Source organism: Pseudomonas sp. MF08817 (assembly GCF_059862705.1).
In genome coordinates this window covers 1-55801 of sequence record NZ_JCBCUY010000009.1, presented here as the reverse complement: position 1 = coordinate 55801, position 55801 = coordinate 1, and the positions used below count along the sequence as shown (strand labels likewise).

The 55801-nt window shown below is 64.6% G+C and carries 54 protein-coding genes and 1 pseudogene (1 of these 55 cut by a window edge); 32 read left to right on the top strand and 23 right to left on the bottom strand.

Annotated features, from left to right (window positions below; genetic code table 11):
* Nucleotides 1-638, top strand: partial view of an OprD family porin gene (locus AC19YR_RS07620; protein WP_500597820.1) — the 3' end only. The gene continues 709 nt to the left of window position 1, outside the view; only the last 638 of its 1347 coding nucleotides appear in the window; its start codon lies off the left edge, out of view; the stop codon is at nt 636-638.
* Between the two features lie 100 nt (nt 639-738).
* Complete coding sequence (locus tag AC19YR_RS07615; RefSeq protein WP_500597819.1) at nt 739-1683, top strand: class I SAM-dependent methyltransferase; 945 nt, start codon at nt 739-741, stop codon at nt 1681-1683.
* A 275-nt stretch (nt 1684-1958) separates the two neighbouring features.
* Here the strand turns inward: AC19YR_RS07615 and AC19YR_RS07610 are convergent, their stop codons facing one another.
* Nucleotides 1959-3239: an aminotransferase-like domain-containing protein gene (locus AC19YR_RS07610; RefSeq protein ID WP_500597818.1), complete on the bottom strand. Its 1281-nt coding sequence runs from the start codon at nt 3237-3239 to the stop codon at nt 1959-1961.
* A gap of 83 nt (nt 3240-3322) precedes the next feature.
* Between AC19YR_RS07610 and AC19YR_RS07605 the strand changes: the two genes are divergently transcribed.
* From AC19YR_RS07605 to AC19YR_RS07595, 3 genes are all read left to right on the top strand, one after another.
* Nucleotides 3323-4213: a DMT family transporter gene (locus AC19YR_RS07605; RefSeq protein ID WP_500597817.1), complete on the top strand. Its 891-nt coding sequence runs from the start codon at nt 3323-3325 to the stop codon at nt 4211-4213.
* A 114-nt stretch (nt 4214-4327) separates the two neighbouring features.
* Nucleotides 4328-6532, top strand: a complete 2205-nt coding sequence (locus AC19YR_RS07600; RefSeq protein ID WP_500597815.1) for an LTA synthase family protein — start codon at nt 4328-4330, stop codon at nt 6530-6532.
* A 52-nt stretch (nt 6533-6584) separates the two neighbouring features.
* Entirely contained in the window at nt 6585-7226 is a 642-nt protein-coding gene (locus tag AC19YR_RS07595; RefSeq protein ID WP_500597814.1) for a LysE family translocator, read from the top strand.
* 121 nt (nt 7227-7347) lie between these two features.
* On the opposite strand, the gene AC19YR_RS07590 is transcribed toward AC19YR_RS07595, so the two are convergent.
* The gene (locus tag AC19YR_RS07590) at nt 7348-7953 is read right to left on the bottom strand and encodes a cell wall hydrolase (RefSeq protein WP_500597813.1); all 606 of its coding nucleotides are present in this window, start codon (nt 7951-7953) and stop codon (nt 7348-7350) included.
* Nucleotides 7954-8112: 159 nt separating this feature from the next.
* On the opposite strand from AC19YR_RS07590, the gene AC19YR_RS07585 reads away from it, so the two are divergent.
* Together AC19YR_RS07585 and AC19YR_RS07580 are read left to right on the top strand one after the other, a co-directional pair.
* Nucleotides 8113-8961 carry a CAP domain-containing protein gene (locus AC19YR_RS07585; protein ID WP_095108239.1) on the top strand — a complete coding sequence of 283 codons (849 nt, stop codon included), beginning with the start codon at nt 8113-8115 and terminating at the stop codon, nt 8959-8961.
* A 265-nt stretch (nt 8962-9226) separates the two neighbouring features.
* On the top strand, nt 9227-9850 hold the full coding sequence (locus AC19YR_RS07580; protein ID WP_500597812.1) for a glutathione S-transferase family protein: 624 nt from the start codon (nt 9227-9229) through the stop codon (nt 9848-9850).
* 4 nt (nt 9851-9854) lie between these two features.
* Here AC19YR_RS07580 and AC19YR_RS07575 read toward each other — a convergent pair whose 3' ends face one another.
* Nucleotides 9855-10535, bottom strand: a complete 681-nt coding sequence (locus AC19YR_RS07575; RefSeq protein ID WP_500597810.1) for a GNAT family N-acetyltransferase — start codon at nt 10533-10535, stop codon at nt 9855-9857.
* A 39-nt stretch (nt 10536-10574) separates the two neighbouring features.
* Complete coding sequence (gcvA, locus tag AC19YR_RS07570; RefSeq protein WP_500597809.1) at nt 10575-11462, bottom strand: transcriptional regulator GcvA; 888 nt, start codon at nt 11460-11462, stop codon at nt 10575-10577.
* Nucleotides 11463-11600: 138 nt separating this feature from the next.
* Between gcvA and AC19YR_RS07565 the strand changes: the two genes are divergently transcribed.
* Complete coding sequence (locus AC19YR_RS07565) at nt 11601-12224, top strand: glutathione S-transferase family protein (RefSeq protein WP_500597808.1); 624 nt, start codon at nt 11601-11603, stop codon at nt 12222-12224.
* Between the two features lie 2 nt (nt 12225-12226).
* Complete coding sequence (locus AC19YR_RS07560) at nt 12227-13255, top strand: LLM class oxidoreductase (protein ID WP_500597806.1); 1029 nt, start codon at nt 12227-12229, stop codon at nt 13253-13255.
* A 22-nt stretch (nt 13256-13277) separates the two neighbouring features.
* On the opposite strand, the gene AC19YR_RS07555 is transcribed toward AC19YR_RS07560, so the two are convergent.
* Together AC19YR_RS07555 and AC19YR_RS07550 are read right to left on the bottom strand one after the other, a co-directional pair.
* Nucleotides 13278-13736 carry an NUDIX hydrolase gene (locus AC19YR_RS07555; RefSeq protein WP_500597805.1) on the bottom strand — a complete coding sequence of 153 codons (459 nt, stop codon included), beginning with the start codon at nt 13734-13736 and terminating at the stop codon, nt 13278-13280.
* 63 nt (nt 13737-13799) lie between these two features.
* Nucleotides 13800-15362, bottom strand: a complete 1563-nt coding sequence (locus tag AC19YR_RS07550) for a TerC family protein (RefSeq protein ID WP_095108232.1) — start codon at nt 15360-15362, stop codon at nt 13800-13802.
* A 687-nt stretch (nt 15363-16049) separates the two neighbouring features.
* Between AC19YR_RS07550 and AC19YR_RS07545 the strand changes: the two genes are divergently transcribed.
* From AC19YR_RS07545 to AC19YR_RS07520, 6 genes and pseudogenes are all read left to right on the top strand, one after another.
* Nucleotides 16050-16901: an STAS domain-containing protein gene (locus tag AC19YR_RS07545; protein ID WP_095108231.1), complete on the top strand. Its 852-nt coding sequence runs from the start codon at nt 16050-16052 to the stop codon at nt 16899-16901.
* Nucleotides 16902-16903: 2 nt separating this feature from the next.
* Nucleotides 16904-17266, top strand: a complete 363-nt coding sequence (locus AC19YR_RS07540; protein WP_095108230.1) for an STAS domain-containing protein — start codon at nt 16904-16906, stop codon at nt 17264-17266.
* Nucleotides 17263-17667, top strand: coding sequence for an anti-sigma regulatory factor (locus AC19YR_RS07535; protein WP_095108229.1), 405 nt, complete (start codon nt 17263-17265; stop codon nt 17665-17667). Before AC19YR_RS07540 ends, AC19YR_RS07535 begins: the two co-directional genes overlap by 4 nt.
* Entirely contained in the window at nt 17658-18674 is a 1017-nt protein-coding gene (locus AC19YR_RS07530) for an ATP-binding protein (protein ID WP_176465078.1), read from the top strand. Before AC19YR_RS07535 ends, AC19YR_RS07530 begins: the two co-directional genes overlap by 10 nt.
* Nucleotides 18667-19542 carry a sensor histidine kinase gene (locus AC19YR_RS07525; protein WP_095108228.1) on the top strand — a complete coding sequence of 292 codons (876 nt, stop codon included), beginning with the start codon at nt 18667-18669 and terminating at the stop codon, nt 19540-19542. Before AC19YR_RS07530 ends, AC19YR_RS07525 begins: the two co-directional genes overlap by 8 nt.
* A pseudogene (locus AC19YR_RS07520) lies at nt 19532-21440 on the top strand (PAS domain-containing hybrid sensor histidine kinase/response regulator). Before AC19YR_RS07525 ends, AC19YR_RS07520 begins: the two are co-directional and overlap by 11 nt.
* Nucleotides 21441-21658: 218 nt before the next feature.
* Here the strand turns inward: AC19YR_RS07520 and AC19YR_RS07515 are convergent.
* Both AC19YR_RS07515 and AC19YR_RS07510 read right to left on the bottom strand, forming a co-directional pair.
* Nucleotides 21659-22390 (bottom strand): class II aldolase/adducin family protein, encoded by a 732-nt coding sequence (locus AC19YR_RS07515; protein WP_095108226.1) that lies wholly within the window; start codon nt 22388-22390, stop codon nt 21659-21661.
* 15 nt (nt 22391-22405) lie between these two features.
* A complete protein-coding gene (locus AC19YR_RS07510) occupies nt 22406-23449 on the bottom strand; it encodes an ABC transporter substrate-binding protein (protein WP_500597802.1) in 1044 nt (347 codons plus the stop codon).
* Nucleotides 23450-23778: 329 nt separating this feature from the next.
* On the opposite strand from AC19YR_RS07510, the gene AC19YR_RS07505 reads away from it, so the two are divergent.
* The 5 genes from AC19YR_RS07505 (at nt 23779) to AC19YR_RS07485 (ending at nt 30216) form a co-directional block, all read left to right on the top strand.
* Nucleotides 23779-25044 (top strand): acyl-CoA dehydrogenase family protein, encoded by a 1266-nt coding sequence (locus AC19YR_RS07505; protein WP_095108223.1) that lies wholly within the window; start codon nt 23779-23781, stop codon nt 25042-25044.
* A gap of 288 nt (nt 25045-25332) precedes the next feature.
* Entirely contained in the window at nt 25333-26511 is a 1179-nt protein-coding gene (locus AC19YR_RS07500) for an LLM class flavin-dependent oxidoreductase (RefSeq protein WP_095108222.1), read from the top strand.
* Nucleotides 26508-27560, top strand: a complete 1053-nt coding sequence (locus AC19YR_RS07495) for an ABC transporter substrate-binding protein (RefSeq protein ID WP_500597800.1) — start codon at nt 26508-26510, stop codon at nt 27558-27560. Before AC19YR_RS07500 ends, AC19YR_RS07495 begins: the two co-directional genes overlap by 4 nt.
* A 27-nt stretch (nt 27561-27587) precedes the next feature.
* Nucleotides 27588-28646, top strand: coding sequence for an ABC transporter substrate-binding protein (locus AC19YR_RS07490; RefSeq protein ID WP_500597799.1), 1059 nt, complete (start codon nt 27588-27590; stop codon nt 28644-28646).
* A 373-nt stretch (nt 28647-29019) separates the two neighbouring features.
* The gene (locus AC19YR_RS07485) at nt 29020-30216 is read left to right on the top strand and encodes an MFS transporter (RefSeq protein ID WP_500597797.1); all 1197 of its coding nucleotides are present in this window, start codon (nt 29020-29022) and stop codon (nt 30214-30216) included.
* Nucleotides 30217-30228: 12 nt separating this feature from the next.
* Here the strand turns inward: AC19YR_RS07485 and AC19YR_RS07480 are convergent, their stop codons facing one another.
* Together AC19YR_RS07480 and AC19YR_RS07475 are read right to left on the bottom strand one after the other, a co-directional pair.
* Nucleotides 30229-31266 carry an alpha/beta hydrolase family protein gene (locus AC19YR_RS07480; RefSeq protein ID WP_500597795.1) on the bottom strand — a complete coding sequence of 346 codons (1038 nt, stop codon included), beginning with the start codon at nt 31264-31266 and terminating at the stop codon, nt 30229-30231.
* A gap of 135 nt (nt 31267-31401) precedes the next feature.
* Nucleotides 31402-32013, bottom strand: a complete 612-nt coding sequence (locus AC19YR_RS07475; RefSeq protein ID WP_095108217.1) for an FMN-dependent NADH-azoreductase — start codon at nt 32011-32013, stop codon at nt 31402-31404.
* A 129-nt stretch (nt 32014-32142) separates the two neighbouring features.
* On the opposite strand from AC19YR_RS07475, the gene AC19YR_RS07470 reads away from it, so the two are divergent.
* Entirely contained in the window at nt 32143-33051 is a 909-nt protein-coding gene (locus AC19YR_RS07470; RefSeq protein WP_500597793.1) for a LysR substrate-binding domain-containing protein, read from the top strand.
* Nucleotides 33048-33398: an MmcQ/YjbR family DNA-binding protein gene (locus AC19YR_RS07465; protein ID WP_500597791.1), complete on the top strand. Its 351-nt coding sequence runs from the start codon at nt 33048-33050 to the stop codon at nt 33396-33398. The genes AC19YR_RS07470 and AC19YR_RS07465 overlap by 4 nt, the downstream gene beginning before the upstream one ends.
* Here AC19YR_RS07465 and AC19YR_RS07460 read toward each other — a convergent pair.
* Nucleotides 33395-33793, bottom strand: coding sequence for a DUF1294 domain-containing protein (locus AC19YR_RS07460; protein WP_500597789.1), 399 nt, complete (start codon nt 33791-33793; stop codon nt 33395-33397). The genes AC19YR_RS07465 and AC19YR_RS07460 overlap by 4 nt on opposite strands.
* Nucleotides 33790-34620 carry an undecaprenyl-diphosphate phosphatase gene (locus AC19YR_RS07455; RefSeq protein WP_095108213.1) on the bottom strand — a complete coding sequence of 277 codons (831 nt, stop codon included), beginning with the start codon at nt 34618-34620 and terminating at the stop codon, nt 33790-33792. The genes AC19YR_RS07460 and AC19YR_RS07455 overlap by 4 nt, the downstream gene beginning before the upstream one ends.
* 279 nt (nt 34621-34899) lie before the next feature.
* Here AC19YR_RS07455 and AC19YR_RS07450 point away from each other — a divergent pair, with 279 nt between their 5' ends.
* The 9 genes from AC19YR_RS07450 (at nt 34900) to fapF (ending at nt 43124) form a co-directional block, all read left to right on the top strand.
* Nucleotides 34900-36534, top strand: coding sequence for a methyl-accepting chemotaxis protein (locus AC19YR_RS07450; protein WP_095108212.1), 1635 nt, complete (start codon nt 34900-34902; stop codon nt 36532-36534).
* Between the two features lie 182 nt (nt 36535-36716).
* Complete coding sequence (gene pnuC, locus AC19YR_RS07445) at nt 36717-37280, top strand: nicotinamide riboside transporter PnuC (RefSeq protein WP_095108211.1); 564 nt, start codon at nt 36717-36719, stop codon at nt 37278-37280.
* Nucleotides 37277-37813: an AAA family ATPase gene (locus tag AC19YR_RS07440; protein ID WP_500597787.1), complete on the top strand. Its 537-nt coding sequence runs from the start codon at nt 37277-37279 to the stop codon at nt 37811-37813. The genes pnuC and AC19YR_RS07440 overlap by 4 nt, the downstream gene beginning before the upstream one ends.
* Nucleotides 37814-38140: 327 nt before the next feature.
* A complete protein-coding gene (gene fapA / locus AC19YR_RS07435) occupies nt 38141-38593 on the top strand; it encodes a functional amyloid chaperone FapA (protein WP_095108209.1) in 453 nt (150 codons plus the stop codon).
* Nucleotides 38594-38595: 2 nt separating this feature from the next.
* On the top strand, nt 38596-39174 hold the full coding sequence (fapB, locus tag AC19YR_RS07430; protein WP_095108208.1) for a fibril amyloid subunit FapB: 579 nt from the start codon (nt 38596-38598) through the stop codon (nt 39172-39174).
* Between the two features lie 64 nt (nt 39175-39238).
* The gene (gene fapC, locus AC19YR_RS07425; protein ID WP_500597785.1) at nt 39239-40210 is read left to right on the top strand and encodes an amyloid-like fimbrin subunit FapC; all 972 of its coding nucleotides are present in this window, start codon (nt 39239-39241) and stop codon (nt 40208-40210) included.
* A 65-nt stretch (nt 40211-40275) separates the two neighbouring features.
* Entirely contained in the window at nt 40276-40968 is a 693-nt protein-coding gene (gene fapD / locus AC19YR_RS07420) for a fibril amyloid maturation endopeptidase FapD (RefSeq protein ID WP_095108206.1), read from the top strand.
* Nucleotides 40969-41014: 46 nt separating this feature from the next.
* Nucleotides 41015-41773: a fibril amyloid subunit FapE gene (fapE, locus tag AC19YR_RS07415; RefSeq protein ID WP_500597783.1), complete on the top strand. Its 759-nt coding sequence runs from the start codon at nt 41015-41017 to the stop codon at nt 41771-41773.
* 46 nt (nt 41774-41819) lie between these two features.
* Nucleotides 41820-43124 (top strand): fibril amyloid transporter FapF, encoded by a 1305-nt coding sequence (gene fapF / locus AC19YR_RS07410; RefSeq protein ID WP_095108204.1) that lies wholly within the window; start codon nt 41820-41822, stop codon nt 43122-43124.
* Nucleotides 43125-43179: 55 nt separating this feature from the next.
* Here fapF and AC19YR_RS07405 read toward each other — a convergent pair whose 3' ends face one another.
* Nucleotides 43180-44505, bottom strand: a complete 1326-nt coding sequence (locus tag AC19YR_RS07405) for a sigma-54 dependent transcriptional regulator (RefSeq protein ID WP_095108203.1) — start codon at nt 44503-44505, stop codon at nt 43180-43182.
* Nucleotides 44506-44859: 354 nt separating this feature from the next.
* Here AC19YR_RS07405 and AC19YR_RS07400 point away from each other — a divergent pair, with 354 nt between their 5' ends.
* Nucleotides 44860-45126 carry a hypothetical protein gene (locus AC19YR_RS07400; RefSeq protein WP_095108202.1) on the top strand — a complete coding sequence of 89 codons (267 nt, stop codon included), beginning with the start codon at nt 44860-44862 and terminating at the stop codon, nt 45124-45126.
* Between the two features lie 137 nt (nt 45127-45263).
* Here the strand turns inward: AC19YR_RS07400 and AC19YR_RS07395 are convergent, their stop codons facing one another.
* The 10 genes from AC19YR_RS07395 to AC19YR_RS07350 all read right to left on the bottom strand — a co-directional run bounded on the left by AC19YR_RS07395 (nt 45264) and on the right by AC19YR_RS07350 (nt 55434).
* Nucleotides 45264-46244 (bottom strand): LysR family transcriptional regulator, encoded by a 981-nt coding sequence (locus AC19YR_RS07395; protein WP_500597782.1) that lies wholly within the window; start codon nt 46242-46244, stop codon nt 45264-45266.
* A gap of 64 nt (nt 46245-46308) precedes the next feature.
* Nucleotides 46309-47259: a peptidylprolyl isomerase gene (locus AC19YR_RS07390; protein WP_500597780.1), complete on the bottom strand. Its 951-nt coding sequence runs from the start codon at nt 47257-47259 to the stop codon at nt 46309-46311.
* Nucleotides 47256-47738, bottom strand: a complete 483-nt coding sequence (locus tag AC19YR_RS07385; protein ID WP_500597778.1) for a YbjN domain-containing protein — start codon at nt 47736-47738, stop codon at nt 47256-47258. Before AC19YR_RS07385 ends, AC19YR_RS07390 begins: the two co-directional genes overlap by 4 nt.
* Nucleotides 47739-47758: 20 nt before the next feature.
* A complete protein-coding gene (locus tag AC19YR_RS07380) occupies nt 47759-48406 on the bottom strand; it encodes a DNA repair protein (protein ID WP_500597776.1) in 648 nt (215 codons plus the stop codon).
* A 17-nt stretch (nt 48407-48423) separates the two neighbouring features.
* Nucleotides 48424-50118 (bottom strand): putative porin, encoded by a 1695-nt coding sequence (locus AC19YR_RS07375; RefSeq protein WP_500597774.1) that lies wholly within the window; start codon nt 50116-50118, stop codon nt 48424-48426.
* 42 nt (nt 50119-50160) lie between these two features.
* A complete protein-coding gene (locus tag AC19YR_RS07370) occupies nt 50161-50865 on the bottom strand; it encodes an energy transducer TonB (protein WP_095108196.1) in 705 nt (234 codons plus the stop codon).
* A gap of 2 nt (nt 50866-50867) precedes the next feature.
* Nucleotides 50868-51293 carry an ExbD/TolR family protein gene (locus AC19YR_RS07365; RefSeq protein ID WP_095108195.1) on the bottom strand — a complete coding sequence of 142 codons (426 nt, stop codon included), beginning with the start codon at nt 51291-51293 and terminating at the stop codon, nt 50868-50870.
* Between the two features lie 11 nt (nt 51294-51304).
* Nucleotides 51305-53131: a DUF2341 domain-containing protein gene (locus AC19YR_RS07360; RefSeq protein ID WP_500597772.1), complete on the bottom strand. Its 1827-nt coding sequence runs from the start codon at nt 53129-53131 to the stop codon at nt 51305-51307.
* Between the two features lie 24 nt (nt 53132-53155).
* Nucleotides 53156-54742 carry a ShlB/FhaC/HecB family hemolysin secretion/activation protein gene (locus AC19YR_RS07355; RefSeq protein ID WP_095108193.1) on the bottom strand — a complete coding sequence of 529 codons (1587 nt, stop codon included), beginning with the start codon at nt 54740-54742 and terminating at the stop codon, nt 53156-53158.
* Between the two features lie 89 nt (nt 54743-54831).
* The gene (locus tag AC19YR_RS07350; protein WP_095108192.1) at nt 54832-55434 is read right to left on the bottom strand and encodes a transposase; all 603 of its coding nucleotides are present in this window, start codon (nt 55432-55434) and stop codon (nt 54832-54834) included.
* Nucleotides 55435-55801 lie beyond the last annotated feature (367 nt).

The following is a 55801-nucleotide window of genomic DNA, read 5'->3' as shown; positions in this document are numbered from 1 at the left end:
GCCTCTACACCTCACGTTATGCCGATACCTGGAACCAGCATTACCTGGGCGCCACGTTCAGCCACGCCTTGAGCCCCACCCGCTCACTGTCGCTGAACCTCAACCTGTACCGCACCACCGACGAGGGCCAGGCGCTGTCGGGGCGCATCGACAACACCACGTGGAGCCTGATGTCCGGCTACACCAGCGGCCCGCAGACCTTCAGCCTGGGCTACCAGAAGGTGCGCGGCGACACGCCATTCGACTACGTCACCCGTGGGGCGATTTTCATCAGCAACGCCGTGCAGCTCTCGGACTTCAACGCGCCGAACGAGCAATCCTGGCAGGCGCGCTACGACCTGGGCCTGCAAACCTTCGGCTTGCCGGGGCTGAGCCTGAGCGCGGCCTACCTTCGTGGCAGCCAGATCGACGCCAGCCACCTCGACCCTGCGGGCGGCTACGCCTACCTGGGCTACGGCCAGGGTGGCAAACACTGGGAGCGCGACTTCGAAGCCCGCTATGTGGTGCAAAGCGGCAAGGCCAAGGGCGCGGCGTTTTCCGTGCGGCACAATGTGCATCGCGGCAACCGTGCCCAGGCCGAACTGGACAGCGACCAGATCCGCCTCGCGGTGGAATACCCCCTCGGCGGCGGCTTCTGAGCCAGAGGCATTGCCAAGAAGCGATGGCGCCAGGGCGAATCCAGCAGCGCCGTGGCTTTGTGTTTAGAATGCCGGCCTTTCCCCCTGCCGAACCTGCCCGATGAATGCCGACGCCCTGTCCACCCTGCACGCTCACCTGTCCACCGCCCTGCAAGCCCCGCCGGCCGAAACCCGGCGCCTGTTCCATGGCCGTGGGCGCTGCTGGCCGGGGCTGGAACAACTGACCGTAGACTGGCTGCAAGGGGTGGTGCTGGTGTCGTTGTTCAAGGAACCGAGCCAGGAACAGTTGCAGGCCCTCGTCGCCAGCCTGCACACCCTCACCCAACAAGCGCCCTGGCAAGCCAGCGGCGCCCATCACCTGGCGCTGCAGCACCGCTACCTGCCGCAAAGCACCACCGAGTGGCTATTGGGCGAGCCGCTGGAGCAATGGACCCTCACCGAGGGCGGCCTGCGCTACCTGCTGGACTTGGGCGTAAAGCAGAACAGCGGGCTGTTTCTCGACATGCGCTACGGCCGCGACTGGGTCAAGGCCAACGCTCGTGACCGGCGGGTGCTGAACCTGTTCGCCTACACCTGCGGCTTCTCGGTGGCGGCCATCGAAGGCGGCGCGCGCCATGTGGTCAACCTGGACATGTCCCGCGCGGCCCTGAGCCGAGGCCGCGACAACCACCGCCTCAACGGCCATGACCTGGCCCGCGTGAGCTTTTTGGGCCATGACTTGTTCAAGTCCTGGGGCAAGGTCAAGCACACCGGGCCTTACAACCTGATAATCATCGACCCGCCGTCCTTCCAGAAAGGCAGCTTCCTGCTGACCAAGGACTACGCCCGCGTCATCCGCCGCCTGCCGGAACTGCTGGCCGAGGGCGGCACGGTCCTGGCGTGCATGAACGACCCGTCCCTGGGCGCCGACTTCATCATCGACGGCGTCACCCAAGGCGCCCCGGGCCTGCGCTTTGTGCAACGCCTGGACAACCCCCCGGAATTCCCCGACATCGACCCGCAAAGCGGCTTGAAGGCGCTGGTGTTTGTGGCGGGCGCTCAGTAAGGGCTTGGCCAGCAGGCCGGGCGGCGCCGCTCGCCCGCGAGGGCGGCATTCCAGCCGCCAGAAGTGCATCGCCTGCCCCGGCTTCATCGCGGGCAGGGCCCGCTCCCACAGTGTGGGTGGGATTTGTTTTTCCTCTGTGGGAGCGAGCCTGCTCGCGAGGGCGGCACGCAGTGGCGGTGACAAATGGCAGGGGTAACACAGTTGCTCCCATAGAAGAGGAGCAGAGCCCGCGCCCACACCAACCTGCCGCCATCGGCCAATCAGGGTGCGCAGGCCTAAGTGTGCGCCTGCACCACCCACTTCACCGTTTCCAGGGCCGGGCCAAGGGTTTCCAAGGGGGCCGAGCCCAAGGCCAGGCGCAAGGCATGGGGCACGTGGGCCGAGGTGGCGAAGGGCTCGGCGGTGGAGACGGCGATCTGCCGCGCCAACAGGTCCTTGGCGATCCGGTCGGCGCGGGCGTCTTCGCCCAGGGGTAGCCAGAGGAAGTACGACGCCGGGTGGCCCACCCAGGGCAACCCGGCCAGGGCTTTGGCCGCGACGTGCTGGCGGGCCTGGGCGTCGTCGCGTTTTTGCGCTTCCAGGTGCAGCACGGTGCCGTCGTCGATCCAGGCGCAGGCCAGGGCGGTGAGCACCCCGGGGGTGTTCCAGGTGGTGGCGCGCACTGCCCGTTCCAGGGCGGGCACCTGGTGCAGCGGCGCAGCGACGAACCCCACCCGCAGGCCCGTGGCCACACTTTTCGACAGGCCGGACACATACACCGTGCGTTCGGGCGCCAGGTGGGCCAGGGGCGGCGGCGGATTGTCGACGAGGAAGGCGTAGGCGGCATCTTCAAGGATCAGCAGGTCGTGACGGCGGGCGATGTCGACCAACCCATCCCGCGCCTCGCGGCTCATCACCCAACCCAATGGGTTGTGCAGGGTCGGCATGCTGTACAGCGCGCGCACCCGGCGGTTGCGGCACAGGTGGTCGAGGGCGGCCAGGTCGGGGCCATGTTCCAGCACCGGGATCGCCAGCACCTCCAGGTGCAGCGCTTCGGCCAGCACCTTGAACCCCGAGTAGGTCAAGGCATCGGCGACGATCACGTCCCCCGGTTTGAGCAGCGCCATCAGCGCCACCGTCAGCCCGCGCGCTTGCAGGTGGCGCGCCACCGACGCCCGTTCGTGGGGGCGGCCCGCGTGGGGTTGGTAGCGCAACAGGGCTTCGAGGTCACCGCTGGCCGCCAACTGCCGCAAGCCGTTGCGCAGCAACTCAGCCTGGCCCGGCAGCGCGGGGTAGTTGAAGTTCAGGTCCACCACCCCTGGGGTTACCGTTTTCTGGTCGATGCCCAGGCCCGGCGGCAGCGAGGTTTCGCGCACGAAGGTACCGCGCCCGGTCTCGCCGCTCACCAAGCCCATGGCTTGCAACTCGGCATATACCCGCGAGGCGGTGACCAGTGCCAAGCCCTCGCGGCTGGCCAGTTGGCGGTGGGTGGGCAGGCGCGTGCCGGGGAGCAGGCGACCGCTGCGGATGTCGCCGGCCAGGGCATCCACCAGGGCTTTATAGCGGGAGCGAGACATAGGTAGATGTATCCATGACAATTTTTTGATTGTATTGAGGGGCCGCCCTAGCATGCCACGATCACTCCCCAAGGTAAGCCCCCATGGCACACACCACACTCCTGAACCCCGCACAAAAAAGCGCCAGTGGCTGGCTCAACGGCTTTATCGGCGTGGTGATTTTCAGCGCCTCGCTGCCGGCCACCCGGGTGGCCGTACTGGAATTCGACCCGGTGTTCCTCACGGTCGCCCGGGCCACCCTCGCCGGCCTTGTGGCCCTGTGCCTGTTGTTGCTGTTGCGGGAAAAACGCCCCTCCCGCACCCAGGTGCTGCCCCTGCTGATCGTCGCCCTGGGCGTGGTGCTGGGCTTTCCGCTGCTGACCGCCCTGGCCCTGCAATACGTAACCTCGGCCCATTCCATTGTGTTCATCGGCCTGCTGCCCCTGGCGACGGCGGTGTTCGGCGTGTTGCGCGGCGGTGAGCGGCCGCGCCCGGTGTTCTGGTTGTTCTCCGTGCTGGGCAGCCTGTTGGTGGTCGGCTATGCCGTGGCCCAGGGCTTGAGTGCCTCGCCCGCCGGCGACTTGCTGATGCTGCTGGCCGTGCTGCTGTGCGGCCTGGGTTACGCCGAAGGAGCCAAGCTGTCGCGCAGCCTCGGCGGCTGGCAGGTGATTTGCTGGGCGCTGCTGTTAGCGCTGCCGGCCATGGCGCCGTTGACCCTGTGGCTGGCGCCGCCGACATTCGCCGGTATCAGCCCGGCGGCGTGGGCGTGCCTGGGCTATGTGTCGCTGTTCAGCATGCTGATCGGTTTCGTGTTCTGGTATCGCGGCCTGGCCCAGGGTGGTATCGCGGCGATCGGCCAGTTGCAGTTGCTGCAACCCTTCTTCGGCCTGGCCCTGGCGGCGAGCTTGCTGCACGAGCCCGTCAGCCTGGGCATGGTGGGGGTCACCGTGGCGGTGATTGGTTGTGTGGCGGGGGCGAAAAAGTTTTCGCACTAGGTCCGCGCCAGTGCGCTTGGCCAGCGTGTAGACGGATTAATCGGGCCCTCGCGTCCGTGCCTTGGTACCATCCAGCACACTTTTGTGTCGTTTTCATGTCTGGAAGGTTTTTTTGTGAACATCATCCGTCACGGGTTGCAACAACCACGCGCACGCCTGATCGCCCTGGTCATCCTCGTTCTGCTTCTGCCGGTGGGCCTACGCGCCGCACTGGGATGGTCCAACCCGCTGGGTTACTTGTCGGACCTGGGCATCGGCAGCCTGCTGGTGCTGGTGCTGCACCGCAGGCCCTGGTGGCTGGCGCTGCCGGTGCTGTTGTTCTGGGGCCTGCTCAACGTGGCGACGGCCGAGTTGGTCAGCGCCGTGGGGCGCATGCCGGATGTCACGGACCTGCATTACCTGTTCGACCCGCAGTTCGTCGAAAACTCCACCGGCGGCGGCTTCGCCCAGCCCTGGCTGGCGGTTTCCCTGGCGCTGGGCCTGGGCCTGTGGCTGGCCACCCAGTGGGCCGGGCGCCATCGCCCCGCGCCCGCCCTGCCGCGCAAGGCCTGGGCCGCCCCGGCGCTGCTGCTGATCGGCCATTGGGGAAGCCAGCACCTGGCGCCCTCGGACGCCGACCAGTGGGAACAATTCAACCTGCCGCACCAGTTGCTCGCCGCGGGCGTCGGCGACGTGCAGATGCGCGCCGAAGACTGGCTGCTGGACGATGGCGTCGATATCGCCCCCGACATGGCCGGCCTGACCCAACTGGACCTCAATGGCCATCACCTGCTCAGTGACCCCGGGCAGGCGCGCAACGTGCTCATCATCACCTTGGAAGGCATTCCCGGGGCGTATGTCGGGGTCAATCGCCAGGCGCTCAACAGCAGCTACCAGGAAAACCTCATGCCCAACCTCAGCCGCTGGGCCGAGCGCGGCATGAACACCCCCGACTATGTGCTGCACAGCCACCAAACCATCCGTGGCCTGTACGCCATGCTCTGCGGCGACTACGACAAGCTCGACAACGGCACCCCCAAAGGCGTGGAAATGCTCAACCTGAACGAGCGCAACCAAGCCTGCCTGCCGGCCCAACTGCGCCAGAACGGGTTCTCCACGCACTTTCTGCAAGGCGCGGGCCTGCGCTTCATGGCCAAAGACAAAATCATGCCCCACATCGGCTTCGACGCCACCCTGGGCCTGGAATGGTTCACCAACGCTTCGTACCTGGACTTCCCCTGGGGCAAGGACGACAAGGCGTTTTTCGAGGGCGCGCTGGATTACGTCGGCCAACTGAAAAAACAGAAAAAACCCTGGATGCTCACCCTCCTCACCGTCGGCACCCACCAACCTTACTCGGCGCCCGAGGAATACCTGCAACGCTACGACACCCCCAAGCAGGCCGCCGTGGCCTACCTGGATGACGCCCTCGGCCAGTTCCTCGCGGGCCTGGAACGCCAGGGCGTGTTGAAAGACACCCTGGTGATGATTACCTCCGACGAATCCCACGGCATCGACGGCGTGCGCCTGGCCTCATCCTGGGGCTTCAACCTGACCCTGGCGCCCGAGCAGGCGCAACTGCCACGGGTCAAGCCCGGGGTGTACGGCCATGTCGACCTGACGACCTCGGTGCTGGACTACTTCGCCCTGCCGGTGCCCGCCGCCCTCAGCGGGCGCTCGCTGTTTCGCGACTACGACAGCGGCCGCGAAATCATGTCGTTCACCAACGGCAAGCTGCGCTACCACAATGGCCTGGGCACCTTCACCGAATGCGATTTCCAGCAACGCTGCCGCGACTACAGCAGCGCAGGGTTCATCGCCGAACGGGTGAGCTACCTTGGCCAGTACGGCGGCAAACGCGCCCGCGAAGTCGCCGCCCGCGCCGAAGGCCTGGACCGCACGCTGCTGGGCTCGCCGCTGAACCAGCGCTACCAGTTCGGCGGCCCCGAAGTGCTGCCCTTGCATGCCCAACCCAACAACGACTGGACCGACAACCTGATCGGCGCCCAGTACCTGGAAATGCCCAAGGGCTCCCAAACCCACGTGCGCCTGACCATCCGTTCGGTGGACTTGCAAGACAACGCCTCGATCCAGCTCAAGGCCAAGGAGTTTGAAAAAGACGTACAGATCGGCCTGCCCGAGGCCATGGTGCTCACCGCCGGGCAGCCTCTGGAAATGGACTTTCGGTTCAATAACCCGCAGGCGCGCAAGGCCTTTTCCTTCCACTTGGTAGGCTACGGTGTCGGCACCGTCGAAGTCAGCGATTTCACCGTCGTCACCCAAGCCCCAGACCCAACGCCAGACACCAGCGCCACCGAAGAGCTCGCCCACTCCAACTGACCCCCGCACGGCGGCCCCAATGGCCGCCGTGACCCCACCTCGAGATGCGAACATGGATGCCCATTCGATACTCACCTACACCCCGGTCGCCGGCATCGCCATCGCCAGCCCCGACCCCGCCACCGTGATGGCCCTGCAAAACAGCCTGACCTACGGCGCCAAATCCACCCTGTGGTCGTCCCTGGGCAACGCCAGCGGGCTGTTCTGCATGTCCGCCGCCGCCATGCTGGGCTTGGGGGCGTTGATCGCCAGTTCCGAATGGGTGTTCAACGCCTTGAAAGTCCTCGGTGCGGCCTACCTGTTCTACCTCGGCGCCAAAGCCCTGCTCACGAAGAAAGCCGTGCTCGGCGGCGACAGCGACCCACAGCAACGCGGTGCGATGCCGTCGCGGCTGAAACTGTTCAAGTCCGCTTTCCTCACCGCCGCCACCAACCCCAAGGCGGCGATGTTCTTTACTGCGCTGTTTCCCCAATTCATCAACCAGCAAGCGCGGCTGGTGCCGCAATTTTTGATCCTGACCCTGATCTTCATGGCGCTGTCCCTCAGCTCCCTGAGCGTCTACGCCCTGCTCGCCTCCCAGGCCCGCGGCCTGCTCAGCCGCCCGCAGTTCTCCCGCTGGGTCAACCGCGTGGTCGGCACCACCTTCATCGGCTTCGGCACCGCCCTGCTGGCGATGCGCAGGCAAACGGCCTGACCTTGGGGCCAAACCCGCCCCCTGTGGGAGCGAGCCTGCTCGCGACAGCGCTACTGCTGAAGAGACAAGTGCCGGCGCTCTGCCCGCCTCGTCGCGAGCAGGCTCGCGCCCAACGATGGCGCTACTTCGCCTCCCCCCCCTTAGGCTTGTAGAACACGAACCGCCCCGTGGCGTTCGTCCTGACGTAAACCCCAGCCCAGTCGGGCCTTACGCTGCGGTCGTGAAAGTACAGGGCGCCAAGGGTGCGGTCCTGGAGTTGGCGGTTGAGGGCCTTGCGGGCGATTTCCTTGGCGAGGCTGTATTGGGCCTCTTCCTGCACGGCGTCGTCGCGGCCGTCACACCACCAGGAAAACTGGCAAGCGCCGCTTTCCGAGCCCTGCTTGACCACCGCGCAAACGGTGTCGGGGAAGCCTTCATGGCCGAGGCGGTTCATCACCACGCTGGCCACCGCTTCCATCTCGGCGCTGGCGCGGCCCTTGGCTTCCCAATAGATGCTGCGGGCCAGGCAGGTGATGGCGTCGTCCAGAGGCGCGGCGCCGGCCGGGTCTACGGCTTGCACTTCGGTAGGGGTAATGGCCTGGCCCTTGGGCGCAGGGGTGGCGAGGTCCTGCTGCGCGGCACTGTGCTCCAGCGCCTGGGCCTTGTCTTCGGCCTGTTGGGCGCCGGCCAGCGCTTGCCCGGCGCCCAGCCACAGCGCCAGGCAGAGGATGTTCAGTAGGGTTCCCATGGGGGCAGTCCTTGTGCGGCAGGGTCGGTTCGACTTGCTCAGTGTAGTCGGCCAAAGCCCCGCAAAGATGGGGGCAAACCCCTGCGCGGGATGAAAAGCGGTTGTACTCGGCGCGGTGTTATCGCGCATCATGGCGCGGTCCGTCACCAGGAGATCTCCATGGGCTTTACCACTGTCCTGCGCCTTGGCGCGCTCACGCTTGCCCTGGCCAGCACCACCCACGCCATGGCCAGCGAAGAGTCGCAATTGGTCGACTCGCTCAACAGCTACCGCAGCCAGATCCAACGCTGCGCCGGCCAGGCCCTGGGGGAGTTGCCACCCCTGGCCAGCGACCCGCGCCTGATCCTGCCCGCCACCGGCATGGGCGACCTGCAACAGGCCCTGGTCAAGGCCAGTTACCCGATGGTCAATGTGCAGGCCATTCGCCTGTCCGGCCCGCGGGATGGGGCCGCCGCCATGCAGGCCGTGCGCGAGAGCTTCTGCCAAGTGGTGCTGGACCCGCAATTTGTCGATGTCGGCATCAGCCGCGAGGGCCGGGAATGGCGCATCGTCCTGGCGCGCCCGTTGCTCAGCGCACGCCTGGGGGATTGGCAGGCCGAAGGGCAAAAACTCCTGGAGCTGCTCAACGGCGCCCGCGCCCAGGCCCGCCAGTGCGGCGCCCAACGCTTGGAGGCCAGTGCGCCGTTGGCCTGGAATGCAGCCCTGGCAAGCGCCGCCGAAGGCCATAGCCGTGCCATGGCCAACCAGAATTTCTTCGAGCACCGCGACCGCGACGGTCGCACCCCGGGCGATCGTGCCGAACTGGCCGGCTACCAGGGCCAGCAGATCGGCGAAAACATCGCCGCCGGCCACGACAGCGTGCGCGCCGTGATCGACGGCTGGCTGGCCAGCCCCGGGCATTGCGCCAACCTGATGAACCCAGCGTTCCAGGAACTGGGCGCGGCCTACGCCGCAGACCCGAAAAGCGATGCCGGGATCTACTGGACCGCGCTGTTCGGCAAACCATGACCCCCAGCCCACCTGTCAGGGCGCCCTATGTTCGCAGGCCAGCTCGCCAGCCTCACCGGCCATTTGCCTGTACGAAGCCCGCGGGCTGATTCCCGAACCTGCGCGCCAGGGGCGCTACCGAGCCTTTCCCCTGGCCCAGGCATGCGCGGCGATTGAGCACCAGCGCCGGCAGATACGTGGAGTCAAGCAGGCACTAGCGATTTGCCACTTTCCCGAGGGCAGGCGATCAGCGATAGTCGTGCATCGCCACTGACAAGGACACGCCATGCTGCAAGTTCTGGGTAAAGCTTCGTCGATCAACGTGCGCAAAGTGATGTGGACCTGCGCCGAACTGGGCCTGCCCTTCGCCCGCGAAAACTGGGGCTCGGGCTTTCAGTCCACCCACGACCCGGCGTTCCTGGCGCTCAACCCCAACGCCATGGTGCCGGTGATAAAGGACGAGGATTTCGTGCTATGGGAGTCCAACTCGATCATCCGCTACCTGGCGGGCCGTGAAGGCAACACCGCGCTCTACCCCACCGAGCCCCGCGCCCGGGCCCGGGTGGACCAGTGGCTGGACTGGCAGGCCACCGACCTGAACAAATCCTGGACTTACCCTTTCCTGTCCCTGGTTCGCCACTCGTCGGCGCACCAGGACCCGCAGGCCCTGACCGAAGCCTGCGGGCAATGGGCCGCGAACATGGCGATTCTCGAAGGCCAGCTCCAGGCCAGCGGCGGGCATGTCAGCGGCGAGGCGTTCTCGTTGGCGGATATCGCCATCGGGCTGTCGGTCAACCGTTGGTTCCAGACCCCGTTGCAGCACCCGCACCTGCCGGCGGTCAGCGCCTACTACGAGCGCCTGAGCCAGCGCCCCGGCTACTTGCTGCACGGGCGCAACGGCACGCCATAGAGGCTCAGCCCAGGCGTTGGCGGACGAACGCCTGGGCCTTGCGGGTCATTTGGTCGAGGTGGCGGTCGCGTTGTTTTTCGGCGTCGAGCATTGCCCGCTTGCCGTGCTTTTGCAGCAGGTAGGTGTGGATCTGCCGCACTTCCAGGGAGCGGTACACCGGCGCCACGTCCAGCACCGCCATCAGCCCATCGGTGGGCCGTTGGCGGGTACTCATCAGCACGTGCGGGCCACGGGTGCCCAGCACGGTGAAGCCCAGGGCCTCGAAGTACGCCACCTTATCCACCGCGCAGGTCAATTCGCCGTGGGGATAGCGGGCGAGCATCTGCCCCAGCAGCGAGCGCGCCACCCCCTGGCGCCGATGGCTGGCGCGTACCGCCATGAAGGCCACGCCGCAGGCCAGGGGGTCGTCCTGCACCGGCAGGTACAGGACAAAACCCAGCAGCGCCTCCGGGTCGTCTTCGTCCATGGCCACCAGCAACTCCGCGGCCACGCCTTGGCCACCGCCCAGGGCTTGCAGGTACAGGTGCACCTCGTAGCCGACGGCGTATTGGTAGACGTTGTAGAGCAGGTTGCTTGGCCCGATGCCGATAGCGCTGATGCCGGTGAGGTTGTCCACCACCAGTTGCAGGATCTGGCTCTCGATCGCCTCGGGCGGCGGGCTTTGGAAATGACGGATCAGGGGCATCGGCGAACGGGTTCCAGGGCGGGAGCGAAGCGCGCCACCTTAACCCAGGGCGGCGGCTTCTTCCATGATCCAGGCCAGAAACGCCTTGACCGCCGGGCGCTCGATGGCCTCCGGGCGAGCCACCGCGTAGTAGGCGAAACGCGCCGGCCAGGGTTTGTCCAGCACTTGCACCAGGCGCCCGGCGGCGATCTCCTGCTCGGCGTATTGCTGGGGTACCAGGGCCAGGCCCTGGCCGGCCTCGGCGGCGCGGATCAGCAAAAAATCATCCTCCAGAGCCGAACCGCGCGCGGCCCGTGGGTCCGCCGCCACGCCATGGGCGGTTAGCCACAGCGGCCAGTCGGCGCGGTCGGCATCGTGCAGCAGCGGGTGGTCGAGGCAGTCGGCGGGCGCGCCGAGCCGGTCCCCCGCCAGCAGGCCCGGGCGCGCCACCGGCACCAGTACCGGCGCCATCAACCGCGCAACGTACAACCCCGGGTACTGCCCCAAGCCGTGGCGCAGGGCCACGTCCACCCGGTCGCGGCGAAAATCCACCAGGGCCGACGTGGCCTCCACCCGCACTTCGATTTGCGGGTGGCGCTGGTTGAAGCGCCCTAGGCGCGGCACCAGCCAGGACGCAGCGAAGGTGGCCACGGTGCTCACCGTCAACGTCTGGCGTGCCTGGATCTGCTCCAGGGCCTCGCTGGCCCGGGCGATCTGCGCGAAGGCCTCGTGCAACGCCGGGTACACCGCCGCCCCCGTTTGCGTCAGGCGCAGGCCCTGGCGCTCACGGGTGAACAGCGCCAGGCCGACCCGCTCTTCAAGCAGGCGGATCTGCTGGCTCACCGCCCCAGAGGTGACATTGAGCACCGCCGCCGCGGCCTTGATGCTGCCGTGCTGGCCCACTTCGACGAAGGCGCGTAAGGCCTGTAGCGGCAAGGGACGGCTCATAGGCTTTAGTTTTCCTTAACTCAGGGGTGAAAAATCATCGTTTCCGTTAGGCGGTGCAGATGGCCACTATCGAGAAGCGGCCCACCTTAGCCGCTTTAGAAAAACTACACCAGCCAAGCACTGACAGGATGACGCCCCATGCTCCACCTCTACACCGACAGTTCACCCAACGGCTTCAAAACCACCATCGCCCTGGCGGAACTGGGCCTGGACTACCGCTTGCACCACGTGCAGATCGACCGCGGCGAACACCGCCCCCCCGATTTCTTGCGCCTCAACCCCCACGGCCGCATCCCGGTGCTGGTGGACGACAGCACCGGCATCACGCTGTTCGAGTCCGCCGCCATCCTTCTTTACCTCGCCGACCAAACCGGGCGCCTGCTACCCAACGAGCCCACGGCGCGCTGGCAGGCGATCCAGTGGCTGGTGTTCCACGCGGCCAGCGTGGGGCCGCTGCTGGGGCAACGGGTGCATGCCCAAGTGTTTGCCAACCCGCCAGACCCGGTTCAGGTCCAGCGTTTTACCCGTTTGAGCGAAGAAGCCTTCGCCACCCTCGACACGCGCCTGGCCCAACAGCCGTACCTGGCCGGCACCGAGTACTCCATCGCCGACATCGCCCACTTCGGCTGGAGCCACATCGCCCAATTGGTCGGTTTTGACTTCAGCGCCTTCGCCCACCTCAGCGCGTGGCACCAGCGTGTGGCCGCCCGCCCCGCCGTGCAAACCGGCCTGAGCCTACCCGCACCGGCCACGGGAGCCTGACCATGACCCTTCCTACCCGCCTGTGCGGTGCCTCTTGCCAAGCCTTTGCCCAGCATCCTGGCTACCGGCGCATGTTCGCCCCGGGGCACCTGACCCTGGGGGTTTTCCTGCCGCTGCGCTTTTACCAGGGCGACAGCGAGGTGCTGCGCGGCCAGGCGCGGCTGGTGCGCGAAATCGACCGCCAGGGCTTTGCCGGCGTCTGGGTGCGTGACGTGCCGCTGTACGACCCGACGTTCGGCGACGCCGGCCAAGTGTTCGACCCCTTCACCTACCTGGCCTTCCTCGCCGCCCACACCGAACGCATCGCCCTGGCCACCGGCAGTGCGATTTTCAGCCTGCGCCACCCCATCGACCTGGTCAAGGCCGCGGCCAGCGTCGATCAACTCTCGGGCGGGCGGCTGGTGATGGGCATCGCGTCGGGAGACCGGCCCGGGGAGTTTCCCGCCTATGGTCTAGAGCACAGCCAGCGCGGCGAACGCTTTGCCCAGGCGGTGAGCGACTTTCGGCAATTGCTGCAAACCGGGCGGCGCGCACTGCACAGCCCGTTGGGCAGTATCAGCGACGCCGAACTGCTGCCGAAACCGGTGAGCGGCACCATCCCGCTATTGGTGACGGGCACCAGCCGACAGACGCCGCAGTGGATTGCCGAACACGCCGACGGCTGGCTGACCTTCCCCGAGGCCACCCACAACAGCGACGGGCCACGGCGCCTGGGGCAGAAAATCGCGCAATGGCGCAGCGCGATCAGCGATGGCGGCTTCCGCCCCCACGTCACCAATGAATGGCTCGACCTGGTGGCCGACCCCGACCATCCGCGCACCCCGCTGCAAGGCGGCTATGTGCTGCGCACCGGGCGCAAGGGCTTGATCGAATTGTTGAGCCAATGGCAGCGCGAAGGGGTCAACCATGCCGCCCTGGGCATCCAGTTCTGCACCCGCCCCGCCGCCGAGGTGGTGCAGGAACTGGCCGAAGAGGTGCTGCCGCTATTCCCCTCACAGACCGGGCCGGTGCCGCGCAGGAGTGATTGGTAGGTCACCCGGCACGGGGGCCGCATCACGCCGGCTCGAACGCCCCCAGCGCCTGAAGCAGGTCCGCCAGCCCGGCGGGCCACACCAGGTCGGTGGTCTGGCGCAGTGCGGCGGCTGACCACCAGCGGTGGTCAGCCATCACCTGCACCTCTTCAGCCGTCCACTGGGCCCGAGATACCTGGGTGTCATGCACATGAACCAGATAAAAACGCTCGATGGCCAGCACGGTTTCGCCGTCGGGCAGCATCAGTTCAAAGGTGCGCTGGGCGACAGAGGTGCTGACGCTGTCGATGACCATGCCGGTTTCTTCGCGCAATTCCCGAATGGCCGCAGCCTCGAAGCTTTCCCCCGGCTCGACGCCGCCACCGGGGGTCGCCCAGTAGTCCTTGCCGGCCAGCGCGCCGTCCTTGTGCACGAAACGAAACAACAGCACTTCGCGGGCGGGGCTGATGACCAGCAAACGGGCGGCGGGGCGTTCGCGCATGGGGGGCTCCTCTTGGGGCGATACGGGGAAGCGCGCCAGGGTATCACCCCCGGCGCGCACCGGTTACTGCGCCGTCTCCGCGTCCTGGCGCATCAGTACTCGGGTCACCCGCCGTTCCTTGACTTCCACCACCGTCAGGCTCCAGCCCTGCCAGTGCAGACGGTCGCCGATCAGCGGCAAGCGGTCGAGCAGGCTCATCACCAGGCCGGCGAGGGTCTGGTAGTCCGCGCTGGCCTGGGCCTGAAAGCCGATCTGCTCACGCACCAGGCTCAGGTTAAGGGCGCCGTTGACCACAAAACCCTCGGCAGTGGCCTCGATGTTCGGCCCTTCGATCTCGCAGGAATCCGGCAGCTCGCCGGCGATGGACTCGAGGATGTCGGTCATCGTCAGCAGGCCGATGAAGTCGCCGAACTCGTTGACCACGAACGCGATGTGGGTCGAGGCTTTGCGCATTTGCTCCAGGGCATTGAGGATAGTGAAGCTGTCGAGCAAGTTGATGGTCTGGCGTGCCATGGTCGCCAGGTCCGGCTGGTTGCCGGCCAACAGCTCCTTGAGCAGCTCCTTCTTGTGCACGAAGCCCAGGGGCTCGTCCACCCGGCCGTCACGAATCAACGGCAGGCGCGAGTAGGACGAGTGCATCAGTTTCGCCGCAATGGCCTGGGGGCTGTCGGCGAGGTCGATAGGGTCGATCTGCGCCCGGGGTGTCATCACCGTGCGAATGGGCCGCTCGGCCAGTTGCAGCACGCCGCTAATCATGATGCGTTCGCGGCGGTCGAACACCTGCGCGCTGGCCTCGCCTTCAAGCATGTCGGCGATTTCCTCGCCCACTTCGTCGGCGCCCAGGGTGCGCCCACCCAGCAGGCGCATCACCGCGTGGGCGGTGCGCTCACGCAAGGGGCGCACGCCTTGCAGGCTTTTCTTGCGCCGCGCGCGGGCGATCTGGTTGAACACCTCGATCAGGATCGAGAACCCGATGGCCGCGTATAGATAGCCCTTGGGAATGTGGAAGCCCAGGCCTTCGGCCGTCAGGCTGAAGCCGATCATCATCAAAAAGCCCAGGCACAGCATGATGACGGTGGGGTGGCTGTTGACGAAGCGGGTCAGCGGCTTGCTGGCCACGATCATCAGGCCGATGGAGACGATCACTGCGATCATCATGATCGCCAAGTGCTCGACCATGCCCACGGCGGTAATCACCGCGTCCAGGGAGAACACCGCGTCCAGCACCACGATCTGCGCGACGATGGGCCAGAACCGCGCGTAAGTACCGTTGGCGGTGCGCTCGGCGACATGGCCTTCGAGGCGTTCGTGCAGTTCCATGGTGGCCTTGAACAACAGGAACACACCGCCGAACAACATAATCAGGTCGCGGCCCGAGAAGCTCTTGTCAAACACCTCGAACAGCGGCGCGGTGAGGGTCACCATCCAGGAAATACTGGCCAGCAGGCCCAGGCGCATCAGCAACGCCAGGGACAGGCCGATCACCCGCGCGCGGTCACGCTGCGCCGGCGGCAGTTTGTCGGCCAGGATGGCGATAAACACCAAGTTATCGATGCCCAGCACCAGCTCCAGCACAATCAAGGTGGCCAGGCCCAGCCAGGCCGTGGGGTCGGCAATCCATTCCATGATTACTCAACCCCCCGCAACGCCCGGGCACGGGCATAGGCATCGCGCAGGCAAAGGACAGTCGGCAACAGGGGCTTGGCGGGTACGGCAGAATCGATGGCCAGGGTGGTCATCGCGGACAAGCGGCGGGGTGTCAGATGAAACAGGGGACTGGGAGGCTCCAGTAACGTACTCATAAAAACCTGAAGAAAATTGGGGGAGAAACCCTACAACACTTCGGACAAATTCATACGCGCAATTTATTACAAGCCATAACAGGTCCCCCTCTGTCTGTCGCAGGCGGGCTCGCCCGCGCTGGGTGGCAAAACCGCCCTTAAGGTTCGTCCACATACCGCGATTGACGGCCGCTGCACGACCGGGCGCGGGCACGCCGGCTGGCTATAAACAGGGGCGCAGGTTTTTTTTGGCGCCGGTGCAGTTTTTGCTGAACTCCGCCAGCGCCCGTCCGTCGAAGCCATCAACCCACGCGGGCGTGGGCGCGCTCGCTGTCATCGTCGCTGGCCCGGCACAGGGTGTTCTATGCTCAGCGCGGCGCCATTACTTTGCCAATACGCGGCAAACGTGACGTCGGTCACAAAACGCTATTGGACCCGCAGCGGGGCAAAACCAAACCCATTGCCGCAGGTCAGTCATTCGTTCATCTCTATTTGTTGTCATTTACCCACGAATCGTTCAGGAGCCACTCCCATGGCAACACTGCAAGCACGTACCCTCCAGGCCCTTCAACAGAATCAGCAAGCACTGCTCACCCAATGGGTCGCCAGCCTCCAAGCCTCCGGCGGGTCGCGCAACCTCAAGGAAGAAGATTTGCAGCACCAGGCCAGCAGTTTTCTCGGCCTGATCGTCGCCGCGCTCGACGGCGGTAACGGGCAAAGCGTTGCCACTGAGAATTGGGCGCAAACCCGCCAGTTCCTGGAAAAGCTCTCCCACAGCCGCGCCCTCGCGGGCCAGGACTCGCGGCAAACCGCCAACTTCATCTTTGCCCTCAAGGGCCCGCTGTTCGCCCTGCTGCAACGCGAATACAACGAGGAACCTGCCCTGCTGGCCGAGCAACTGTGGGAAGTCTCCGAGTTGCTCGACACCCTGGGCATGCACACCATCGCCACCTTCCAGAAGTCCCGCGAGGCGGTGATCCAGCGCCAGCAGGAAGAACTGCTGGAGCTGTCCACCCCCGTGGTCAAGCTGTGGGACGGCGTGCTGGCCCTGCCGATGATCGGCACGCTCGACTCGCAGCGCACCCAAGTGGTGATGGAATCCTTGCTGCAACGCATCGTTGATACCGGCTCGGAAATCGCCATCATCGACATCACCGGCGTGCCCACCGTGGACACCCTGGTGGCCCAGCATCTGCTCAAGACCGTCACCGCCATCCGCCTGATGGGTGCCGACTGCATCATCAGCGGCGTGCGCCCGCAAATCGCCCAGACCATCGTGCACCTGGGCCTGGACCTGCAAGGCGTAGTGACCAAAGCCAACCTGGCCGATGCCCTGGCGCTGGCCCTTAAACGCCTGGGCGTCAGCGTGAGCAAGGCGGTGTAAGCATGGAGCGCATCCCCATTTTGCAGATGGGCGAGCTGCTGCTCGTGACCATCCAGGTCGATATGCACGACCAACTGGCCCTGACCCTGCAGGACGACTTGTCCGAACGCATCAACCGCACCTGCGCCCGAGGCGTACTGATCGATATCTCCGCCCTGGACATGGTGGACTCGTTCATCGGGCGCATGATCGGCACCATTTCCGGGCTTTCGCGGATCATGGACGCGCAAACCGTGCTGGTGGGCATGCAGCCGGCCGTGGCCATCACCCTGGTGGAACTGGGCCTGACCCTGCCCGGCGTAAGCACGGCGCTGAATGTCGAGCGCGGTATGAAGTTGCTCAACGAACGGTTGGCGCAATCATGACCCTGCCCAGCAGTGGCACTCATCCGATCCAGATCGAACAGGACGTGGTCCTGGCCCGGCAATTGGCGCGCAAGCTGTCCCAGCAATGCGGCATGCGCCTGATCGACCTGACCAAACTGGTCACCGCCGTCAGTGAACTGGCGCGCAACACCATGGTGTACGGCGGTGGCGGCCATATGGATTGGCAGATCATCGAAGAGCCGGCGCGCACCGGCCTGCGCCTGTTGTTTCGCGACGAAGGCCCCGGCATTGCCGACCTCAAACTGGCGCTGACCGACGGCTGGACCTCCGGCAGCGGTCTGGGCCTGGGCCTGACGGGCGCCCGGCGCCTGGTGGACGAGTTCGAGCTCGACACCGCGCCTGGCCAGGGCACCCGCGTGGCGATCACACGATGGGTCTGAATATCCCCAGCGCCATCACCCATGTGCTACCCATTGAAGACCCCAGCCAGATCGGCCACGCCCGCCGCACCGCGCAGCGCCAAGCCGAAGGCTATGGGTTCAACGACACTGACGCTGGGCGCGTGGCCCTGGTGGTCACCGAGCTGGCCAGCAACCTGCTCAAGCACGCTGTGCGCGGCGAGTTGCACCTGCGCGAACTGCCGGGGGCTGGTGCCAGCGGCATCGAAATCATCGCCATCGACCGAGGCCAGGGCTTTGACCTCGACAGTTGCCTGGTGGACGGTTACTCCACCGGCGGCACCCAGGGTATTGGCTTGGGGGCGATCTCGCGGTTGGCCGAGGTGTTCGACGTGTACGTGGACAGCCGTGGCGCCGTGGTGCTGGCACGCCTGTACCCGCGTGGCGTTGCAGCGAAGGATGTGCGCTACGGCGTCAGCCAGCATTCGCTGCACCACGACCCGGCCTGCGGCGACGCCTGGCATCTGGTGCTGGAGCCGTCACGCCTCAGCGTGCTAGTAGCCGATGGCCTGGGCCACGGCAGCGAAGCCGAGCGGGCGTCCCTGGCCGGCGCCCGGGCCTTTGCCCTGGAGCCCTTCAGCGAACCCTCGCAACTCATGAACGAGATCCACCTGGCGATGAACGGCACCCGTGGCGGCGCCCTGGCGTTCGCCCAGTTCGACACCCATGCCGATCGTTTGAGCTTCACCGGGGTGGGCAACATCGGCGCCTGCCTGATCGCCCCGGGCAGCTCCAAGGGCTTGCCGTCCCACCCCGGCATCGTCGGCAGCCAGTTCCGGCGCGCCCAGGTGTTCGACTACGCTCCAGTGCATGGCCAATTGCTGATCCTCTACAGCGATGGCCTGCAATCGCGCTGGAACCTGGCGGACTATCCCGGCCTTGTCCACCGTCATCCGGCGCTTATCGCCGCCCTGCTGCACCGTGACTACTGCCGGGGCCGGGATGACGTCACCGTATTCGTGATTGCATTGGAGGCCAGTGATGGTTGATTGCCCTACCCCGCCTGGCGCTGACGACAGCGCCCTGGTGCGCCAGTTGCGCGCGGAGGCCGATGCCCTGCGCGCCGAACTGGAAGACACCAACCAGGGCGTGCTGGCGTTGTACGCCGAGCTCGACACCCAGGCCGAGCAACTGCGCCAGGCCTCGGACCTCAAAAGCCGTTTTTTGTCGTACATGAGCCATGAGTTCCGCACGCCCCTGGGCTCGATCCTGAGCATCGCCAGCCTGCTCACCGACGAACTCGACGGCCCGCTAAGCGCCGAGCAACACAAGCAGGTAGCGTTCGTCAGCCATTCGGCCCGGGAGTTGACCGACATGGTCGACGACTTGCTGGACCTGGCGAAGATCGAGGCCGGGCGCATCACCATTTCCCCGGCCTGGTTCGACATGTTCGACCTGTTCGCGGCCCTGCGCGGCATGTTCCGGCCCATCGTCAACGCCAGTGCCGTGGACCTCATCTTCGAGGAGCCGGTGGGCCTGCCCAGGCTCTACACCGACGACAAGAAGCTGGCGCAGATTTTGCGCAATTTCATCTCCAACGCCCTGAAATTCACCCTGCAAGGCGAGGTGCGAGTCTCGGCCCACATGCTCAACCCCACGCAGATCCGCTTCGCGGTCAGCGACACTGGCCTGGGCATCCCCCCCGAGCTGCATGGCAACCTGTTCGAGGATTTCTCGCAAATCGACTCGCCCCTGCAAAAAAGACTGCGCGGCACCGGCCTGGGCCTGTCATTGTGCAAGCGTTTTGCGGCGTTGCTCGGCGGCAGCGTGGGGGTGGACAGTGTTCCCGGCGCCGGTTCGACGTTTTTCGTGATAATCCCGCTGTCCATTCCCTCGGAGCCCGTTCATGAAGCGTGACATCAGGTTGCTGATCGTCGACGACAACGTTGCCACCCGCTACGCCCTGCGCCGGCGCCTGGTGCAGCACGGCTACCAGGTGCTCGAGGCGGGCACCGGCCAGGATGGCCTGGACATCATCACGCAAGAGCAGGTCGATGGCCTGGTGCTGGACGTCAACCTACCGGACATGAGCGGCTTTGACATCGTGCGCATCCTGCGGGCCGACCCGGCCACCGCGCTGCTGCCGGTGGTGCATGTCTCGGCGGCGTCCATCGAGACCGGCGATATCATCACCGGCCTCAATGCCGGGGCCGACGCCTACCTGACCCACCCCGTAGACCCGGACGTGCTCCTGGCCACCCTGCGCACCTTGCTGCGGGTGCGCGCTGCGCGAGAGCGAGGCGCGGTTTCGCGAAATTTTCTTCAACATCAGCGCGCCCATCGCCGTGATGGACGCCCAGCTCAAGGTCCACGAATGCAACCATGCGTTTGCCCAACTGGTGCAGGACAACCTCAACCCCGACGCCCTGCTCGAATGTTTCAGCAAGGACCAGTGCGCGGTGATCCAGGAACTGCGCCAGCGCCTGGCCGCCGGTGAGCGCTGGAAAGGCACCCTGAGCATCCAGGTCGAAGGCCAGACCCGCGAGACCGAGTGGCAGATTTCCCCCTACCGCACTCCTGAACTGAGCCTGGTGTTCGTCGAGGACGTCACCGAGCACCGCCACCGCGAGCGTGACCAACGCGCCGAACTGGACAACGCCACCAGCCGCCTGGCCCGCACCGAGGCGCAACTGCTGCAAGCGCAGAAAATGGACGCCTTGGGCAAGCTCACCGGCGGCATCGCCCACGACTTCAACAACCTGCTGACCGGGATCATCACCAGCCTTGAGTTGATAAAAAAACGCATGGCCAGCCAGCGCCCCGAAAAGGTCATCGACTACGCCGACGCGGCCCTCAGTTCCGCCTTGAGCGCCGCCGGGCTGACCAATCGCCTGCTGGCCTTCGCCCGGCAACAGCCGCTGGACACCCGGCCCATCGACATCAACGAGCACATCCGTTCCCTTGAAGAATTACTGGTGCGCACCATTGGCGAACGCATTTCGCTGAAGCTGGAACTGACCAGCAAAGCCGCCGTCGCCCTGGTGGACCCGATCCAGCTGCAAAGCGCGGTGCTCAACCTGGTCATCAACGCCCGCGACGCACTGCCCAATGGCGGCAATATCTGGGTGACCACCTACGCGGCCTACTCCCACGGCAGCATCAAGCTGGAAAACGGCCCCTATCTGGCGATTTCCGTGCGCGACGACGGCATCGGCATCGACCACCACGTGATCGACAAGGTCTTCGATCCGTTTTTCACCACCAAACCCTTAGGCCAGGGCACGGGCCTGGGGCTGTCGAGCATCTACGGTTTCGCCCGCCAGTCCGGCGGCGATGCGCGCATCCGCAGCGTGGCGCGCCAAGGCACCGAAGTGACCATCATGCTGCCCGCCAGCGCCGAGCCGGTGGCCCAGGTGCCGCAAGTGAGCGAGGTGTTCCAGGCCAACAGCGGCGAGCACGTGCTGGTGGTCGAGGACATGCCCACCGTGCGTGGTTTCGTCGCCGAAGTGCTGGTGGACGCCGGCTACCGCTGCACCCTGGCGGCCGATGTGGAAGAAGCCATGTCGTGCCTGCAAAACGACCCGAGCATCGACCTGCTACTGACCGACGTCGGCTTGCCGCGCCTCAATGGCCGCGAACTGGCCGACCTCGCCCGGGGCTGGCACCCGAACCTGCCGGTGTTGTTCATGACTGGCTACGCCGAAAACGCCGCCAACCGGCAAAGCTTTTTGGGCACCGGCATGGACCTGATAATCAAACCCTTCCACATCCAGGAACTGCTCGACAAAGTGCGCCAGAGCCTGGAGGGGCAGTAACTCTGCCAATACTGTGGGGGCAACTGTCTTATCTCGACTATTCGTCACCGCCACTGCGTGCCGCCATCGCGAGCAGGCTCGCTGCCACAGAGGAAAATGAAAACCCCACCCACACCACCGTTTAACGGTGGGAGCGGGCCCTGCCCGCGATAACGATGGACCACTGCCAGACCGCCATCGCGGGCCAGCCTGCTCCCACAAGGGGAAACGGGAAGACTTCAAGCCTTGCGATCAATCCCGGGCACCAGGCCCAGTTCGCTGGCGCGCTCGTAGAGGCCGCTCATTTTCCATTGCTGGGTCAGCACGCCCGGGCCGTAGGCGCGGGAGCCGCCGAGGGCGTCGGCCAGCAGTTGCAGGCGCGCGCCCTCCTCCAGCAGCAGGATGAACTCAGCGGTGGCGCGCAGGCCCTGCTTGCCCCATACGGTAGAGCCGCCGTTGGCTTCCAGGATCGCCAAGTTGAAGGGGTTGGCGGCGAGGGTGTCGAGGATGAAGTCCACCTCGGGCTGGCGCCGGTCGATGTACACCGCCAGCTCACGGGCCAACTGGTAGCGCTGCACCGGCACGTAGTGGAACGGCAAGGTGCGGTGGGTCTGGGCCCAGGCGCCGAGGTACGGCGAGTGCACGTGGGACACGGTGGTCACGTCCGGGTGTTGCTGGAACAGCTTGGTGTAGCGGCCCAGCCCACCCTTGCCTTTGCCCAAGATCACCTTGCCGTTGAAATCGGTGACGGTGGCGGCAAGCGGCTCGCGGTAGTGCCACGGCCCGCCGTAGTTGACCGACACCAGCAGCTCCTGGCCCGGCACCCGCTCGATAAAGCCCACGGTGCCGTTGGCGGTGAGGGTGCCGGTCTCGCGAAACACGGTGAACGCCTGCTCGGCGTCCACCAATACCTGGTCGATAAAGCGTTGCAGTTCGGCGCTGATCGGTTGTTCATGGATAAGGACAGTCATCGGGGTGCTCCAGGTTCAGGCGCGGCGCTTGGCCAGCAGGTCGTGGGCGGCTTGCAACGGGCGGGCATCGACCCAATCGGCGATGGCAAAGTCCCGCTCGAGGAAACCGTGCAGGTACAGGAAGTCTTTCTGCACACCCAGGTCATCCAGGCGTTGGGCCGACAGGTCCGGGGCCAGGGTGGTGTGGAAGTCGCTGCGATAGGCCTCGTCCACCCCGGCGCTGCCGGCCCGGGTTTCCTCTTCGAGGATGGCGTTGAGCCCGGCACGGTTGTTGGCGGCCCATTCGGCGGCGTTGAGGGTCTGGGCGAGGAAGCGCACCACCAGCTCGAAGTGATTATCGAGCAGGCTCTGGTGCACGGTGATCGGCCGGGGCGTGCCGTTGTTGATGCGGTAGCGCGGCGCGGCGATCAGGTCTAGGTCAATGCCCACCACCAGGCCCAGGCGCCGCGCCGCGTCAGCCGCCGAGGCACCCTTGACGTACACCGCGTCCACCTCGCCCCGGGCCAGGTAATCGAGGCCCGACCACAGGCGCTGCAAGCCTTCGTTGGCGCTGGCGGCCTGCTGGTCCTGCAACGCCACTTCCACCAGTTCCACGTCGTCAAAGCCCAGCCCGGCCAGGCTCAGTGCGCCTTTGTAGCCGTGCAGGCTCATGGCCCGGGCGATGCTTCCCGGGCGGCTGTCGCCCCAGGCCGGCAGGGCCAGGCGTTTGCCCTTGAGGTCTTGCGGCTGGCGAATGCCCGAGTCGGGGCGCACCAGGATGGTTTGCCATTCCTCGATCCAGGTCAGGCCGATCAAACGGCTCGGCGCACCTGAGGCGCGGGCGGCCAGGGCCGGCACGTTACCGCCTTCGCGAAACAGCCCGGGCAGTTCGTGATCGTAATGGTGGTGGCCCAGTTGCCGGGCCTCTTGCAGGGTGGACACGGGCAAGCCGTCGGCGGCGAACTCCTCGCTCAACCAGCCGAGCTTGTAGGCGATGCCTGAAGCGGTCGGCACTGGGCAACGGGTAAACCAGATCTGGTCCAGGGCGGCAGGTGTGGACGGTACGGCAGCGAGGGTCATGGCACGGCTCCTGTGGGTCAGCGTTGCCAAGGCCTATTGCAGCGCCCGTGCCAATCCGGCAAGGCCCTGATTTTCAAGCGCTTTGCCGCCCGCACCGGGCCCGGGGCTGCTGGCCTGCCAACAGGATTGCGCCGCCACTGTTGCTGGCCCAGCAGCCGGCCGCCGCGCGCTGCTGCCCCAGCAACACCCGCCCCGGCCTGAGAGTGCCAAAGCCTTGCGCCACATGGCTTGCAAGGCCTCGGCGGGCCTTGGCGCAGAACTTGCTCAAGCCCCTCCAGCGCCCCGCCATTCAGGGCAGCGACCTTCCGAGACATTCCAGAGGTGGACCCATGAGTACGGCTCAACGCAACCCCATCACCCAAGCCCTGCAAGAACAGGCGCCGCAGCGCCCGTTGGGCAGCGAGGCCGAGGCCATTGCCGTGGCCAGGCAGATCGCCCGAGAAATCGCCGAGATCGCCGCCGACCCGGCGCAAAACGGCCAATTGCCGCGGCGCCAGGCGCAATTGCTGTCCGAGAGTGGCCTGACCGCCATCGGCGTGCCCAAGGCCTTCGGTGGCCTCGGCGCCTCGGTGGCGACCCTCGTCGAGACGGTGCGCATCATCTCGGTGGCCGACGGTGGCGTCGGGCAATTGCTGCAAATCCATAACGTGATGCTGCGCGGTATCTTCAGCGGCTACTCGGACGCGGTGCGCGATCGCTTGCTCGCCGATGTGCTGGCCGGCAAGCGCTTTGGCAATGCCCTGGCGGAAATCGGCGGCAAAAACAAATTCGCCCTCAAGACCCGCGTCGAGCGCCGCGCCGACGGCAGGCTGATCCTCAACGGCAGCAAGTTCTACTCCACCGGCGCTTACCTGGCCGAGTGGATCGCCCTCACCGCCGCCAGCGACGACGGCGGCGCCGGGGTGCTGCTCAACCGCAATACCCCGGGCCTGACCCTGGTGGACGACTGGGACGCCTTCGGCCAGAAAAACTCGGTGAGCGGCACAGTGCGGTTCGACAACATCGAGTTGGACGAGGCCTTCGTGTCCCCGCGCACAGGCCCGATGAAGCGCACCGGCCTGACCTTCCCGCAGATCCTCCACGCAGCCATCGACACCGGCATCGCCGCCGGCGCCCTCGGTGCGGCGGTGGATTACCTCAAGCACAACGCCCGGCCCTGGGTGGAAAGCGGCGTCGATCACGCCAACGAAGAGCCGCACATCATCAAGCAGATCGGTGAATACGCCGTGGCCCTGCGCGCCGCCGAATCCCTGCTGCGCGACGCTGCGCGGGTGTTCGATGCCCATGAGCAAGACCCGGACAACAAAGCCCTGCAAGACGAGCTGATCCTCTCGGTGGCCACCGCCCGCGCCCACTCCGACAGCGCTTCGCTGAAAATCTCCAGCGATATCTTCTCCTTGCTGGGCGCCAGCTCTTCCCTGAGCAAATGGAACCTGGACCGCTTCTGGCGCAACGCCCGGGTGCACACCACCCACGACCCGATCCGTTGGCGCCTGCACCACGTGGGCAACTACTACCTCAACGACGTCGACCCCGGCGAATACACCGCCATCCTCAACAAAAAAGAAACCGACGGCGCTACGCGCAAGGCTTGAAGCCCTCCCCTACCTACCTCTATCTGTAGCAAGCGGGCTTACCCGCGCTCGGCTGCGCAGCAGTCGCAAAAAATCTCTGCGGCGCCACGCCGCCCGGGGCTTGCTCGCTTGCTACAAGGGCAACAGCGATTGCTGCCAAGGTGTTGCCACAGACGCAGCCCGCCCCGCGCCCAGGCGGCAAGCCCCGTAAACCTGGGGGTTGGAGGCATGGCATGGGGGTTGCAATCGCTCTGTTCAGTTATCCGCGCCGCCAGGCACCGGACCCCATAAGTGGATCAGGAGTACCCCATGAGCACTGAATTTTTCTGGCGTTTGCCGCTGGGCACCGACGGGCCGCAGCTCAGCACCGACAAACACAATCGCGGCAGCCCGCGCCATCGCCCCGGCCATATCGCGCCTGGGAGTTTGGCCAATGGCGAGGCGGACGGTTTTACCTACATCGACTACATCGCCCAGGTGGCCAAGGCCGCCGAGCTGGCCGGGTTCGAGGGCGCATTGCTGCCCACTGGCCCGGAGCCGTGGATCGTCGCCGCAGCGCTGGCCCGGGAAACCCGGCGCATCCGGTTTTTGATCGCCTTCCAGGCCACTTGGACCCTGCCGGCCTACGCCGCGCAACAGGCGGCGATCCTGCAGCACCTGAGCCACGGGCGCCTGGACTGGAACATCATCACCGGCGGCAACCCCGCCAGCCAGCGCGCCCAGGGCGACTACCTGGAGCACGACCGCCGCTACCAGCGCACCGGTGAGTTCCTGGAGGTGATCCAGGGCCTGTGGAACAACGAGCGGTTCTCCTATGAGGGCGATGTCTATCAACTGGAGAACGGCGCCCTGCCCCCAGGCCTGCACAACGAGCGCAAGCCTGGGGTGTACTTCTCCGGCTTCTCCGATGCCGCGCTGGATGTCGCCGCCAAGCACGCCGATGTGTACCTCAACTGGGCCGAGCCGGTAGACAAGCTCAAACCCCACATCGAGCGGGTGCGCGAGTTGGCGGATAAACAGGGGCGCACCGTGCGCTTTGGCCTGCGAGTCGATCTGTTCGCCCGGGAAACCGAAGAGCTGGCCTGGGCCGACCTGCGGCGCCAGTTCGACAAACTCCAAGGCCGTGGCAGCAGCCTCGCCCAGGGCTTCACCAGCGGCTCGGACTCAGTGGGCGGTGCACGTCAGACGGCTTATCACCAGAACGTCGACCGCTTCGAGGACTTGATCCTGGGCCCCAACCTGTGGGCCGGTTTCGCCAAGGCCAAGCCGGGGCCGACCGTGGGCCTGGTGGGCAGCCACGAGAACATCGCCGAACGCCTGGTGGAATACCGCGACGCCGGTTTCTCGACCTTTATCCTGGCCGGCAACCCGCACCTGGAAGAAGCCCTGCGCATCGGCCAGGAAGTGCTGCCCCTGGTGCACGAACGGCCCGCTGTCGCCCCCCCACATGAAAACCAGCGCCTGACGCCGGCGGAGAACCCAGCATGAGCCACGCTCTCGACACCCTCTGGTACACCCGTTGCCCGGTGCCCACCGGCCTGGGTATTGCAGTGCAAAAAGGCTGGTTGCAGGAGCGCATCGGCGCCCTGGGCACCCAGGTGCAGTCGATCCGCGAGTCCGCCGACCAGGCTGTGCGCGAATCCCACTTCGACCACAGCCTGCGCAACTCGGTGCGCCACGGCGGCAGCATCCCGGCGATCTGGGCCCGCGCCCAGGGCCGCGCAACCCGGCTGCTCGGCTTGTCCTGGGCCGATGAAGTGCAGTTGATCCTGACCCGCCCCGACAGCGGCATCCGCACCGTCAAGGACCTCAAGGGCCGCACCTTCGGCCTGCCGGACTGGGCCGGGGCGCAGATCGATTTCACCCGTGCCCAGGCCTTGCGCGGCCTGGAAAACGCCTTGCGCCTGGAAGGCTTGCAGGTGGGTGACATGCAATTGGTGAATTTTCGTTACGGCGGCACCTTCAGCGACCCGCAGGTACGCACGGTGGCGGGCAGCCCGGTGGGCGCAGCGCAGCGCCAGACGCGCAACCTGGAACTGCTGGGGCTGCTGCGCGGCGAGGTGGACGCGATTTTCCTCAAGGGCGCCAGCGCCGCCCAGTACGCCCACGACCTGGGGCTGCACACGGTGATCGACACCGGCTCGCACCCCGACCCGCTGGTGCGCAGCAACAACGGCACGCCACGCACCCTGGCGGTGGACCTGCCCCTGCTGGAGCAGCACTTCGATGTGGCCCAGGGCATCCTCGACGCCGTGTTGCGCGCCGAGCACTGGGCACACGGCCACGGCGACGAAGCCCGCCGCTACCTGGCCCGGGAAACCAACAGCAGCGAATACTGGGTCGGCGCCGCCTACGGCGAGGACGCCCATCTGCGCCTGCGCACGGCCCTGGACGAGCAGGCCATCAGCGCCCTGCAGGACTTCACCCACTTCCTCCATCGCTGGCGCTTCATCCCCCGCAGCTTCGACGTGCGCGAGTGGATCGACCCCAGGCCCCTGGATTCGCTGCTCAACGCACACACCGCATTGGCTGGTTGACCGGCCCGGTTCAAAGGACGAGAACGTATGAGCACACCACTGGACACCCTCTGGTACACCCACAGCCCGGTGCCCACGGGCCTGGGCATCGCCGTGCAGTCCGGGCGCCTGGCCGAGGCCTTTGCCCCGTTCGGCACGCGCATTCAGTCGTTGCGCGAATCCAGCGAACGGGAAGTGCGCGAGGCCCACTACGACCATCACCTGGTCAATTCGGTGCGCCACGGCGGCAATATCCCGGCGATCTGGGCCTACGCCAGCGGCGCACAGACGCGGGTCGTGGGGCTGTCGTGGAGCGATGAGGTGCAGTTGATCCTGACCACCGCCGACAGTGGTGTGAAAACAATCCGCGACCTGAAAAACCGCCGCTTCGGCGTACCGAAATGGGCCAACGTGCAGATCGACTTCACCCGCGCCCAGGCCCTGCGCGGCCTGGAAAACGCCCTGCGCCTGGAAGGCCTGAACGTGGCCGACGTGGAACTAGTGGACTACCCCTACGGCGGCACCTACAGCGACGAGCAGAAGCAGCACGTCTATGGCTCGCAAGTGAGCCTGGGCACCAGCCGCTTCAGCCGCCGCAACAACGAGCTGATCGGCCTGCTGCGCGGCGATATCGACGCGATTTTCCTCAAGGGCGCCCACGCCGTGCACCTGGCGGACGAGTTCGGCCTGCATGTGGTGGTGGACACCGGTTCGCACCCGGACCCGCTGATCCGCGCCAACAACGGCACGCCCCGCACCCTGACCGTCGACACCCACCTGCTGCGCGAGCACTTCGATGCCAGCGTGCGCATCGTCGACACCGTGCTGCGCACCGAACAGTGGGCCTGGGCCAACCCCGACGACACCCGGCGCTTCCTCGCACGTGAGCTCAACACCAGCGAATACTGGGTCGCTGCCGCCTACGGCGAAGACGCCCACCGCCGCCTGCGCACCACCCTCGACTCGCGCTCCATCAGCGCGTTGCAGGACTTCACCGACTTCCTCCACCGCTGGGACTTCATCCCCCAGCGCTTCGACGTGCGCGACTGGATCGACTTCAGCGTGTTGGAAAAAGTCATCGGCTCTACCTCAAGGCTCGCGGTTTGAGGCGTTCAGTGCGCCGCCCTACCACTCATCCACTGTGTGCGAGCCCGCTCGCGATGGGCTGCCGACGGGCCCATACATCTGTGTTGGCAGATAGGCCGCCATCGCGGGCAGGCCCACGCCCACCGTGGAACGCTGGTGTGGGTGGGGTTTTCATTTTCCTCTGTGGGAGCGAGCCCGCTCGCGATGGCGGCGCTGAGTGGCGGTGACGAGTGGTAGGGTCAGGCAGTTGCTCCCACAAAGAGGTGATGCCAAAGCAACATCCGGCCTAAAGAAGGGTTTTGTGCCAACCCTGCGGCTGAATTGTTAGCCTGCTTTCCTTTACCCCATCGCGCCCCCAGAATGAGTGAATCCGCCCACCCGCGAACGAGTTCCCATGACTGCACAGCCCACGCCACCGCTCGGCTCCATGGCCGTCACCGTGCACATCCTGTCGATCGTTTTCTATACCTTCATTGCTTTTTTGTGCATCGGCCTGCCGATTGCCGTGCTCCCGGGCTATGTCCATGAGCAGTTGGGTTTCAGCGCGGTGGTGGCCGGCTTGACCATTGGCGCGCAGTACCTGGCCACCCTGCTCAGCCGGCCCATGGCCGGGCGGGTGTCAGACAGCATCGGCACCAAGCGCGCTATCGTTTATGGCCTGGGCGGCATCGCCGCCAGTGGCGTGCTGACCTGGCTGTCCGCGTTGCTGCAAGGCTGGCCGCTGTTGAGTCTGCTGGTGCTGTTGGGCGGGCGCCTGTTGCTGGGCATCGCCCAGGGGCTGATCGGGGTGGGCACCATCAGTTGGTGCATGGGCCAGGTGGGCGTCGAGCATACCGCACGCTCGATTTCCTGGAACGGCATCGCCTCCTACGGCGCCATCGCCATCGGCGCGCCGCTGGGGGTGGTGATGGTGGCGCAACTGGGCTTCGCCAGCCTGGGCATTGCCCTGACGGCCCTGGCCCTGTTGGCCCTGCTGCTGATCCGCAACAAGCCCTCGGTGCCGGTGCTGGGGGGCGAACGCATGCCGTTCTGGGCGGTGTTCGGGCGTATCGCGCCTTATGGCGCCAGCCTGTGCCTGGCGTCCATCGGCTACGGCACCCTCACCACGTTTATCACCCTGTACTACGCCGACCTGGGCTGGCGCGGCGCCGCGTGGTGCCTGACGGTGTTCGGGGTGTGCTTCATCCTCTCGCGCCTGCTGTTTATCTCCAGCATCCAGCGCTTTGGCGGGTATGCGGCGGCGATTGCCTGCATGGGCATCGAAACCCTCGGCCTGGTGTTGCTGTGGCTGGCGCCTTCGACCGGGTTTGCCCTGCTGGGCGCGGGGTTGGCGGGGTTTGGCCTGTCGCTGGTGTACCCGGCGCTGGGAGTGGAAGCCATCGCCCAGGTGCCCAGCACCAGCCGTGGCGCGGGGCTGAGCGCCTATGCGGTGTTCTTTGACCTGGCCCTGGCCATTGCCGGGCCTGTGATGGGCGCGGTGGCGTTGAACCTGGGGTATTCGTGGATATTCTTCTGCGCGGCGTTGCTGTCGGTGTCAGGCCTGGGCCTGACCTTGCTGCTCAAACGCCGCGCCTTGTCGATGCTGATGTAGTAAGCGGGCTTGCTACGGCAGCTCGTGGTGGGCGCTGGCCTGGCCCGGTTTACCCAACACATGGGCAAAAAAACGCCCGGCCTCTCCAATCAAGGTGCGGTGGATGTTGTTGCGATCCACCCCATCGGCGTCGATGCACAGCGCCGGCATGGCGCGCTGCTGTTGCGCCGTGCAGGGGGCCATGAAAACAAAATGCCCGGCCCCGGGCAGCAGTTTGAAATCCGGCGCCGACGGCAATTTGCGCGCCAGGGCGGCGGCGTTTTTGTCGTAAGCCACTAGGTTGTCGCCGTCGCCGCTGTACAGCAGCACCGGCACATGCACCTCGGCCAAGCTGTGGCGGCCGAATTTCAGGCTCAACGGCGCCATCAACAGCAACGCCCCCACCCTTGGATCGGCCACCACTTGCAGGTCGTCGCGGTCGGCGATCAACTCGCCTTGGGTGCTGCAGGCGTCAAGGTCGTTGGGCCGTAGCGCGCAGTAACGGCGTAAGCGCTGCAGGTCCGGTGTGGCACCGGAGAGGATCAGCGCCGTCTCGCCCCCCGCCGAATAGCCAATCACCCCCACCTGCCGCGCGCTGACCGACGCCGCCAGCAGCGAATCGTCGAGGGTGGCGCTGATGGCGCGGGAAATCTGCAACGGCCGCCCGTAGAGGTTGCTCAGGGTGCCCGAACGGCTGTGATCTTCGGCGTTGTCGCCGGGGTGGAACACCGCTACCACCACGAACCCCTGGCGCGCCAGGGCGGTGGCCAGGTCATGCAGGGCCAGCGGCGTGCCCGTGTTGCCGTGGGACAGCATGAGCAGCGGGAAACGCCCCGGGGCGAGGCGCACGTCCTGGCTGGCCAGCAACGGGTAGCCCTCCACTTCACTGATTTGCTGCAACGCCGTGGAGGGGTAGAAGGCAATCGCACGCATCGGTTGCTGGTCCAGCGGGTCGAGAAAACTCATCCAGTGATAACCCACACTCCAGCGCGGCTGCCCACCGGCCACCGCGTGCACCGGCGCCAGGCCAGCCCAGAGAAAAATCAGCCACAACGCACCCAAACGTGCCATGCAAAGCCCTGTCGATATGGTTGAAGGCATCGCCGCCGGGTTTAAGCACAACCCGCGCCAAGCCTTTAGCGCAAGCATAAAAAAACTCCGCAAGCGGCGCCGCTTACGGAGTCTAGTGGCTGTTGGCCGTGGCGATCAGGCAGCGGCGAACAATTGTTCATCGATGTGCGCCTGGGCATCGCCCATGGCTTTGCCGCGCACGTCCTCACCGTAGCCCAGGCCATGGGCGCGAACGAACTCGACGTCGGTGATGCCCATGAAGCCGAGCATGACTTTGAGGTAATCCTCATGGCCGACACCCGTGGCCTGGCCCACGTGCAGGCCACCGGAGGTGGACACCACGATCACCTTCTTGTTGCCGCATAGGCCTTCGGGGCCGGCTTCGGTGTAGCGAAAAGTCTGGCCGGCGACGGCGATGCGGTCGATCCAGGCCTTGAGTTGGGTGGGAATGGTGAAGTTGTACATCGGTGCGGCGATCACCACGGCGTCGGCGGCGAGGAACTCGGCCAGGGTCGAGGCGCTGAGCTGGGCTTCGTGCTGCTGGGCGGCGTCACGCAGTTCGGCGCTGGTGCCGGCGGCGACCAGGGTGGCAGCACTGAAGTGGCTGATGGCGTCGCTCGCCAGGTCGCGGTAGGTGACGGCCAGGCCAGGCTCGGCGGCTTGCCAGGCGTGTACCACGCTGCGGCTCAACTGACGGGAGGCCGAGTTGTCGCCCAGAATGCTCGAATCGATATGCAGAAGTTTCATGTGGGATCTCCAAGTGAGGACCGCGACAGGGCGATCAAGTGGGGACAATCCTACAGGTGAATCCAATCACCTATTAGGCGGTAATAATGCGATTATTCGTCCCACTGACAGGACAATGAGCCCACCCCCATGCAAGACCTTAATGATCTCTACTATTTCGCCAAGGTGGTGGAGGCCGGTGGCTTCGCTGCCGCCGGGCGTTTGCTGGGCATTCCCAAGTCGCGCCTGTCGCGGCGTATCGCCGAGTTGGAAGAGCGCTTGGGCGCACGCCTGCTGCAACGCACCACTCGCAGCCTCAAGCTGACGGCCGTGGGCGAACGCTACCTGCGCCATTGCCAGGCGATGCTGCTGGAGGCGGAGATGGCCGACGAGGCGGTGGCGAGCATGTCCAGCGAGCCCCGTGGGCGGTTGCGCATGTCGTGCCCGGTGGGCCTGGCCCATGAGTTCCTGCCGGGGGTGATCGGCAGCTTTCTTGAACGCTACCCCCAGGTGCAACTGGACGTGATGCTGGTCAACCGCCGCGTGGACCTGGTCAGCGAAGGCATAGACGTAGCCTTGCGGGTGCGCGAGTTGGGCGATGAAGACCCGCTGCTGGTAACCCGTCGCCTGCGCCAGGCGCAAATGGTGATGGTGGCCAGCCCGGCGTTTTTGCAAGAGCGCCAAATCGAACGCCCCGACGACCTGAAAAGCGTCCCGGTGCTCGGCGCCCTGGAAAGCGATCGCCTGGTCCACCTGCGCATGCTCGACCAGCAAGGCCACGCCACCGAGCTGAGCCTGGAAGCCCGCCTGGGCATCGATGACTTTGTGGTGCGCAAGGCCTGCACCCTGGCGGGCCTTGGGTTCACCCTGCTACCGATGATGTACTGCGAGCAGGAGCTGCAAAGTGGCCAACTGGTGCAACTGCTGCCCGATTGGTCACTGCCCGGCGGCTGGTTGCTGGCGGTGTACCCTCACCGCCGCGGGTTGTTGCCAGCCGTGCGCGCATGGATCGATCATCTGGCCCATTCATTCAATGCCTGTGGGGATCGCCTGTTATGAAGATGAACGAAGCCGATGTGGCAGCCTTCTGCCTGGCCTTGCCCGGCGCCCGGGAAGACTACAAATGGGGCGGTGTGCGGGTGTTTTCGGTGGCGGGCAGCAAGATGTTTGCCCTGCAGAACCTACGCGGCGATTCCCTGGCATTCAAGGTGGACAAGGATCTGTTCCTGGGCCACGTCGACCGCCCGGGCATCGGCCCCGCGCCGTATCTGGCGCGGGCGCAGTGGATCATCATGCAAACCCCCTACCCGCTGGGCGCCGAAGAACTGCAAGGCTTGCTGCGACGCTCCCACCAGTTGGTGGTGAGCAAACTGCCCAAGCGCACCCAGGTCGGCCTGTTGCTCTAGAAAATCGAAAACAGGGTGGCGCCGAGGAACAGGCGATCGATCCAAAACACCTGGTGCGCCAGCACGATCAGCCAGAACACCAGTTGGTAGGAGACTTTGCGGGTTTTGTGGCGCAGTAACTGCTGGGCCAGCAAGGCGCCGGGCCAGCCGCCCGCCAGTTCCACCGCGTGCAGGACGTTTTCCGGCACGCGCCACTGCCCGGCGCGGGCCATACGTTTATCGCGCCAATAGAGCAAGAACGCCAACAGGCTGACCGCCCCGTAGGCCACCAATGGGATCGGTGACACCCCGCGCAACCACAAGGCCAGCGAGCCACCCAATGGCAACGCAACCAGCAGCACAAACACCAGAACCTTGAGGCGCGGGTATTGCAGTGCGCCGTTCGGCGCCTTCATGGCTGGGCCGCCGTCCAGTCCACCCAGGCGAACTGCCAGGTGGCCAGGATCAGCAAGCCGAACACGATGCGATACCAGGCAAACGCCGCGTAGCTGTGGTTAGCGATGAAGCGCAGCAGGCCCTTGACCGCAATCATGGCGAAGATGAAAGCGGTGACGAAGCCAATGGCGAACACCGGCAGGTCGGCGGGTTGGAACAAGTCGCGGTACTTGTAGCCCGAATACACCGCTGCCCCGACCATGGTCGGCATGGCGAGAAAAAACGAGAACTCGGTGGCGGTTTTGCGCGACAGGCCAAACAGCAAGCCACCGATGATGGTCGAGCCCGAGCGCGAGGTGCCGGGAATCATCGCCAGGCACTGGGCGAAACCGACCTTGAGGGCATCCTTCCAAGTGATGTCGTCGACGCTGTGGGCGTGCACCTCGTGCTCGCGGCGCTCGGCCCAGAGCATCACCACACCGCCCACCACCAGGGCGGCAGCCACGGTCACGGGGTTGAACAGGTATTCATGGATCAGGTCGGCAAAGACCACCCCCAGCACCACCGCCGGTAGAAAGGCGATCAGCAGGTTGGCGGTAAAGCGCCGTGCGTTCGGCTGGGTGGGCAGGCCCACGACCACGTCGAGGATCTTGCGCCGAAACTCCCAGACCACCGCCAGGATCGCCCCTAGCTGGATGATGATGTTGAAGGCCATGGCCCGCTCACCGCCGAAATCGAGGAGGTCGGCAACAATGATCTGGTGTCCCGTACTGGAAATGGGCAAAAACTCCGTCAGCCCTTCTACAACTCCAAGAATCAATGCCGATGCGGCGGTCCAAAAATCCATCAAGCCCCCGTGAAGCAATGCCCCTGGCATGCCCCGTCAATAATTTTTATGCGTTCACTGCGACAACATAGCGCGTACTGGCGCGCGCCTGAGATCCGTAGAATCGGGAAAAATTCCCTGAGCGCTGTTCAGGTTTGCCCAACGCGGCCGAAATCCTAGCAGACATACCGGTTTGGCGCTGTCGCGTTAGTAGACTTGGGTAGGGTTGGTGCCATTGGCCAAAGCATGCTTGGATGGCTTGGCCTTAATGACAAGAACAAGAATCTGGAGTGACCGGTAATGAATAGCTTACGCAGTGTGTCGATCAGCCGCCGCTTGTGGCTGATCCTGGTGGTGTCTGTGTTGATGCTATTGACCTTGGGCATGTTGATGCTCAATCAGATCCACAGCGACCTGTACCAGGCCAAGGCCGAGAAAACCCGCCATGTGGTGGAGACCGCCAATGGCGTGCTCACCTACTACCACGGCCTGGAAACCGCCGGCACCCTGAGCCGCGAAGCCGCCCAGCAACAAGCCCTGAACGCCGTGCGCGGGCTGCGCTACAACCAGGACGACTACTTCTGGATCAACGACCTCAAGCCCGTCATGGTCATGCACCCGGCCAACCCGAAGCTCGAAGGCAAGGAACTGTCCGGCATCAAAGACCCGGACGGCTTTGCGCTGTTCAACGCCATGGTCGCCATCGCCCAGGAAAAAGGTGCCGGCACCGTGGACTACCGCTGGCCGAAACCGGGGGCCGAGGCACCGGTGCAAAAAACCTCCTACGTGCAACTGTTCCAGCCCTGGGGCTGGATCATCGGCTCGGGGGTATATATCGACGATATTCAGGCCCAGTTCTATGAGCAGGTCTGGAAAGCCTCGCTGATTGGCATCGTGATCGCGCTGGTGATGGCGCTGCTGGTGATCCTGATTGCCCGCAGCATCGTGCAGCCGTTGCAGGAAGCTGTGCACGCCATGGCCAACATCGCCAGCGGCGAAAGCGACCTGACCCGCAGCCTCGACACCCACGGCCAGGACGAAGTCACCCAACTGGCCCGTCACTTCAACACCTTCACCGCCAAGCTGCGCCAAGTGGTGGGCCAGCTGCAGCTCTCGGCCAGCGCCCTGGGCCAGTCGTCTACGGATCTGGGCAACAACGCCAGCCAGGCCCAGGAACGTAGCCAGCAGCAGTCCCAGCAAATGGAACTGGTGGCCACCGCCATCAATGAAGTCACCTACGGCGTGCAGGACGTGGCGAAAAACGCCGAGCACGCCGCCAGCGAAATGCGCGATGCACAGGTCCAGGCCCAGCAGGGCCAGGTCAATATCGACAGCAGCCTGCAACAGATCGACCAGTTGTCCAGCACCATCGACCAAGCCGTGGAGGTGATCCGCACCCTGTCGGCCGAAAGCACCCAGATCGGCAGCGTGCTGGAGGTGATCCGCTCGATCGCCGAGCAGACCAACCTGCTGGCGCTGAACGCTGCCATCGAGGCCGCCCGCGCCGGCGAGCAAGGCCGCGGCTTTGCCGTGGTGGCAGACGAGGTGCGGCTGCTGGCCCAGCGCACGCAGAAGTCCACGGCGGAAATCCAGGCAATGATCGAACGCCTGCAAAACCATTCCGAAGCCGCCGTGCGGGTGATCGGTGACAGCAGCCGTGCCTCGCAGTTGACTATCGAGCAAGCCGGCCTGGCCGGCGCCAGCCTGAGCGCCATCGGCCAGGCCCTGCAAAACCTCAACGGCCTCAACGCCTCCATCGCCAGCGCCACCCTGCAACAAGCCCATGTGGTCGAAGACATCAACCAGAACGTCACCCAGGCCGCCGGGCTGTCCCAAAGCACCGCCCTGGCTGCCGAACAATCGAGCCTAGCCAGCGTTCACCTCAAGGAATTGAGCGAACAGCTCAACGCCCTGCTGCGCCAGTTCAAGGTCTGACCTTCCCTCCCGGCCCGCTGCTGCTGTTGTAGCAAGCGGGCTTGCCCGCGCTCGGGCGCGTAGCGGCCGTAAAAATCTTCCGGGCACACCACCGTCGGGGCGCACTGCGCACCCCAGCGCGGGCACGCCCGCTTGCTACGGGGTACAATCCCGGCCCTCTTCGTGCTCTGCAAGGAAATGCCATGTCCGGGTTAGAACTGTTTGCCGCAACGCTCGGCGTGATAGCCGTGTGGCTGACAGTCAAGCAAAACCCCTGGTGCTGGCCCATCGGCCTGGTGATGGTGCTGCTTTACAGCTGGATTTTCTTCGAGGTCAAACTCTATTCCGACATGCTCTTGCAGGTGATCTACGCCGCGTTGCAGCTCTACGGCTGGTGGCAGTGGACCCGTGCCGGCGAGCGCCACAGCGGCCGCCAGGTCACCCGGCTCAACACCCAGGCCGTGGCGCAGGGCCTGGCCATCGGCGCAGTCGGCAGCCTCGCGCTGGGCGGCGCCATGGCCCATTGGACCGACGCCGCGCAACCCTGGTTGGACGCGGCCCTCACCGGGTTCAGCCTGGTGGCACAGATGTGGATGGCGCAGAAACGCCTGCAATGCTGGGCCTTGTGGATTGTGGTGGACGTGATCTTCGTCGCGCTGTTCGTCTATAAGGGCCTGTACCTCACCGCCGCCCTCTATGCCCTGTTCACCCTGATTGCCGTGCAGGGCTGGCGCCAATGGCGCGCCGACCCGGCGTTGCAGCCATGAAAGTGCTGGTGTTGAGCGGCCCGGAATCCAGCGGCAAGAGCTGGTTGGCCGAAGGCATCCAGCAGCGTTTTGGCGGTGTGCTGGTGGGCGAGTATGTGCGCCACTTCATGGAGCAAACCCAGCGCGACACCTGCCTGGCCGACATCCCGGCCATCGCCCGCGGGCAGTTGGCCTGGGAAGACCAGGCCCGCGCCCAGGCCCCGCAATTGTTGATTCTCGACACCCACCTGCTGAGCAACCAGCTCTGGAGCCTGGCCCTGTTCGGCGACTGCCCGGGGTGGATCGAGGAAGCACTACTGGCACGCCATTACGACCTGCACCTGCTGCTCTCTCCCGAAGGCGTGGCTTGGACGGGCGATGGCCTGCGCTGCCAGCCCGACCTGGCGCAACGCCAGGCCTTTTTCGATGCCAGCCACGCCTGGCTGCAACAGCACCAGCGGCGGTTCGAAGTCGTCACTGGCGATTGGACGGCGCGACGTGAGCAAGCCTTCGCCGCCGTGGAGCGCCTGCTCGCCACCCCGAACCAGGGCTGAAAAGCCTGCAAAATCCCCGAAACTGTCCATTCCTGATACACCCTTGCGCGCCGAACGCCACCCCCGCCAGCGGCACGCGCCTTTAATGGGGCAACTGTCACGCGGCTGATACAGCCCTGCCCAAAGGCCCGGTCTAGAGCGTTTTCACCACATCCAGCGGTTCTCGGCCCTCACGCCTGTCTCAGCGTTGATACAGGCTCGCTCGCGCTGTTCTCCGGCGCCGAGCTAACCCTTTGATTTAAAAACACAAACAAAAAGCGGCACGGCTTCTGCTCTACACCTTCGCAACGCTGACAAGGCCAGCGCATTGAAAGAAGGAATGCCGACATGGGCAACAACAATAAGCGCTTGAACCGCCTCCTGCTGACAGGCTGTGTCCTCAGCGCGATGTATTGCCTGCCCGTGGTGGCGGCCGGTGACGGCACTATTGTGCTCACGCGCCCTGTTGACCCCATTGCTGCCGGCCGCAAGCCGCTGGCGCCCAACCCCAACCCCACCACCGTCAACGCCAACCCCTCGCAACAGGTCTTGAGGGCTACGGGGGAGCTGAGCGATGGCGATTTCGCCGGGGTCAGCAGCGGCCAGCGCATCCAGCAGACCGTTAACAACACCGCCCCCACCCACATGCCCGGCCTCAACGTGGTGACCAACCCCAATGGCCTGCCCGGCATGGGCGCCAGCGCTGGCAGCGGTGCCGGTGCGCGGATCTCCGGCACCATCAACCGGGCCATGGAAACCGGCATGCGCCCCCTGATGAACCTAGGTGGCAAGGGGAACTGATGATGAAACTCACTGTAATGGCAATCGCCCTGCTCGCCAGCACCAGCGCCCTGGCCGACTCCGCCGTAGCGGTGGTCAACCAGGCCCGGATCGATAATTCCGGCGCGGCCTATCGCGGCAACCTGATGGTCAACCAGGCCGCCGGCGATCAACAGCAGCAAGTCAACAGCCGGGCCATTGCCATAGGCAAAGACGCCAAAGCCGTCAACAGCCTGCAGCAGAGCATCAATACCGCCGCCAACCGTTCGATGAACGCCAGCAGCGACATCAGCGGCAACTCATTCATCAACGGCAACGGTGCACTGGGCGTCAACCAGTCCGCCGGGGCCAATAACCAAATGATTAACGCCTTGCGGGTCAGCATCAGTGCCCAACCGCAAAGCGTCGATGACAGCGCCCTGTCGCAACAGAACGTGGCGCTGCTACCAGTCTCGGGAGCAACTGGCACACCCACCGGCAGCCGCCAGGTCACCACCAGTGACCAGGCCTTCACCGGCAGCCGTGGCGTGATTCAGGTGAACCAGAGCGCGGGTGTGGGGAACCGCATGGCCAACACCCTGAGCATCCGGGTCGCTGATTGACCCAACCGCAGTGCACTTGGCAAGTCGCAACACTTAACCAATTCAATAGGCACGGAGAAACACCATGAAACCTACAACCGCTCTGAAACCACTGGTTTTCGCCTTGGCTGCAGTGATGGCTATGGCTGCTCAGGCTGACAGCGACAAAAAACACCCGCACAAACCACAAGGGCCAACCTGGCAGGACCAACTGCAAATCGGCGCCGGCGCTACCGCCATTTCCGCCGACACGCAGAACAGTGAAGACAACTATGTGAACAATCAGGCCACCAAAAACAATGCCAAGTCTGACAACTCATTCAACAGCAACAGCGGCAACGTAGGCGGCAACAACGCAGCCGGCGACGGCAACCAACAAGCCAACAACGCAGCCATCGCCACCGCTGACGAAGCCTTTGTGTTCGGTAGCGCCAACGCCCTGGCATTGGCGAGCCAGAACAACGTCAACAACTACGTGAAAAACGCCTCGACCCAAAACCGTGCGCAAGTTGACAACAGCGTTAACAGCAACTCCGGCAACATCGGCTTCAACAACGCGGCCGGCAACTTCAACCAACAGAAAAACGACCTGGCGATCGCTGTGTCCGGCGGCCGCGTGGCCAACGCGGTTTCAGGCGCATCGCAAAACAGCACCGACCTGGGTGTCAACAACAAAGCCGATCGTGAAAACAAAGTGGTCAGCCTCAGTGGCGGTGCCATCGCCGGTGGTTCCTACAAAGGCACCATCAAAGGCACCATCAAAGACGACAAAGGTGGCTACTACGACGACAAAGGTGGTAGCGGCAGCGGTGGCAACAAAGGCCAGAAAGTTGACCTCGTAGAACAAGGCAACTTCTTGCTGGGCGCGGTATGGACCCAACAAGTGCTGGTCAAAGACGGCTGGAAAAACCCTGTAGTCAACAACGCTACCACCACCGGTTCGGTGAACAGCAACTCCGGCAACGTGGGCTACAACAACGCCGCTGGCGTGGGTAACCAACAAGTCAACTCGCTGGCCATTTCGACCACTTGCGGAGGTTGCGCTGGCGCCAACTAACGTCAGTAAACCCAAAAGCCCCGGCAACGGGGCTTTCCCATTCCTCTTAGCAAGGCGTATCGACCATGCGAATTGCCGCTCTCGCCGTTCTGTTGGGCCTGACCGGGTTGGCCTCGGCGCAGTGCCAGGCGGCCTCCATGGCCATTGCCGCCCTTCCTGGCGGCACCTTGGTTTACAAGCAAGTGCAAAGCGTGCGTGAGCGTAAATTCGTCGACCTGGTGGAACAAAAAACCGATTTCAGTTGCGGCGCCGCCGCACTGGCCACGGTGCTGCGCCAGAGCTACTGGCTGGATGTCGATGAAAACCAGGTGATCGAGGGCATGTTGGCCAACGCTGACCATGACCTGGTGCGCACACAAGGGTTTTCCATGCTGGACATGAAGCTCTACGTGGAAAGCATCGGCATGCGTGCGCGGGGGTATCGGATACCGGCGGACAAGCTGCAGGACATCTCCATTCCCGTGGTGGTGTTGGTGGATATCCGCGGCTACAAGCACTTCGTGGTACTGCAACGCACGGAAAAGGACTGGGTTTACATCGGCGACCCCGTCCTGGGCCATAAACGCTACACCCATGAAGATTTCGTCAAAGGCTGGAACGGCATCGTGTTCGCCATCATCGGCCCCGGTTATGACAAAGCCAACGCCCTGCTCACGCCACCGCTGCCGGTCACGGCCAAAAACAAGCTCGACGGTTTCAACCCGGTCAAAGATGCAGAACTACTGGACTTTGGTTTCATTCAAAGCGACTTCTTCTAAACGCCACTTTAGATAAAGGAGCAGGACGCTCCGGGAGCAGCAGCACATGAAAACTCCATACTGGCTGGCGACCGCTTGTCTGGTTGCCGTACTTTCCCTTCCCGCACTGGCCAGTTCGGGATTCAAACCCATCGAGATCAAGGATGCGGAACTCTCGGAACTTCGCGGCCGTTATGTGATGCCGGGGCGGATCATCAGCTTCGGTATTGTCATGAGTACTACATGGCGCAACGCCACTGGCGACGTGATTGGCGCCGCCACGTCCATGCAAGTTCAGCAATCGACCATCAAGCCGCAGTTTTACGTCTCCACCATCAATGAACCCGGCAAGGGCGGCGGTACGCCCGGCAACCCGGGCACGGGCAACATCATCGGCGGCGCGGGCCTGGGCAGCGGCCAGGGCGTAACCCAGAGCGTGCGGGCCGCGGGGGATGGCAACACGGCCTATAACAACGTCAGCATCGACGTCAGCGAAGCCAACCAGGCCCCGGCCCTGGCGCCCAACCAGGGCGTGCTGCTGACCGGCGACAACGCCGTCACCGCCAGCAATGGCGCCGGCAGCATCGCGGTGTCCAACAACGGCGGCGGCATCCAGATGGCCATCCAGGCCAGCAACAACCAGGGCAGCACCCTGCAACAAGTAGCTCAAGGCGGCCTGTTGCAAAACACCCGGCTACTGGGCAGTAGCAACCTGGTCAATAACCTCACTCAACTCAACGTAGTACTCAATAACAACGGCCCTAGCGCCGGCGCACTGGATTGCAACTTGAGCCAACTCGTTGGCCTACGCAACTTGGGATATTGAACTACGCTGCTTCTCGACCATTGGGTTTAAAGGGACGGCTTAATTCATGTACCGATCATCGACGCTGCGCGCTGTTGTGTGTCTGAGCACTCTGTTTCCTTCGGCCTTATTGCAAGCGGCGCCCGATGCGGACATAGAGGCATTGAAACAAGAACTTATAGCGTTGAAACAACGCTACGAAGTTCAACAAAAAGCGTTGGCGGTACTTGAACAACGAGTCCGCCAAGTGGAAGACCAACCGGCGACACCGGCGCCCAAACGCCTGGCCAAATCCCCCGCCGATATGCGCGGCAACCAGGTCGCGGGCACCGGTGCCGCAGCCGCCTCGGGAGGGGCGGCCGGTGGCGCGGGCGCAACCTCCTACGGCCAGTCCTTGCAGGACGATTCGGCACCGGCCCAGAGCGTCTCCAACCTGTATGACGAGGCCAGCGGCTTCTTTGGCGGCGGCAGTTTCAGCCTCGAAACTGGCATGACCTATTCGCGCTACGACACGCGCCAGTTGATCCTCAACGGCTTCCTGGCCCTGGATTCGATCTTCCTGGGCAACATCAACCTGGACCGGATCAAGGCCGACAACTGGACCTTCGACGTCACCGGGCGCTACAACTTCAACAACCGTTGGCAGTTCGACCTGAACGTGCCGGTGGTCTATCGCGAATCCACTTATCAATCCGGCGGCGCGCAAAACGGCGCAGCGGGCGTGACCAGCGAAAAATCCATCACCCGCGACCCGACCATCGGCGATGTCAACTTCGGCGTGGCGTACAAGTTCATGGACGAGTCGGTAAACACCCCCGACGCGGTCGTCACCCTGCGGGTCAAGGCGCCCACCGGCAAGGAGCCGTTCGGCATCAAGCTGCGCCAGGTAAGCAACAACACCAACCTGTTCGTACCGGATGAGTTGCCCACCGGCAACGGTGTGTGGTCGATCACCCCGGGCATTTCCCTGGTCAAGACCTTCGACCCGGCCGTGCTGTTCGGCAGCCTGTCGTACACCCACAACCTGGAGCAGGATTTCGACGACATCAGCTCCTCACCCAGCATCAAGACCCCTGGCAGCGTACGCCTGGGCGACAGCTTCCAGATCGGCGCCGGTATTGCTTTTGCATTGAACGAGAAAATGAGTATGTCGTTTTCGGTGTCCGACCTGATCCAGAAAAAGAGCAAGCTCAAGTCCGATGGTGGCGACTGGCAATCGGTGGTGTCCAGCGATGCCAACGCCGGCTACTTCAACGTCGGCATGACCGTGGCCGCCACCGACAACCTGACCATTGTGCCCAACCTGTCCATCGGCCTGACCGACGACGCCCCGGATTTCACCTTCAGCCTGAAATTCCCCTACTACTTCTAAGCCATGCCAAAAGGCCCGCCGCGATTCACGTCGCAGCGGGCCTTTTTATGCCCGTTTAGCGGATCTGGTGTTTGTGCAGCAGGCGATAAAAGGTGGGCCGCGACACCCCCAGCACCCGGGCGGCGACGCTGAGGTTGTCGCTGTGGCGGTTCAACACATCGCACAAGGCCTGGCGCTCGGCGCGGGTCTTGTAGTCTTCCAGGGTGCCCATGGGCGCGGCGATGGCCTGGTTGCTCAGCAGGCCCAGGTCGCGGGCCTCGATCTGCCGGCCTTCGGCCAGCACCAAGCCGCGGCGGACCCGGTTGGCCAGCTCGCGCACGTTGCCCGGCCATTCGTGCTTGCCCATGGCCACCAGGGCGTCCTCGCTGAAACTGCGGGGGCGGCGCCCGGTTTCCTGGCTATAGAAGTGGGAAAAATGGTTGGCCAGCATCCCCAGGTCGCCATGGCGCTCGCGCAGGGGCGCGGTGACCACTTGCAGGACATTCAAGCGGTAGTACAGGTCTTCGCGAAAACGCTTCCTCTCGATGGCCGCCTCCAGGTCAACGTGGGTCGCGGCCAGCACCCGCACATCCACCGGGATCGGCTGGCTGCCGCCCACCCGTTCGATGTGTTTTTCTTGAAGAAAACGCAGCAGGCTGGCTTGCAACTCCAAGGGCAAGTCGCCGATTTCATCCAGGAACAAAGTGCCGCCATGGGCGGCCTCGATGCGCCCGACCTTTCGCTGGTGAGCGCCGGTAAAGGCACCCTTTTCGTGGCCGAACAGTTCGGACTGGATCAGGTGCTCGGGAATAGCCCCGCAGTTGATCGCCACAAAGGGCTTGCTGTGGCGCTGCGATTGGCGATGCAGGGTTCGCGCCACCAATTCCTTGCCGGTGCCGCTTTCGCCACGGATCAGTACCGGCGACTCGGTGGGCGCCAATTTTCCCAGCAGCTTGCGCAGTTCGCGGATCGGCCGGCTATCGCCCAATAGCTCGTGTTCGGGCTCGTCGATGCGCACCGAACCCTTGCCGCGCAAGCGTGCCATGCCAAAGGCGCGACCAAGTGTCACCTGCACACGGGAGACATCGAACGGTAAGGTATGGAAATCGAAGAACCACTCGCAAACAAAGTCGCCAACGTTCTGTAATCGCAAGACTTCCGGGCTGAGCACGGCAATCCATTCGGTGCCGCTGCGGCTGATGAGTTCCTTGACCGCTTCGGGACGTTCCAGGTGAAAAGACTGCAAACGCAATAACCCGACATCGCAGGTGCGGTCACTGGCCGCTTCGAGGTTGCAGCTGTCGACGTCCCAGCCCACCGCCCGTAAACCGGGCAGCAGGCCATGACAGTCATCGCAGGGATCGACCACCAGTAGTCGGCGTAGGGCCGGCGCTTCGTTCATGACTGTTCCTTGGCGCCAAAATTAAGAATTGTGAGTAGAAACAGTGATTTGGCTAGCCCGGTTGTAACACTAGCAAGAACTTGACGCGCCCTTGTATCGATTGACTATAGCGGTAATAGCAAATACCTCTGTATTGGTTATAAGAATCCACGTCTGAAGTTACCTTGCGAAGCAAAAGCTTTCATTTAGCTTTCAATATTGTGTTTATAAACAGCCAAACGAAACAAACATGAAAAAACTTACGCTGAATGTGTGACCCGCCACCGGACATCAAGCATCAGTACAAGTATCCAGCCGCACGGTACGCCCAACCGACGGCACATCATTTGATTGGGCATACAGAGAGAAGACCCCATGAACGCCCCGCTCCGTTTCAACGAAGCACTTTTGATCGCCGGCCACGCATTTGAACCTTTCCAGTGCATCGCTTGGGCCCAACAAGACGGCAACGGTGAACTGAACCTGGCCGTTGTCGACCGCACCAACACCCACATCGGCCACCAGCAGATCCCGAGCAGCGCCTACCGCGACCCGGCCAAGCTGGCCGACCTGCTGACCCAGACCCGCGAGCAGCTGAGCCAGGAAGGCTACGCCCTCAAGCCCTGGACCATGCCGGCCTGATCTGCCTGCCCCTAAGTCGTAAGCGGGCTCGCCCGCGCTGGGCTGCGCAGGCGCCCTGAAAATGGATGGAGCAACCCACATTTTCAGGCGCGCTACGCACTCCAGAGCCGGATCGGCGCCCGAAGCCAACCCGCTTGCTACAACTCGAACCACTCTTTGCGCTCATTAAAGGTGTTGCGGATCAACTCCACGATCAACGCCACCGACTCGTGGTGTTCCACCCGCGCATTCGTCGCCATCCACACCTGCCGCGCCATGCCTTGGGCGAACAGCCCGGGCAATGCGGTCAAGCCTCGATCGAAATGGCTCATATAGGCCGGCAACAGACCGATACACGCGCTACAACGGATCATCTCCAGCATCAACTCATACGCCTGCACCTGCACCACCCCCGCCAGGCGCTGTTCCACCAATTCATTCCACGGCCCGAAGCTTTCGACCTGGGCATCTTGCTGCCATTGCACCAGCATGTAGTCGGCCAGGTCGTCGAGGCTGTCGGGCCGCGCCGCCACCCGCGAATAGCGCTTGGCAATATGGGGCAAATAAGTGAGCTCGGCCAGGCAAACCGGTGCTTGGGTGGCAAAGCTGGGGCCCGTTAGGGGCTGTTCCGGCTCGGCCAGCCATACCACCACATCGGCGCTGACAGCTTGCAGGGCCAGGGGGCTGTCCAGGGAGAGCACTTCCAAGCGCGCGCAGGCATTGCGCCGCAACAGGGCTATCAGGTCGCGTCCCAGGATGTCATGCAGAATCGACTCGGCCACCGCCAGACGAATCAGCGGCTGCTCGATCACCGGCAATTTGCGCTCATGGGCCAGGGCAATCAGTTGTGCCTGTAATTGCTGGCCTTCGCGGCTCAGGCTCAAGGCGCTGCCCTGGTAGCAGAACAGCGCCCGGCGCAGATGCTCCTCCAGCAACATCAGTTGCTTGCGCAACACGGTGGACTTGATGTTGAGACTGCGCGCCGCCTGCATGAAACAACCACAACGGGCACTGACCAGAAAATACTGGGCCACCTGTGGCTCGATCTCGGCGGCCAGCGCCAGCCAAGAGGCCGATGACTGCGTTTGGCCGGGATATTCGCCAGCCCCCTGACGTCCTGTGGGCTCGGTCAATGACATCGATGACTCCCTGTCGATCTTGTTGGTTTTCCATTGCGGCAGGTAAAGGCTACCGACAGCTGCGCTACTGCTTTTGCTCCAACACCTGGTTCAACACCGCTCCATCGATGCTCAGGGTGGCGCTATCGAGCATGCCTTCCAGGTAGGCCTTGGCGATCTGTTCCTGGCGCTGGGCCCTTAGGGCCTGGGTCAGGCGCTCGCGCACCTCTTCCAGGCTGGCGGTACGGGACGGTTGCTGCTCGATGAGTTTGAGTACATGAAACCCCGCCGCGCTCTGCACCGGCTCGGACACCCCGCCCACCTTGAACCGCATCACCGCGCTGCGAGCCTCCGGTAGCAGTTGCTGCAAGGGTTGCAGGCCGGTGTCGCCGCCGCGCTGGGCGCTGTCAGCGGCCTGGGAATATTGGCTCGCCAGGCTGGCGAATTGCGCGGGCATGGCCTGGGCCTTCTGGCTCAGTTCCTGGGCCTGCTTGCGCACTGCATCGAGCTCCTGGGGCGAAGCGAGCGCAAGGAAAATCTGGCTGACCCGGTACAGCGGCGGCGTCACCCAATCCGCTTTGCCCGCGTCATAGGCCTGCTGCAACTCGGCCTCGCTGGGGTAACCCGTTGGCACCTGGCTGACCGACTGCAAGTAATCGCGAAACACGATCTGCTCGGTGGCGGCGCGGGTCTGGCGCTCCACCTGCGGGCGCTGGCGCCAGCCTTGGGCGTCGGCCTGCTCCAGCACGGCTTTTTCCGCCAGGCGCGAGCGGATCCAGCCTTCGAGGGCCGGGCGGTTGGCCCGCAATTGCTCGCGTGACTCAGCAGGTAACGCGGCCAGCAGTTCCTTGAGTTCCTCAGGCGTCACCTGCTGGCTGCCCAGGCGCGCCACCGCTGGCTCGCCGACCGCCGTATGGGCCACCGGCGCTGGCGGTTGCCCCGCCACCGGTTCACTGCCTGGGCGCAGGCCCACGGCAACTGCCACCACCAGCAAGGCCAGCGCACCCGCGCCGGCCCACAGGGCCGTTTTGCTCACAGCGCGGTCACCTCTTCGGCTGGCACCTGCTCAGGTTCCTGGGCGCTGAGCTGGCCGGCGCTCTGGCTGTATTCACGCAGGTAGACGATGAACTCTTGCAGCAGGCGATCCCACAACTCCAGGCTCGCGCGCAGGTGGTCGGCGCTGACACCTGCGGCCACCACCACGTCCATTTCCATCACCAGGAATTCGCCCTGCACCGACAACCGGGCAAAGCGGCGCGAGGCGTTCCACAGCTCGGCCAGGCCGGCCGGCAATTGGCCTTGCACCCGCAGCGCGCAGCTGAAGGTGAAGTCCACGTACTCACCCGCCTCAGCGGCCGGGTTGCCGAAACGCACGGCGTAGCCGATGCCCTGACTGGCGCTGAGCAACTGCACAATGGCGTTCTGTTCGGTCTGGTTGACCCGGTAGCCAGCGCCTTGCAGCAACTCGGTCAGGCTCTGGGGGGAAACGCGGGTAATCAACTGTGCTTGGGTCATGGTCGTTGCTTCCTTACTGTTCATTGAGCAATCGCTGCCTGAGGGGCATCGAACTGGGTTTTGTAGAGGTCGTCGCCAAAGGTCTGGGCCATTTCTTCAAACTTGACCCGCGCCCCGCCGGCAAACGGCTGGCGGATGTTCATCACCTGGGCGACGTCGATGGTTTCGTAGGCGTGCAGGATGCTTTTGGCCACGCCGTACATTTCTTGATTCTTGGCCGAACATTGCTGCACTTGTGTGTCACGTTCAGTCAGTTGCGCCTGCAATTTGGCCCGCTCGGCCTCCTTGGCACGGGCCATCACCAGCAGTTCTTCATAGGCCTGCTTGAACTTGCCCAGTTGTTCGCTGCTGGCTGCTGCCTGAGCCTGGGCCCGGCTTTGCAGGGCGTCCTGCTGGCCGGCCAGTTTTTCGGCCGTGCCGCGGGCCTTGGCCAGCTCGGCGCTCAATTGCTTGATTTGCGCCTGGGCGGCCTTGGCCTGGGTTTCTGCCGCCAGGCGCGCGGCGCTGGCCTGGGCCTGTTCGCTTTGCAGCGCCTGCAACTGCGCGGTGGTGCTGCGCAACTGGGTGCGCAAGCGCTCTTCCATGCCTTCGGCGCTGGCCCCGCTGGCAATCAATACACCAGCGGCCAGCAGCAGGTAACTCCAGCGAGAAGTGGCGAGCCTGTTCATGGGTTTCTCCTGGCGCCTTAGAAGCGCGTGTTGAGTTCAAGCTGCAAGACATCGATATCGAACGGCGCGCCATACACCGCCTCCGAGCTCAACCAGCGGCCAGTGGCCGTGACGTTCTTGGCCAGGCCATAGTTGCCGCCCAGGAAGTAACCCTTGGCATTGGTGCCGCCCAGGTGGAAGGAGGAGTCGTTGAAACCGTCCGGCAAGGCATCTGGCTCGATGTATTTGTAGCCAGCGAAGAGGTTCCAGTCGCCCTGCTTCTTGAGTTCCAGGTCGTTGCCCAGGGTGAACTGCACCATCCAGGCATCGGCGCCGCTCTTGAGCTGGCCGTTGCTGTCCAGGTTGCTGACGATCTGGCCTTCGGAACGCTTGCGCATCTCGCCTTCGTCGTAGCCCAGGTTGTGCACGTAGTTGCCCTGGGTGCGCAACTTGAAGTCTTGCGGCAGGTCGGTTTCCCAGACCAGGTTCAGGTCCAGCAGGTTGAACTGCGAGGCCAGGCCGACAAACTGCGGTTGCGGCGTGCGCACCGGGTCCTGCGGGTTGGGCACGATGTCGCGCAGTTGGAACACGGTGTTGCCTTTTTGCATGAACGCCACGCGGCTGCCGTCGGTGTCGCAGCCAGGGTCGCCGGCCCAGGGTTCGCAAGGGCTGGAACGCTGGCCTTCGATGTCCTCGAAGCGGTAGTAGGCCATCGCACCCTTGAGGCGGTTGCTGGCGTTGATGGCCCAATTGGCGCCGATCTGCGCGCCGTACAGCCACTTGTTGTCGCTTTCTTCCTTGTCCTGGCCGTTGCTGGAGGCGGTGTCGTTGGTGTACTCCACCGGGAACGCGCCGACGGTGCCGAACACGCCCCATTGCTTGTTCAGCGCATGGTTGAAAATTGCCGCTACGCCGTCGAAGTTCAGGTCGTTGGAATAGAGCATGTCGGTGGAGAAGAACGGGTTGGCCACCCGCCCGCCGGTCAGGGTCATGTAGTCGGTGGCTTTCCAGGTCAGGTAACCCTGGTCGAGCCAGATGTCCTTCTTGCCAAAGCCGCCGCCCAGGGTTTGGGTGGTGGACACCGGGTTGTTGTCCGAGCCGGTGCCGATGCGGATGCCCGCGCTCCAGTCCTGGGCAATCTGCGCTTTCATGCCCAGGCGCGCCCGCAGGCGGAACAGGTTCTCGCGGTCTTCGCGGGTGTTGAGCAGCGGCGGCAATGTAGTGCCGCTGTCGGGGTTGACGTCGTAGGGGCCTTTTTCGTTGAGCTTGGCGTAGTCAAGGTTTTCGTTGCTGTTGGTGCCCGAGTAGTAGCGCGACTCATCACGCAGGCGGATATCGCCGTCAAAGCTGATGCGCGAGACCCAGTCCGGGAAGGTATTGGGCTGGGCCCAGTTTTCCTGCTTGGCAGTGGCCATGACCTCGGCCTTGACCTGGTCGCGGATCTGGTCACGCACAATCGCCGGCACGTATTGCACGCGCACATCTCCCCCCGCGCCGGTGGCGGCCACGGCGGTGCCCGCACTGGCGCTCTGGCGGGCCTGCACCGCTTCCTTTTCGGCCTGGGCGATCAAGCCTTCGGCCTGGTCCTGCTTGAGCACGCCTTGCTGCACCAGCAGGCGGATCAGATTGATCGTGGCGTTTTCCGAGGGCGCAGGCGCTGCCGCCGCGGGCCCGACCAGGGTCGCAATGACCAGGCCAACCGCCAGGGACAATCGATTCAGGTTGGAAATCATCTGCACACAACTCCTTTTGGCAAAGCTTAAAAAATAAGAGGGTTAACCCGGCCGTCGCCCTTGCAGGGACAGGCGGATGGGCATCTTCATGGTGGCCGGCGGGCGCTGGGTGAACGCCGGCGCGGCGCGTAAGGTGGCCAGGAGCTGGGCGTCGGTCTGCGGGTTGCCGCTGGTGCGGGTCAGCTCCACGCGGGTGACTTCCCCCACCGCGCTGAGCCACACATCGGCCTGCACCGCGTAAACCTGGTTGCGCAGTTCGGGGTTGTCGCGCAGCAGGCGCTGGAAACTCATGGCCAGGAACTGGCCGTAAGAGCCACTGCCCAACCCACCGCCGCCACCACCCGCCATGCCGCCGCCCTTGCCAGCACCGATGTTGAAGGCGTCGTTGCCGCTCTGGGCGTCGCCGTCGATCTGCATCGGGTTGGCCAGGTCGTCGGCCGGGGATGGCGGCGCCTCTTCCTCGGGCTTGACGTCCTCAGGCTCGGGCGTCGGTTCTGGTTCGACGACCTTTTCTTCCACCGGCGGTGTCGGCTCCGGCGGTTTTTCCGGGGGCGGCGGTGGGGGTGGCGGCAACGGAATGATGGTGGGGATCTTCGGCGCTTCGCGGCGGATCCCACTCATGTCATTGGCCCATTGCCACAGCAACCACGCGGCCACGGCGCCGAGCAAGAGGCCCGCGCCCCACTTGAGTGGGCGCAGGGGCGACTTTTTCAGCGGTGCTGGCTTGACAGGTAATTGTGCGGTCATGGTCAGCCCTGGCTCGGTTTGCCGGTAACCAGCCCGACCTGGGACAGCTCCAGGCGGCGCAGCAGGTCCAGTACCTCGATGACTTTCTGGTACTGCACCGTGGCGTCGCCGCGCACGATCACCGGGAAGTCCGGGCTCTGGGCCTTCTCGATCCGCAGGCGATCCTCCAGCTCTGCCAGGGTCACCGGGTAGGCGTCAAGGAACACCTGGCCGCCGTCGTTGACCGAAATGGCCTTGGTCTTGGCCTCCGACAGCGACACCGAGGCGCTGGCCTTGGGCAGGTTGATCTGGATGCCCGAAACCTGGGCTGTAGCGGTCAGGATGAACATCACCAGCACCACCATCAGCACGTCCACCAGGGGCGTGATGTTGATCGTGTCGACGGCCGCATCATCGTCATCGTCGTGGGAGGCGTTTACAGAAGCCATGGCTGTTTCCCTCAGGCCGACACGGGCGCGTTGAAGTGGTGGCCGCGACCATGGGCCGCTTCGCTGTGCTGGCTCTCACCGTGCATCTCCGCCAGGCGCGTGATGAACTCGTCGACAAACACGCGCATGTCGGCGCTGACTTCCTTGTTGCGGGTAATCAAGCGGTTGTAGCCAAACAGCGCGGGGATCGCGACGAACAGGCCCATGGCCGTGGCCAGCAGCGCCGCCGCCATGCCCGGGGCGATGGCATTGATGTTGACGTCGCCGGCCATGGCCGTGCCGAGGAACACCACCATGATCCCCAGCACGGTGCCGAGCAGGCCGATGTAGGGGCCGCCGGCGATAGCGTTGGACAGGGTTGAGAGCTTGGCGCTCAGTTGCTGGTTTTCCCGGGTGCGCACGCCGTCCATCGAGCAGCGGATGGCTTCGATGGTGGCCGCCGATACCGACGACGTGTCGGCGCCCTGGGCGCGGCGGGTGCGGATTTCCTTGACCGCCACCAGGTACAGGCGCCACAGCGAAGAATGCTCCAGGCGCGTGGCCAACTCGCGGTCGTCGGCGAACATCTCCAGGCGCGTGCCAACGTTGGCGAACTGCTCGCGGAAGGCCTCGTTGGCGTTACTCACACGGGTCACGGTGCGGTTCTTGCGGATCATGATGATCCAGGACTGGAACATCATCAGCACCAGCACGGCGATGATGACCCAGGCGTCCAAGGGCACCGCGTTGAGCAAGAAGCCCAGGCTGCCGAAGCCGAAACCGGACTGTTCTTCGTCCACGCCATAGGCCACCAGTTTCGACTCGGCGCCCTGGGACGTGGCATCGGCCAGCAGCAGCGCCGCCGGGCGCGCGACCTTGGACAGGCGCAACTCATCGATGGCACCGACAAAGCCCTGGTACACGCTGCTGTCGGGGTTTTCCACCGCCACCACCACTGGCAGGTCGGCGCCAATGGCCGTGGCCGAGTTGAACGCCGGCAAGGCCACCGCCAGGCTGGCGGCTTCGCGGCCATTGAGGTACAGCGTGACCTTGGCACCTTCCGCGCTCAGGGCCAGGTGCTGCCATTGGCCGGGGCTCAGGGCCTGGGTGGCGGCGCTGCGCTGGCCATCGATATCGATAAAGGGCACGCCCTGGTTCACCCCCACCAGCAGGCGATTGGCGCCTTCGCGGCGGGCCAAAAGCACTTGTTCACCGGGGGCCTGGTCCTGGCGCAGCCAGGCACTGAAGGTGAACGCGCCACCGGCGACCTGTTGCAGCGAAGGGCTGGCCGGCAACAGCAGCGGCTGGCCGTTGAATTGCAAAGCCCGGCCGATCACGCCATCGATGGCGGCACCGGTGGCGCTCTGGGCGGTGTTGCCGTAGGCCGTGGTGTCGCGGGCCGGGGTGCCGCTGGCGCCGTCAAAGTGATAGAGCGCGGTGTAGCTGGGGTCGAAGGTCAGTTGGCCGTTGCCACTGGCCGCGGCTTTCTGATTGCCGTAGTACATCCAGATGTCCTGGCGCTGGCCGCCCTCGACCTTGGGCACATCGACCCAGATCAGCGCCATGCCCATCAGCGGGTCGAAGCTTTCGATCTGGTGGTTGAGTACGGTTTTGTCGTCGGCGGCGACGAAGCGCAGGTCGGCGCCGTCTTCCTTGACCCCATCAAAAGTGAAGTTGCCGGTGTGCAGGCGCACCAGCAGCGCGGTACGGCCCAGGCTTTCGTTGATGGCCGCGCCCTGGGGTGTGGTGTCCACCGAAATCTGCTTGCGGTACTGCCAGTCGTCCTGCCACCAGGCATGGGCGGTCGCCGGGAGCACGAAGCCCAGGCAGATCATCAGGCTGATAAATAGGCGTTGCATCAAAAGTGCTCCTTGATAGGGTTCTCAGAACGTCGCTTGCAGGTTGAAATGCACGCGCGATTCCTGTTTCGAGGTGTTCGGGCCTTCCAGCAACGGGTAGCCCCAATCCAGGCTGCCGGACAGCCACTTGCTCAGGCTGGCGCGGGTGCCAAGGCCGACACTGGCCAGGCTGAAATCGGCCTCCTGGTCGGGCAACTCATCACGCAGGGACAACTGGGCGCCTTCGGCAAAGGCGTAGAAACGCCACTCGTTGACGTACTTGCCCAGGTACTTGGCCAGGGACGGCGTGCGCAGCTCCTGGGAAATCACATAACCGTCATCGCCGGTGCGCTCGGCCGCCAGGTAGCCGCGCACCGAGGTCGCACCACCGGCGCTGATCTGCTCGTTGGAAACCAGGGGCCCGGAGGCGAGTTGGAACGAGCCCTTGCTCGCGCTCTGCCAGTCGTTGGCGAAGGTGTAGGTGTAATCGGCGTCGCCCTTGAGCACGGCGAAACTGGGATTGGCGCGGTAGCGCTTGTAGTTGAATTCCTCGTCCGAACTGCCGTAGCCGAACAGCCCGCGGGTGCCGGCCACCAGGCTCAGGCTCAGGCCCAACTGTGAGGTTTCGGTGTAGCGAAAGCCGTTGTAGGCGAACGTGAAGGGCGCGTATTTGAGGGGCACCTTGTCGCTGCTGCCTGCAAGCGTCATCTGCTCTTCGAAGTCCTTGAAGTCCACCCCCACCGAGAACGAGTTGGCCCACACGCCGCTGGGCGGCAGGTTGTAGATCGCCGACACCCCGTAGGAATGGCCCTTGCCCAGCACGTTGCTGCCGCCGATGGTGGCCACGTCGCTGTCGGACTGGTAGCCCGCCAGTTGCAGGCTCCAGCGCTCGCTCAAAGGCGCGGTGTACGAGCCGGACCAGACCTTGGCGTTGTCCTGCTCCTGGGGCGCGGTGAAGTAGGTCAGGGAAATGGTGTGGCCCAGTTGCCAGAGGTTGTTGTAGCCCAGGCTGACCACGCTGCGCAGCTTCTCGGTGTCGGCGCTGTAGTCGTTGTTCAGGCCGACGCTGGCCTGCCAGGGGTTCTGGTCCTCGACCTGCAAATCCACGTCCATGGTGCCCGGGCGCTGGCCCTCGCGTACCAGGGGCATGACCTGGCGCCCGGCGCTCTTGTTGAGGTTGGCCAACTCACCCTGGACGCGGCCGAAGTCCGGCACCTGGCCTTCTTGCAGGGCTGGCACTTGGTCGCGGATCTCCACCGGCGAGTAGTGTTTGGCGCCCACCACCCGCACCCGGCCGACCTTGGTTTCACTGACCTGCAAGTAGACGATACCGTCCTCGACCTTCTGCTCGGGCAACTCGACGAACACCGACTGATAGCCGCGGCTCTGATAGACCTTCTGCAACGCCTCGCGGGCGCCTTCGATATCGCTCAGGGCCTTTTGCGGGCCGAGAAACGGGTACACCGCTTCCTCGATGGCCCGCGCATCAAGCACCGTGTTGCCGCGCACAAAATACTCATTCACATCCACCAACTTCGCCGGCGCTGCGCCCTGCCCGTCTTCTTCGGCCAGTACCGGTTGCACGCCCAGAGCCACCGCCAGGCAGCTCCACAGCGCCAGGCCGTTGCCCATCGTGCGCGGCCGCCCTGCCTTGAAAAATTGCTCCACACCGCCCCCTAGATTTGAAATGACCGGTGCCGCCCGCGCAGCGTGCGGCCCACTCAATGGCTTGATGCCGATGGTGTGGCGTGCCGCGACAGCCAGGTGTGCAGCAGCGCGAAGTTCAGCGAGAACTCCGGCATGTGCAGCAAGGCGCCACAGAACACTTCACCAATGATTTTGTGGATCAACTGCACCGCGTCCGGGTTGTTCAACAACGCGCCCAGGTCATGGCTCAGGACGTTAAAACCCCACACCTTCTGGTTCAGGTCCAGGCCGACGAACCAGCGGAACAGCAGGTTGTAATTGAGCTGCTCGTACAGCTGCTGCTCACCGGGCACCGAATAGAGCAGTTGCAGCAACAGGATCTGCACCAGAGTCTGCGGCGCCACCGACAAACCCGGCTCGGCGCCCAGCCCTCGCAGCAGTTCATGGTGCTCGTCTAGCAGCGCCTCGATTTGCGGGCGCAGCAACACCAGGGAGTGACCTGGCGGGATATAGCTGGCCACATCCTTGCGCGCGCCTTGCCAGTCGTCCTGCGAGACAATCCAGACCCATGGCGCGCCGTAGCGATAGACCGACACCGGGCGCTTGCGCGCGGCTTCGACGATCTTCGATAAGCGCTGGTCCAGCTCCTGCATCCCTACTTTCGAGTAGCGTTCCATAGTGCCCACTGCCTCACTCCCTGCTCCCTGTCATCGACAGGAAAACCGACCTAGCGGCCGCCCCAAGCGCTGTACATATCCATGACGGGCCTGGCCAAGTGCTACCGAACTTTTGTCATGAAAGCTTCACTTAGCGAAGGCGTGGTGAGCGGCAAGGGGCCAAGACTGAAGCCAGATTCCCCGTGCAACAGTGGGGAGCGGGCGAAGGGGCCGGAACAGCCTGGCTGTAAGGCCGCCATGGCGGGCCAGCCCGCTTCCACAGGGTGGGGCAAGGACCGATACCGTTCATCGCTACTGTCAGATCTGACAGTAGCCAGGCCGCAGGCTGCGGGTATGTGATGGCTTCACCCGCGCATCGAGCCTGAGA

Coding starts and splice junctions, on each gene's coding strand:
- AC19YR_RS07375 (WP_500597774.1), bottom strand. CDS start 50,118: ATGATTTCCAACCTGAATCGATTGTCCCTGGCGGTTGGCCTGGTCATT.
- AC19YR_RS07545 (WP_095108231.1), top strand. CDS start 16,050: ATGGCAACACTGCAAGCACGTACCCTCCAGGCCCTTCAACAGAATCAG.
- AC19YR_RS07610 (WP_500597818.1), bottom strand. CDS start 3,239: ATGTCTCGCTCCCGCTATAAAGCCCTGGTGGATGCCCTGGCCGGCGAC.
- pnuC (WP_095108211.1), top strand. CDS start 36,717: ATGTCCGGGTTAGAACTGTTTGCCGCAACGCTCGGCGTGATAGCCGTG.
- AC19YR_RS07480 (WP_500597795.1), bottom strand. CDS start 31,266: ATGGCACGTTTGGGTGCGTTGTGGCTGATTTTTCTCTGGGCTGGCCTG.
- AC19YR_RS07405 (WP_095108203.1), bottom strand. CDS start 44,505: ATGAACGAAGCGCCGGCCCTACGCCGACTACTGGTGGTCGATCCCTGC.
- AC19YR_RS07395 (WP_500597782.1), bottom strand. CDS start 46,244: ATGTCATTGACCGAGCCCACAGGACGTCAGGGGGCTGGCGAATATCCC.
- AC19YR_RS07400 (WP_095108202.1), top strand. CDS start 44,860: ATGAACGCCCCGCTCCGTTTCAACGAAGCACTTTTGATCGCCGGCCAC.
- AC19YR_RS07495 (WP_500597800.1), top strand. CDS start 26,508: ATGAGCCACGCTCTCGACACCCTCTGGTACACCCGTTGCCCGGTGCCC.
- AC19YR_RS07575 (WP_500597810.1), bottom strand. CDS start 10,535: ATGCCCCTGATCCGTCATTTCCAAAGCCCGCCGCCCGAGGCGATCGAG.
- AC19YR_RS07450 (WP_095108212.1), top strand. CDS start 34,900: ATGAATAGCTTACGCAGTGTGTCGATCAGCCGCCGCTTGTGGCTGATC.
- AC19YR_RS07500 (WP_095108222.1), top strand. CDS start 25,333: ATGAGCACTGAATTTTTCTGGCGTTTGCCGCTGGGCACCGACGGGCCG.
- fapA (WP_095108209.1), top strand. CDS start 38,141: ATGGGCAACAACAATAAGCGCTTGAACCGCCTCCTGCTGACAGGCTGT.
- fapD (WP_095108206.1), top strand. CDS start 40,276: ATGCGAATTGCCGCTCTCGCCGTTCTGTTGGGCCTGACCGGGTTGGCC.
- AC19YR_RS07530 (WP_176465078.1), top strand. CDS start 17,658: ATGGGTCTGAATATCCCCAGCGCCATCACCCATGTGCTACCCATTGAA.
- AC19YR_RS07580 (WP_500597812.1), top strand. CDS start 9,227: ATGCTGCAAGTTCTGGGTAAAGCTTCGTCGATCAACGTGCGCAAAGTG.
- AC19YR_RS07510 (WP_500597802.1), bottom strand. CDS start 23,449: ATGACCCTCGCTGCCGTACCGTCCACACCTGCCGCCCTGGACCAGATC.
- AC19YR_RS07550 (WP_095108232.1), bottom strand. CDS start 15,362: ATGGAATGGATTGCCGACCCCACGGCCTGGCTGGGCCTGGCCACCTTG.
- AC19YR_RS07370 (WP_095108196.1), bottom strand. CDS start 50,865: ATGACCGCACAATTACCTGTCAAGCCAGCACCGCTGAAAAAGTCGCCC.
- AC19YR_RS07595 (WP_500597814.1), top strand. CDS start 6,585: ATGGATGCCCATTCGATACTCACCTACACCCCGGTCGCCGGCATCGCC.
- fapE (WP_500597783.1), top strand. CDS start 41,015: ATGAAAACTCCATACTGGCTGGCGACCGCTTGTCTGGTTGCCGTACTT.
- AC19YR_RS07365 (WP_095108195.1), bottom strand. CDS start 51,293: ATGGCTTCTGTAAACGCCTCCCACGACGATGACGATGATGCGGCCGTC.
- AC19YR_RS07590 (WP_500597813.1), bottom strand. CDS start 7,953: ATGGGAACCCTACTGAACATCCTCTGCCTGGCGCTGTGGCTGGGCGCC.
- AC19YR_RS07565 (WP_500597808.1), top strand. CDS start 11,601: ATGCTCCACCTCTACACCGACAGTTCACCCAACGGCTTCAAAACCACC.
- gcvA (WP_500597809.1), bottom strand. CDS start 11,462: ATGAGCCGTCCCTTGCCGCTACAGGCCTTACGCGCCTTCGTCGAAGTG.
- AC19YR_RS07475 (WP_095108217.1), bottom strand. CDS start 32,013: ATGAAACTTCTGCATATCGATTCGAGCATTCTGGGCGACAACTCGGCC.
- AC19YR_RS07380 (WP_500597776.1), bottom strand. CDS start 48,406: ATGAACAGGCTCGCCACTTCTCGCTGGAGTTACCTGCTGCTGGCCGCT.
- AC19YR_RS07605 (WP_500597817.1), top strand. CDS start 3,323: ATGGCACACACCACACTCCTGAACCCCGCACAAAAAAGCGCCAGTGGC.
- AC19YR_RS07360 (WP_500597772.1), bottom strand. CDS start 53,131: ATGCAACGCCTATTTATCAGCCTGATGATCTGCCTGGGCTTCGTGCTC.
- AC19YR_RS07460 (WP_500597789.1), bottom strand. CDS start 33,793: ATGAAGGCGCCGAACGGCGCACTGCAATACCCGCGCCTCAAGGTTCTG.
- AC19YR_RS07350 (WP_095108192.1), bottom strand. CDS start 55,434: ATGGAACGCTACTCGAAAGTAGGGATGCAGGAGCTGGACCAGCGCTTA.
- AC19YR_RS07615 (WP_500597819.1), top strand. CDS start 739: ATGAATGCCGACGCCCTGTCCACCCTGCACGCTCACCTGTCCACCGCC.
- AC19YR_RS07585 (WP_095108239.1), top strand. CDS start 8,113: ATGGGCTTTACCACTGTCCTGCGCCTTGGCGCGCTCACGCTTGCCCTG.
- AC19YR_RS07535 (WP_095108229.1), top strand. CDS start 17,263: ATGACCCTGCCCAGCAGTGGCACTCATCCGATCCAGATCGAACAGGAC.
- AC19YR_RS07465 (WP_500597791.1), top strand. CDS start 33,048: ATGAAGATGAACGAAGCCGATGTGGCAGCCTTCTGCCTGGCCTTGCCC.
- fapF (WP_095108204.1), top strand. CDS start 41,820: ATGTACCGATCATCGACGCTGCGCGCTGTTGTGTGTCTGAGCACTCTG.
- AC19YR_RS07540 (WP_095108230.1), top strand. CDS start 16,904: ATGGAGCGCATCCCCATTTTGCAGATGGGCGAGCTGCTGCTCGTGACC.
- AC19YR_RS07560 (WP_500597806.1), top strand. CDS start 12,227: ATGACCCTTCCTACCCGCCTGTGCGGTGCCTCTTGCCAAGCCTTTGCC.
- AC19YR_RS07515 (WP_095108226.1), bottom strand. CDS start 22,390: ATGACTGTCCTTATCCATGAACAACCGATCAGCGCCGAACTGCAACGC.
- AC19YR_RS07485 (WP_500597797.1), top strand. CDS start 29,020: ATGACTGCACAGCCCACGCCACCGCTCGGCTCCATGGCCGTCACCGTG.
- fapC (WP_500597785.1), top strand. CDS start 39,239: ATGAAACCTACAACCGCTCTGAAACCACTGGTTTTCGCCTTGGCTGCA.
- AC19YR_RS07355 (WP_095108193.1), bottom strand. CDS start 54,742: ATGGGCAACGGCCTGGCGCTGTGGAGCTGCCTGGCGGTGGCTCTGGGC.
- AC19YR_RS07525 (WP_095108228.1), top strand. CDS start 18,667: ATGGTTGATTGCCCTACCCCGCCTGGCGCTGACGACAGCGCCCTGGTG.
- AC19YR_RS07490 (WP_500597799.1), top strand. CDS start 27,588: ATGAGCACACCACTGGACACCCTCTGGTACACCCACAGCCCGGTGCCC.
- fapB (WP_095108208.1), top strand. CDS start 38,596: ATGAAACTCACTGTAATGGCAATCGCCCTGCTCGCCAGCACCAGCGCC.
- AC19YR_RS07385 (WP_500597778.1), bottom strand. CDS start 47,738: ATGACCCAAGCACAGTTGATTACCCGCGTTTCCCCCCAGAGCCTGACC.
- AC19YR_RS07505 (WP_095108223.1), top strand. CDS start 23,779: ATGAGTACGGCTCAACGCAACCCCATCACCCAAGCCCTGCAAGAACAG.
- AC19YR_RS07470 (WP_500597793.1), top strand. CDS start 32,143: ATGCAAGACCTTAATGATCTCTACTATTTCGCCAAGGTGGTGGAGGCC.
- AC19YR_RS07455 (WP_095108213.1), bottom strand. CDS start 34,620: ATGGATTTTTGGACCGCCGCATCGGCATTGATTCTTGGAGTTGTAGAA.
- AC19YR_RS07555 (WP_500597805.1), bottom strand. CDS start 13,736: ATGCGCGAACGCCCCGCCGCCCGTTTGCTGGTCATCAGCCCCGCCCGC.
- AC19YR_RS07440 (WP_500597787.1), top strand. CDS start 37,277: ATGAAAGTGCTGGTGTTGAGCGGCCCGGAATCCAGCGGCAAGAGCTGG.